We start from the raw sequence: 55,905 nt of genomic DNA, 5'->3' as shown, positions 1-55,905 counted from the left end.
CGCTCCTGTCGCCCTATTTCCTGTCGCTCAGCAATTTCCTCAACATCCTGCTCGCGACCTCGACGATCGGCGTGCTGGCGATCGCCGCCACCTTCGTCATCGGTTCGGGCGGGCTCGATCTGTCGCTCGGATCGGTCATGGGGCTTGCGGGCGTCGCAGGCGCTTTCCTGGCGGTCAATCTCGGCTGGCCGTCGGTCTTCGCCGTCGCCGCCTGCATCCTGGCCGGCGGGATCGCCGGCTACATCAACGGCCAACTGGTCACCCGCGCCTTCGTGCCGGCCTTCATCGTCACACTCGGCATGCTAGGCCTGGCGCGCGGTCTGGCGCTGGTCATCTCGAAGGGCAGGGCGATCTACGGCCTGCCGCCCGAGATCGTCTATATCGGGCAGGGGCGGCCGTTCGGCGTCCCGATGCCGGTGATCATCCTGGTGCTGACGGCCATCGTCGCGCATGCGGTGCTCGCCTATACGCGTTTCGGCCGCCACACGCTGGCGCTGGGCGATAGCGAAGGTGCAGCACGAGCCGCGGGCATCCGCGTCGAGCATCACCGCCGCATCATCTACACGCTGTCGGGCGCGCTCGCCGGGCTTGCCGGCCTGCTGTTCACAGCCCGCGTCAATGCCGGCGATCCGACCGCCGGCATCAATTACGAGCTCACCGCCATCACGGCTGCAATCATCGGCGGCACCAATCTGTTCGGCGGCCGCGCCTCGATCCTCGGCACCATGATCGGCGCGCTGATCATGGGCGTCTTGCAGAACGGGCTGACGCTGCTTGCCGTGCAATCCTATTACCAGCAGATGGCGATCGGCGCGGTGCTGATCCTCGCGGTTTTCATCGACCAGTACCAGGTGCGGAAGGAGTCGCGCGTATGACCCTGCTTTCGCTGCGCGGCATCCGCAAAAGCTTCGGCGCGGTCGACGTGCTGCATGGCGTCGATCTTTCGGTCGCGGCCGGCGAGGTGGTCGGACTGGTCGGCGACAATGGCGCCGGCAAGTCGACGCTGATGAAGACCATCACCGGCATCTACCGTGCCGACACCGGCTCGATCGAGTTCGACGGCAAGGATATCCTGGCGCTGGACCCCGGTCAGCGGCGGCGCCTTGGCATCGAAATGATCTACCAGGATCTTTCTTTGGCCAAGCAACAGGACGTGGCGTCGAACATCTTCCTCGGTCGCGAACCGACGAAAAGGCTGTTCGGCCTGTTCCCCGGCTTCGTCGACAAAAGCGAGATGGATCGCCAAGCGTCGAAAATGATCGAGCGGTTGGGCGCGCATCTGCCGTCGATAAACCGGTCGGTCGGTTCGTTCTCCGGCGGCCAGCAGCAGACGGTGGCGATCGCGCGCGCGCTCACCTTCGATCCGAAGCTCGTCATCATGGATGAGCCGACTGCGGCGCTGGCCGTGCGCGAGGTGCAGAGCGTGCTCGATCTCATCCGGCGGCTGAAGTCCGAAGGCATCGCCGTCATCCTGATCTCGCACCGGCTGAACGACGTGCTGTCGGTCACCGACCGCATCGTCGTGCTGCGCCACGGCAGGGCGGACGCCGATCTCGTCACCGCCAGGACCAACATGAACGAAGTCGTCAGCCGCATCGTTGGCGGCGGCGATACGGCCGCAGCGGCGGCGCATGAGCAACGAGGCTGACATGAACACCTTCGGACTGCACACTTTCGCCATCGCACCGGTCTGGGACCTCGCCCGCATCGAGCCGCAGATGGACAGGCTCAAGGAATACGGCATCGGGCTGATGGAGATCCCTTTGCTTCGGCCTGAGGAGATCGACACCAAGCGGACGCGCAGCTTTGCCAATCACTATCGTGTTGAACTGGTCCCCTCGCTCGGCCTGCCGCGCGCGCTCGATGTGGTCGAACGGCCGGACGAGGCGCTGGATTTCCTCGAACCGGCTTTCCGGGTCTGCAATGAGGTCGGCGCGGAAGCGCTCGGCGGCGTCACCTACGGCACGATCGGCAAGACCACCGGCCGCGCGCCGACGCAAAGGGAAATCGACGGTATGTGCCGTTTCCTCGAACGCGCGGCGAAGGCGGCGAAGTCGCGCGGCCTGAAGCTCGGCATCGAGCCCTGCAACCGCTATGAGACGCACCTGATCAACCGCGGCATCGACGCGGCAAAGATCATCGAGCGCATCGGCGCGCCCAACATCTTCATTCATCTCGACACCTACCACATGCATATCGAGGAAGAGAGCTTTGCTTCCGGTTTCGAGGCGGCGGCGCCCTATCTCGGCTATGTGCATGTGTCGGAAGCCAACCGCGGCGTGCCGGGGCGTGGCATGCTGAACTGGGCGGCCTGCATGAAGGCCATCGCCGACATCGGCTATCAGGGCGCGATCACGCTCGAAAGCATGAACCATGTCGATGTCGACATCGCCGGCGGGCTCGCCGTGTGGCGGCCGGTGGCCGAGAATCCGCGCGACGTCATCGAGGTCGGACTGCCGTTCTTGCGCGAGGAGGCGAGGAAGGCCGGGCTGACGCTGGGGTGAACCCTCAGAACGGGTAGTGCTGTCCGGGATCCTCGATCGTCACCCAGCGCAGGTCGGTGAATTCGGCGATCGAGGCCTTGCCCCCGAAACGGCCATAGCCCGAGCCCTTGACGCCGCCGAACGGCATCTGCGCCTCGTCGCCGACGGTCGGGCCATTGATATGGCAGATGCCGGCCTGGATGCGCGCGGCGACGGCCATGGCGCGGCGGATGTCGCGGCTGAACACGGCGGAGGACAGGCCGTATTCGGTGTCGTTGGCAACGCGTACCGCCTCGTCCTCGCCTTCCACGCGAATGACCGGCTTCACCGGGCCGAAGGACTCTTCCGCATAGACGCGCATCGCGGGCGTCACGTGATCGAGGAGCGTTGCTTCGACGACCGTGCCGGAGCGCTTGCCGCCAGCCGCCAATTTCGCGCCCTTGGCGGTCGCGTCGGCGATCAGATCTTCCATCTTGTCGGCCGCCTCGCTGCTGATCAGCGAGCCGAGCACGACATGGCCGCGCGGGTCGCCGGCCGGCAGTTTGGAGGCACGCGCGGCAAGCTTGGCGACGAACTCGTCGGCGATCTTCTCGTCGACGATCAGGCGTTCGGTCGACATGCAGATCTGGCCCTGATGCATGAAGGCGCCGAAGGTCGCGGCATTCACGGCAGCGTCGATGTCGGCGTCGTCCAGCACGACCAGTGGCGCCTTGCCGCCGAGCTCGAGCAGCGCCGGCTTGAGGTGCCGCCCCGAGAGCTCGGCGATGATGCGGCCGACCTTGGTCGAGCCGGTGAAATTGACGCGCTTCACCGCCGGATGCGCGATCAGCGCCTCGACGATTGCCGCCGCGTCCTTCGGGTCGTTGGTGACGACATTGACGACGCCCTTGGGCAGGCCGGCCTCGACCAGCACCTGACCGATCAGGCGATGCGTGCCGGGGCATAGTTCGGAGGCCTTCAGCACCACCGTGTTGCCGCAGGCGAGCGGCATTGCGAGTGCGCGCGTGCCGAGGATGACCGGCGCGTTCCACGGCGCGATGCCGAGGCACACACCAGCCGGCTGGCGGATCGCCATGGCGAGCGTGCCCGGCTTGTCGGATGGAATAACCTCGCCGGAAATCTGCGTGGTCATCGCCGCCGCCTCGCGCAGCATGTTGGACGCCAGCATGACGTTGAAGCCCGCCCAGGGTCCGGTGGCGCCGGTCTCTTCCATCATCAGCTTGGTGAATTCCCCGACCTTCGAGGCCATGACGTCGGCCGCCTTCAGAAGCAGCATCCGGCGCTCGCCAGGTCCGGTCTTCGACCAGGCGTCGAAGGCTGCCGCCGCCGCATCTGCCGCGGCGTTGGCGTCGGCAATGCTTGCGGCGGCGGCGCGCGTCGCGAGCTTGCCGGTGAAGGGGTCCAGGCGCTCGTAAGAGGCTTTGCCGGTCGCCGCCCTTTCGTCGCCGTCAATCAGAAGTCCGATGTCCATGGGTTTCTCCCTCGCTTTCGCTGGAGCGTTGCAAAATTAGAAGCCAAGCACTTCCGCGTTGATCGACGCTTCGAGGCCGCCGTCGACCGGCACGTTGGCGCCGTTGATCCAGCGCGCGCCGTCGGAGCACAGGAACAGCACGACGGGCGCGATGTCGCCCGATGTGCCGGCGCGGCCGACGCGCGCGATATCGCTGTCGACCTTGGCGTCACCGAGGACCGAGCGGAACTGTTTCAGGATCGGCGTCTCGACCGGACCGGGGCTGACCGCGTTGACGCGAATGCCGCGGCTCTTGAACAGGTCCTGATGCGCCGCGCGGAAGGTCCACAGGAGCAAAAGCTCCTTCGAGACCGGATAGCCTTCCTCGTTCTTGACCGCGTGGTCGGCGATCACTCTGGCGGCATCGGGAAAGCCCTCGACGCCAACCATCGAGGCGGCTCGGTTGAGATTGGCGCGCCAGCCGAAGCCGGCGATGGAGGCGACATTGACGATGGCGCCGCCTTCGCGAAGCCTTGGCGCCATCGCTTCCGAGAGCGCGCGCAGGCCGTAGAAATTGACGGCGAGCGTCGGCGCCGCGCCCATATTGCCGGAAAGGCCGGCGACGTTGCAGAGCGCGTCGATGCGCTGCGGCAACCGCGCCACGAGGTCGTCGACGCCGGCTTTGGACGAAATGTCGGACTTGACGAAGACGCCCTGATGTCCGGCCGGCTCGCGCAGGTCGACGCCGATGACGTCGGCGCCGAGTTGGCCCGCGAGTTCCGCCGTGCGGGCGCCGATGCCCGAGGCGACGCCGGTGATGAGGATCGTCTTGCCGAACAGCATGCTCATGCCTTCTCGCTGTGTGCCGCAGTGGGTGCTGGTGAAATGGCCTCGCCGGTCGGATCCGCCACGCTGGCGGGAAGCCTGACGCGGTAGCCGACCGACAGCAGGCGCCAACCAAAACGCTCTTCGAGCGTGCCCCAGAGGCCGCGCGGCAAGAGCAGCGAGAAGACCAGTGCCGTGGCGCCGAGCCCAATCAGGTACCAGACGCCGGTGCCGCCGAACCAGGTCTCGATGAGGAAGAAGAGCAGCGCGCCGAGGATGGCGCCCTCGAAGGTGCCGATGCCGCCGACCAGCACCATGAAGATCATGTAAGCGGTCCACTGCACGTTGAAATAGGTCTTCGGCTGGAAGGTGGTCGCGGTGGCCAGCCACAGCGCGCCGGCGACGCCGATGCCGAAGGCGGCGAGCATGAAGAGCAGCCGCTTGGTGCCGGTGACGCGCACGCCGACGGAGGCCGCCGCATCCTCATTGTCACGGATGGCGCGAATGGCGGCGCCGGTGCTGCCGCGCAGCAGACCGAACAGGATCGCGAGCAGGGCGGTCATCGACGCCAGCGCCAGCCAGTAGATGGTCAGCCTGCGTGTCGACACATCGTAGACGTTGAGCGAGATCAGCGACGTGCCGGTCTCGCCCTGGATCAGCCGGTCGAGATTGACGAGCAGGTGGGTGAGCGCTGCGATCACCCACATGCCGATGGCGAACTCGCCGTTCCTCAAGCGCAGCATGAACAACGAGATCGGCCAGGACACGGCGCCGACGATGACCGCCGAAACGAAGAGCGAGACAAACGGATTGAGCCCGGCATTGGCGAGGCGGATGGCGAAGTAGGCGCCAAGGCCGAAGAACACCTGCTGGCCGACCGAGACCAGCCCGCCGAAACCGGCCAGCGCATTCCACATGGCGGCGAGGATCACATAGATGAACAAAGCGGTCATGCGATCGACCGCGCCGGCGGACAGGAACTGCGGCGCGATGGCAAGTAGCAGAATGATGGTTAAAACGCCGATGCCGGCGCTGCGCGAAGCGGGCGTGCCACGCTCGATGACCAGGGAGGCGGTGTTCATGAGGCTTTCCGCGTGGAGAGGCGCAGCAGGCCGCGCAGGCCGAGGCCGGAGGTGTACAGCCGGATGAACAGCACAATCAGGAAAGCGACGTGGCCGCCGATGAGGAAACCTTGCGGATGGATCCTGGCGCCGAGCGTCTGGGCGAGCGCCAGCACGATGCCGCCGATCAGCGTTCCCCAGAGCGAGCCGGCGCCACCGATGACGGCGGCTTCGAAGGCGAACAGCAGTTGCGTTGCGCCGGCATAGGGATCGAAGGTGGCGCGCATGCCGAGGAAGGCGCCGGCGAGACCGACCGTGACCATGGCGATTGCCGCGGCTATTGCCATGGAGCGGCGCGCGTCGACACCGACAATGCCGGCGGTATCAGGGTCTTCCGAGGTCGCGCGGATCGAGCGGCCTAACCCGGTGCGGGTGAGGAACAGTTGCAGTCCACCAAGCAGGACGACGGCGGTGATGAAGATGATCACCGCGAGCTTGCCGACATAGAGGCTGCCCGGCCATTCCCAGGAATCGTAGGACAGGCTGCCGATGAAGGGCGCCAGCGAGCGCGTGTCGGCGCCGAACTGTTCGAACAGCAAATTGTCGATGACGATGGCGAGGCCGAAGGTTGTGAGGATCGGCAGCAGCGCGCCGCCGCGCGCGCTGCGCTCGAGCAGGAAGCGCTGCAAGGCCCAGCCACTCGCTGCCATCAGCGGCAGCACGACGAGCAGGCCCAGAAATGGCGAGATGTGGAAGCGCGAGGCGAGCAGCCACAGCGCGAAGGCCGACAGCACGGCAAGGCTGCCATGCGCCAGGTTGATGATGCGCATCACCGAGAACATGAAGGAGAGGCCGCAGGCGATCAGCGCGTAATAGCCGCCGAGCAGGACGCCCTGGACGATCTGGTTCATCATGCCGGCACGCCTCCGGCGCCCTTCCGGTGCAGGCCGAAATAGGCCTTGGTCACCTCGTCGCGCGACACGCTCTTGCTGTCGCCGGCAAGGACGATCCGGCCCTCCAGCATGCCGATCACCTTGTCGGAGACGGAGAGCGCGCGGTTGAGGTCCTGCTCGACCAGGATGATCGTCGTGCCGGAGCCGATCAACCCCTGCAGGGAGGCATAGACGCGGTCGACGACCAGCGGCGACAGGCCGAGCGAGACCTCGTCGAGCAGGAGCAGATCGGGATTGCTCATCAGCGCACGGCCGATTGCGGTCGCCTGCTGCTCGCCGCCGGAAAGATGCCCGGCCTTGGCATGGCGGCGCGGCTTCAAGTTGGGGAAGGTGTCGAGCACGCGTTCGACGCTCCAGTCGCCGGGGCGGCCGGCAGTGCGGCCAAGCAGAAGGTTTTCCTCGACCGTCATCTGCACGAACAGCCGCCGGCCTTCGGGAACCAGGGCGATGCCCTTGCGGACGCGTTCATGCGAAGGCACACCGGAGAGATCGTCGCCGTCGAAGACTACACGGCCCGAGGCCGCCTGGTGCGCGCCGGCGATTGCGCGCAGCAGCGTCGTCTTGCCCGCGCCGTTGGCGCCGACCAGCGCCAGCGTCTCGCCGCGCTCGAGGCTGAAGCTGACGCCGCGCACCGCCTGCAGCAGGCCGTGGCGGACAACGAGATCCTCGGCCGACAGCAGGCTCATTTCGGGCCTCCGCCGAGATAGGCGCTGATCACCTGCGGGTCGGCCATCACCGCCTGCGGCTCGCCGTCGGCGATAATCTTGCCGGCGTCCATGCAGATCAGCCGTTCGGCCACTTGCAAAAGCACGTGGACGATGTGCTCGATCCAGACGATGCCGATCCTGCGGCGGCGCAATTCGCGGATGGTCTCGACGAGCTCGCCCGCCTCGCCGTCGGTCAGGCCGCCGCCGATCTCGTCGAGCAGAAGCAGCGTCGGTTTCGCGGCGAGCGCGCGGGCGAGCTCCAGCCGCTTGCGGTCGAGCAGGCCGAGCGTTTCGGCGCGGCGGTTGGCTATGCTGAGCATGCCGCAGAGCTTCAGCGAGCCGAGCGCTTCCTCATAAGCCTCGTCGCGGCCGAGTCCGGCGCCGTGCGAGGCGGCGACGAAGACATTCTCGAAGACGGTCATGCCGCCGAAGGGTTTCGGCACCTGATGGGTGCGCACCAGGCCCAGCCGGCAGCGCTGCGTGGCCGGCAGCGCGGTCACGTCATCGCCCTTGAAGGCGATGGTTCCGGCGCTCGGCGGATAGGCGCCCGAGAGCACGCTGAGCAGCGTCGTCTTGCCGGCGCCGTTCGGGCCGACGATGCCGACCGCTTCTTCGGCGCCCATGGCGAAGTCGATGTCGTCGAGCACCACAAGCGCGCCGAAGCGCTTGTGGATGCCGGCGGCGCTGAGGACGGCAGCGTTGGGCGTGGCGTTCACGATGCAGTCCCTCGACAGATCAGCCGTTGTAAGGCTGGAGCTTGGCCCCGACCGGCACGTTCGGGTCGGTGGCGTTCTCGGTCACGACATAGTCGAGCGGGAATTTCGAGCCTTCCTTGGCGGCGACCCATTGCGTGCCGATGATCGGGCCGGGGGACACGTTCGCGACGGGGCCGCTGGTGAAGTCGACCTTGCCGATCATGGTCTCGGTCTTCAGCACGCTCAGTGCCTTGGCGACCGCCGCCTTGTCCTTGGCGTTGGAACTCGCCTTCAGGGCTTCGAAGCCGGCGTCGAGCAGCGACATCGAGGCGCCGAGCTGCTGTGTCCACTGCTTGCCGCTCGCCGTCTCGTAACCGTCGGCAAGCTCGGTGCCGGAGACGCCGGTCAGCGGCGACTTGTAAGGGAAGGCCTTGTGCCAATAGGCGGCGCTTGAGATCTTCATGCCGAGATCGCCGAGCGCCTCGATGTCGGAGGGGAACAGGCCGGTCTTGGCGACCTGGGCGATCTTGATCTGCCGGGTCAGCCCCTGCTGCGCGGCCTGGCGCCAGAAGGCGGCGAAGTCCGGCGGGATCGGGAAGGAGTTGAAGATCTCGACGCCTTCCTGCTTGAACAGCGCAATCTGCGAGGAATAGTCGGTTGTGCCGGTCTCATAGGCGCCGGGATCGACGATCGTAAAACCCTGCTTGGCCAGGAGCGGCGCGAGGTTGGCGCGAATGGCGTTGCCGTCGGCGTCGTTCGGATACATGACGCCGACCTTCTTGTTGGTCTCGATCAGGTTCCACTGCGAAATATAGGTCTTGAAGAATTCGCCGACGCCGAAGCCGAAATGATAGGTCCATTTGAAAGGCGAGGGCGCGCCCGGCTTGGCGCCGCGGCCGAAATACCACGCCTCCCACGGCATGACGGTGGAGAGGCACGGCACGCCGGCCGCCTCGCAGGCATCGGCGACCGGGTTGATCACCTCGGGCGTGGAAACGGCCAGCATCAGGTCGATGGCCTGGTTGTTGATCAGGTCTTTTGCCAACTGGCCGGCGCGCGACGGATCCGACTGGGTGTCCTGGTCGAGGATCTCGACGCTGTATTTCTTGCCGCCGAGCTCGATGCCGTTGGCCAGGGCCTTGCGGGCGAGGTCCAGCACATAGCCGTCGGTTTCGCCGAAGCCGGCGAGCGGGCCGGTGCGCGGGCTGACGAAGCCGACCTTGAGCGTGTCGGCGGCCTGCGCGAAAGCCTTGCCGCGGCCGAACGCAAGTGCTGCGCCACCGGCCATCGATGTAGCAATGAACTGGCGTCGTGAAATGCCCGATATGGCGGGCTTGCTGCCGATATTATGAGACATCTGCTCCTCCCTCAGTCGCCGTTCGACACGACGGCAAACGGGTCTTCCGCTTGCGGCCGGACGGCACGGCTTTCGATCCTCCGGAGATCACATTGCACTAGCGGTTTGGTTCGGTAAAATGATATTTTACGGTGTTTTATTAACCGCTGGGTTAGCGAAATTCGAACTGCTAGCTCGATCGTCAGGCGTGGTGCCGCGCGGCTTCGCGGATCGTCTGCAACAGGATGGTGAAGGCGGGCGAGGGCGCGGTGTCGGTGCGCATGGTCAAACCCACCGGCCCTTTGGTCTCCTCCGTATCCACCGGCAGTGCGACGAAAGCGCCGCTGGCGATCTCATTGGCAACGACGCCGGCCGAGATGATCCATACAGCATTGCTCTGGCGCATGAAGGAACGGCCGAAGGAATCAGAAACGGTTTCGATCTCCGTGGCGGGCGCGGTCATGCCGTTGGTGATGAAGAGCCGGTCGACGAAGGGGCGTATGACGGATTCCCGCGTCGGCATCAGGACGGGGAAGTCGTCGAGCCGCGCGAAGATGTCTGCCCCGGGTTCCGACAGGGGATGCCCTGCCCGCACCACGAACAGCACCTGCTCGGAATAGAGATGTTCGAAGAAGAAGCCGGTCATGTGCTCCGGCGCCGCGAGCCGGCCGACGACGAGGTCGAGCGCGCCGACGCGCAACTGTTCGAGCAGCACGGCGTTCTCGCCGGTGACGATCTTGAGCGCGGCGCCGGTGTTTTCCTCGAGGAACAGGTTCATGGCGAGCGGCATCACGCGCGCCGACACCGTCGGCAGCGCGCCGATGCGGATCGGGTCGCGATGGAGAGCGCCGTCCTGGCGCACGGAATCGACGCCGCGCTTCAGCGCCGAGATCGCCGAGCCGGCATGGCCGAGGAAGATCTCGCCGAGACGCGTGACCCGGATGCCGCGCCCGTCGCGCTCGACCACGGCGACGCCGAGCGCTTCTTCCAGCTCACGCAAGGTCTTGGTCACGGCCGGCGCACTGACATGCAGGAAGTCGGCCGCGCGCGCCACGCTGCCTTGCCGAGCGACTTCGAGAAAGGCCTGCAGATGGCGGAAGCGGATCCGGCTTTCGGCCATGGTTCGATAACCTCAGAGTTAATGAAACGCCGCAAAATATCATTTTACCGAACCAAACCGCTGGTGCAATGTGGCTTTGGAGGATCGAAATCGTGCCATTCGTCAGCATAGGCGGCGTGACGCTGCACCACCGTTATATCGAAGCGACCGGCACCTCGCGTCCGATCATCTTCATCAATTCGCTCGGCACCGACTTCCGGATCTGGGACGATGTCGTCGCGCGGCTTGCCGGCGAAATGCCGATGCTCGTCTACGACAAGCGCGGGCATGGGTTGTCGGATATCGGCGGCGGCGTGCGCTCGATCGACGACCATGTCGACGACCTGCTGGGTCTCATCGATCATTTCGGTTTCGACAAGGTGGTGCTGTGCGGCCTGTCGGTCGGCGGCCTGATCGCGCAGCGGCTCTATACCCGCCACCCCAAATGTGTCGAGGCTCTGATCCTCAGCGACACCGCGCACAAGATCGGCACGGATGAGAGCTGGAACACGCGCATAGCGACTGTCCAGCGCGACGGCATAGAGGCGATCGCCGACGGCGTGCTGAAAGTGTGGTTCACGCCGGATTTCCATGCAGCGCGCGCCGCCGAGCTGGCTGGCTGCCGCAACATGCTGACCAGGCAGGCGCTGCCTGGTTATATCGGGACATGCGCGGCGGTGCGCGATGCCGATCTTACCGACGCGGCGCGGCGTATCACTGCGCCGACGCTCTGCATCGTCGGCGATCAGGACGGCTCGACGCCACCCGATCTTGTTCGCTCGCTGGCGGATCTGATTCCAGGCGCCCGCTTCGAAATGATCCGCGATGCCGCGCACATCCCGTGCATCGAGCAGCCCGAGGCGCTCGTCACCTTGATCCGCGATTTCGTCACCTCATTGCCTGAGGAAACGTCTGCCCATGGATGATGTCACGAAGAACCGCTACCGGACGGGTCTCGAGGTCCGCCGCTCCGTGCTTGGCGATCCCCACGTCGACCGCGCCGAGGATGCCGCGACCGATTTCGACCGGCCGTTCCAGCAATTGATCACCGAGGCTGCTTGGGGAACGGTGTGGGCGCGACCGGGCTGGTCGAAGCGCGAGCGTTCGATCGTGACGCTGGCCCTGCTTGCCGCGCTCGGCCATGACGACGAGGTGGCCATGCATGTGCGCGCCACCGCCAATACAGGCGCCACGCGGGACGACATCTGCGAGGCCTTCCTGCACGTCGCCGTCTATGCCGGCGTGCCGGCAGCCAACCGCGCCTTCAAGATCGCCAAGGAGGTGTTCGCGCAGATGGACGGAGCCGCCCATGGCTGAGCGAGGCTCGAACCGTTCACCCGAGACCGGCGCCTTCTTCCAGCGCGACCGCCAGTGGCATCCGGCCGCCTTCACGCCGAACTACAAGAGCTCGGTGCTGCGCTCGCCGCAACGGGCATTGGTGGCATTCGACAACACGCTGTCGGAACTGACCGGACCGGTCTTCGGGCACGCGATGCTCGGCGAGCTCGACAACGACCTGATCCACAATTTCGCCAGGCCTGGCGAGAGCGCCCTCGGCGAGCGCATCATCGTCCATGGACGCGTGCTCGACGAGCGGGGCAAGGGCGTGCCTGGCGTGCTGCTCGAATTGTGGCAGGCCAATGCCGGCGGCCGCTACCGTCACAAGAAGGACGCCTATCTCGCCCCCCTTGATCCGAACTTCGGCGGCTGCGGCCGCACGATCACCGGCGAAGACGGCAGCTACGTCTTTCGCACGGTCAGGCCCGGGCCCTATCCGTGGCCGAATGGGCAGAACGACTGGCGGCCGGCGCATATCCATTTTTCCGTGTTCGGCCATGGCTTCGCGCAGCGGCTGATCACGCAGATGTATTTCGAGGGCGATCCGCTGATCTGGCGTTGCCCGATCGTCAGCGGCATTTCCAACAAGGAAGCGGTCGAGGCGCTGATCGCCGCGCTCGATATGCAGTCGACGATCCCGATGGATGCGCTCGCCTACAAGTTCGACATCGTGCTGCGCGGGCGCCGCTCGACATTGTTCGAGAACAGGCCGGAGGGCAATTGATGGCACAGTCGCTCGACCGGCTGAAGGAGAGCCCTTCGCAGACCGCGGGACCGTATGTGCATATCGGGCTGACGCCCAATTTCTGCGGCATCGGCGGCGTCTATGCGAGCGATCTCGGCTCGTCGATGATCAACGACCAGACCAAGGGCGAGCGCATCGAGCTTCGCATCCGCGTGCTCGACGGCACCGGCACGCCGCTCAAGGATGCGCTGATCGAGATCTGGCAGGCGGATGCCGATGGGCTCTACAATTCGCCGGCCGAGATGCGCGGCGCCGCCGATCCAAACTTCCTGGGCTGGGGCCGGCAGCCGACCGACATGGAAACGGGCGTCTGCCTATTCCGCACGATCAAGCCGGGCCGGGTGCCGTTTCGCGACGGGCGGCTGATGGCGCCGCACATCACGCTGTGGGTCGTGGCACGCGGCATCAATATCGGGCTCAACACCAGGCTCTATTTCTCCGACGAGGAGAAGGCCAATGCCGAGGACCCGATCCTTCTCCGCATCGAGCATCGGGTTCGCGTGCCGACGCTGATCGCCGAGCGCCAGGGCGATGCTTACGTCTTCGACATCCATTTGCAGGGCGAGAAGGAGACGGTCTTCTTCGACAGCTGACCGTGGCCGCCATGACCGTTTCGCCCTTTGATCACCCGCTGCTTTCCGGCCTGCTCGGCGACGAAGAGGCGGCCAGACATTTTTCCGTCGAAGCCGACATCGCCGCGATGCTCAGCTTCGAGCGGGCGCTGGCCGAGGCGGAGGCCGAGTGCGGCGCGATTTCCCGCGATGCGGCGACGGCGATCTCGAAGGCGCTGGCGGCGTTCCGGCCGGATACGGCGAAGCTGCGCGCCGGCGTCGCCGCCGACGGCGTCGTGGTGCCGGAACTGGTGCGACAGATCAAGGCTGCTGTTGGCGTGCCGCACGATGCATTCGTTCATTTCGGCGCCACCAGCCAGGATGTGATCGATACATCGCTGGTGCTGCGCCTGAGCGGGGCGGTCGAGCATGTCGGCCTGCTGCTCAGCGAGAATGTCGTGCGGCTCGCCGGTCTCGAACAGGATTTCAAGGGCAGGGCGATGATGGCGGTGACGCGCATGCAGCCGGCGATACCGATCGTCGTGACGGACCGGATCGCTTCCTGGCGAGCGCCGCTCCAGCGTCACCAGGAACGGTTGAAGGAGCTCTCCGGCCGGCTGCTGGCGGTGCAGTTCGGCGGCGCCGCCGGCACGCTGGAAAAGCTCGGCGACAAGGCCGCCGCAGTGCGCGCCGCGCTTGCCGCGAAGCTTGGCCTCGCTGACGCGCCGCAATGGCACAATCAGCGCGACGCGCTCGCCGAGTTCGCCGGCTGGCTGTCGCTGGTGACCGGCAGCCTCGGCAAGTTCGGGAAGGACGTTGCGCTGATGGCGCAGGCGGGCACTGACATCAAGCTGTCCGGCGGCGGCGGTTCATCTACCATGCCGCACAAGCAGAATCCCGTGAAGGCGGAAGCCCTGGTGGCCCTCGCCCGCTTCAATGCCGTCCAGCTTTCCGGCATGCACCAGGCGCTGGTGCATGAGCAGGAGCGCTCGGGTTCGGCCTGGACGCTGGAATGGCTCATCCTGCCGCAAATGGTCGTGGCGACGGCGGCCGCGCTCAGGCTTGCAGCCGAGTTGGCCGGACAGATCGAGAGCCTCGGTCATTGATGCGCACGCAAGTCGCCATCATTGGCTCGGGGCCGTCCGGGCTGCTGCTCGGCCAATTGCTTGCCACCATTGGCGTCGAGACAACCATCCTCGAGCGGTCGAGCCGCGAGCATGTGCTTGGCCGGGTACGCGCGGGCGTGCTCGAGCAGGGCACGGTGGACCTGCTCGGCGAAGCGGGCGCGGCGGAGAGGCTCTATGAACAGGGCCTGCCACATGCCGGCATATCGCTCGCGTTTGACGGCCGCGCGCATCGCATCGACATGACGGCGCTCACCGGCGGCAAGCATGTCACTGTCTATGGCCAGACCGAGGTGACGCTCGATCTGATGCGGAAGCGCGAGGCGGCGGACTTGGTGACCTTCTTCGAAACGTCGAATGTCGCGCTGCATGGTTTCGATGGCACGTCGCCCTTCGTCACCTACGAGAAGGACGGCGTCACGCACCGCATCGATTGCGACTTCATCGCCGGCTGCGACGGCTATCACGGCGTCAGCCGCAGATCAGTGCCGGAAAACGCCTTGAAGACGTTCGAGCGCCACTATCCGTTCGGCTGGCTGGGCGTGCTGGCCGAGGTGCCGCCGGCCGACCATGAGCTGGTCTATGCCAATCACGAGCGCGGCTTCGCGCTCTGTTCGATGCGCTCGCCGCAGCGCAGCCGCTACTATGTGCAGGTTCCCGCCGACGAGCGCGTCGAGGCCTGGTCGGACGACCGCTTCTGGGACGAGTTGCGCCGCCGCCTGCCGCCGGCGACGGCTGCCGCAGTCACCACCGGCCCATCGTTCGAGAAGTCGATCGCGCCGCTGCGCTCCTTCGTCGCCGAGCCGATGCGCTTCGGCCGGCTGTTCCTGGTCGGTGACGCCGCCCATATCGTGCCGCCGACCGGCGCCAAGGGCCTCAACCTCGCGGCCAGCGACGTGCGCTATCTGTTTGCCGGGCTTCGTGAATTCTATCGCGAAAAATCAGACGCCGGGCTCGACGCCTATTCGGCCAAGGCGCTGGCGCGGGTTTGGAAAGCCGTGCGCTTCTCCTGGTGGATGACGACGATGCTGCACCGTTTTCCGGAGACCGGTGAATTCGGCCAACGCATCCAGGAAGCCGAACTCGATTACCTCGTGCATTCCAAGGCCGCTTCCACGGCGCTGGCCGAAAACTACGTCGGTCTGCCTTATTGATCCGACCGGTCAGACCCGCTCCAGCGCAATTGCGATGCCCTGGCCGACGCCTATGCACATGGTGGCCAAAGCCAGCTTGCCGCCGCGCTCGCGCAGCTCGAGCGCCGCCGTGCCGGTGATGCGCGCGCCCGACATGCCGAGCGGGTGACCGAGCGCGATCGCGCCGCCATTCGGATTGACGTGCGCGGCATCCTCGGCGATGCCAAGCTGGCGCAGCACGGCAATGCCTTGCGAGGCGAAAGCTTCGTTCAATTCGACGACATCGAATTGCTCGGGCGTCAGGCCGAGGCGGGCGCAAAGCTTCTTGGTGGCCGGGGCCGGACCGATGCCCATGATGCGCGGCGCCACACCGGCGACAGCACCCCCGAGGATGCGGGCGATCGGCGTCAGGCCATGCTTCTTCGCCGCCGCTTCCGAAGCGATGATGAGGGCCGCCGCACCGTCATTGACGCCTGAGGCGTTGCCGGCAGTGACGCTGCCGCCCTGGCGGAATGGCGCCGGCAGTTTGGCCAGGATCTCGACGGTGGTGCCGGCGCGTGGATGCTCGTCCTTCGAGACGACGACCGGATCGCCTTTCTTCTGCGGGATCGTCACGGGCGTGATCTCTTTCGCCAGCCGGCCGCTGCCTTGAGCGGCAACGGCCTTGTCCTGGCTGCGCACCGCGAAGGCGTCCTGGTCGGCTCTGCTGACGGAAAAATCCTCGGCCACGTTCTCACCGGTCTCCGGCATGGACTCGACGCCATATTGCTTCTTCATCAGCGGGTTGACGAAGCGCCAGCCGATGGTGGTGTCGTAGATCTCGGCGTTGCGCGAAAAGGCGGCGTCGGCCTTCGGCATGACGAAAGGCGCGCGGCTCATCGATTCGACGCCGCCGGCAATCATCAGCTCGGCCTCGCCCGATTTGATGGCGCGTGCGGCGATGGTGACGGCATCCATGCCCGAGCCGCACAAGCGGTTGACTGTCGAACCGGGGATGTCCTGCGGCAGGCCGGCAAGCAGCAGCGCCATGCGCGCCACGTTGCGATTGTCCTCGCCGGCCTGGTTGGCGCAGCCATAGACGACATCATCGACGGCCGCCCAATCGACGCCGGCATTGCGCTCGACCAAGGCCTTCAACGGGATGGCGCCGAGGTCGTCGGCACGGACGGAGGACAATGAACCGCCGAAGCGGCCGATGGGCGTGCGGATGTAGTCGCAAATGAAGGCTTCAGTCATCTAGGCAGCTTTCCCCTCGGCGATCCCCTGATGCGCCGCCTTGGTGCGGACATGCAGGTCGCGCAATGTGTTCAGCTCGAGTTCCGTCGGCGCCGGCGTCTCGTCAAGAGCCTCCGCGAACTTGACCGTCCAGCCACAGGTCTCCTGTACCTGCTCGCGCGAGACGCCGGGATGCAGCGACACCACTGTGAATTCCTTGGTCACAGGGTCCGGCTTCCAGATGGCGAGGTCCGTGATCAAAAGCGTTGGCCCGGCGGTATCGATGCCGAGCCGCTTGCGATGATCGCCGCCATCGCCATGGCCGAAGGAGGTGAAGAAGTCGACCTTTTCGACCATGCCGCGCTTCGACTGCGCCATGGTGATGTAGACCTGCTTTGACGAAGTGGCGATCTCCGGCGCGCCGCCGCCGCCAGGCAGGCGGGTCTTGGGATGCGCATAGTCGCCGATGACGGTGGTGTTGATATTGCCGAATTTGTCGAGCTGGGCGGCGCCCAGAAAGCCGATCGAGATGCGGCCGCCCTGCAGCCAATAGCGGAACATCTCCGGCACCGCGACGGTGGTGACCGCCGTCTCGCACAATTCGCCGTCGCCGATCGACAGCGGCAGCAAGTCGGGCGCCGTGCCGATGGTGCCGCTCTCATAGATCAAGGTGATATCCGGCGCATGCGTCAGCCGCGCGACGTTGCAGGCGGCCGACGGCGCGCCGATGCCGACGAAGCAGACATCGTCGCTCTTCAAGGCGCGGCTGGCGGCGATCGTCATCATCTCGTTCGGGGTGAAACCAATGTCCTTCGCGTCGCTCATGCGGCTTTCCTCAGGTGCTCGACGCGGCCGGCAAAGTCATCCGGGCTGCTCTCGATGACGTTCTGCTGCATCCACGCCTGGAAGCGACCGCGGTCGGCGGCGATCTCGTCCCATTCGAGATAGGCGGCGTTGTCGCGCTCGTAATAGCCATGCGTGTAGGAAGGATGCGAGCCGCCGGGCACGACCGAAATCGCCGCGATCGTCCAGCTGGGCAGCACGGTGAGATTGGGGTGGAGGTCGTCGAAGCTGTCGACCATTTCCTCGACCGTCACCACCGCGCGCTTTGCGGCAAGAACAGCCTCCTTCTGGATGCCGATAATGCCCTCGACCAGCACGTTGCCTTTGCGGTCGGCCTTCTGCGCGTGGATGAAGGTAACGTCCGGCCTTATCGCCGGGACGGCGGCCAGCACCTCGCCGGTGAAAGGGCAGGTGACGGATTTGATGTTGGGATTGACCGCGGCGAGACCGGCGCCGCGATAGCCGCGGAACACCGCACAGGGCAGGCCGGCGGCGCCCGCCTCATAGGCATTAGCCATGCCGGCGTGGCTGTGCTCCTCGAGCTCGATGGCGCGGGGAAAGCCGTTCTCGATGGCGTCGCGGGCGCGTCTGAGCAGGCCGACGCCAGGATTGCCGACATAGGAGAAGACGATTTTCCTCGCCATGCCCATGCCGATCATCTGGTCATAGATCAGGTCGGGCGTCATGCGGATCAGCGTCAGGTCGCGAAAGCCCTGGCGGATCGCCTCATGCGCGGCGGCGGTCGGGATCAGATGAGTGAAGCCCTCGAAGGCGACCGTATCGCCGTCATGCAGGTTTTCCGCGACCGCCTCTTTCAGCGGCAGGAACTTGACCATCTCCAGACCCCATGAAAAGTTCGCATTGCGAACATCTGTTTTATATGGGATATTTCTAACTCCGAGCTCTGTATTGAGTCAACGCCAGCCTGGAGGCGCTCGTGGGAGAGGAAGTAATTTCGCGCGACCATGTCGGCTCGCTGGAACGCGGCCTGGCGGTGATGGAAATCCTTGCCCGCCATCCGGCCGGCATGACGCTGACCGAGATGGCCGAGGAGGCGGATCTCACGCGCGCCGGCGCCCGCCGCTTTCTGCTGACATTGGTCGCCACGGGCTATGCGACGCAGTCCGGCCGGCTGTTTTCGCTATCGCCGCGTCTTTTGACGGTCGCGCGGACCTGGCTCGGCGGCGCATCGCTCTGGACGTTCGCGGCGCCGATCATGCGCGAGGTGGCGGGCAAATTCGACGAGGCCTGTAACGCGGCGGTGCTATCGGGTGAGGACGTCGTCTATGTTGCGCGCATCCCCGGACGGCGGATCTTAAGCGTCGCGCTCGATGTAGGCACGCGGCTGCCGGCCTATTGCACCTCGATGGGGCGGGTGCTGCTTTCCGGTCTGGGGGCGGACGACTTGAAGACCCTCCTGGCGCAAGCGACCATCGAGCGCCGGACGCCGAAGACGATCACCGGCCGCGCCGCGCTCGGCAAGGCCATCGCCAAGGCGAGAGCGGATGGCTTCGCCATCGTCGACGAGGAACTGGAGCTCGGCCTGCGCTCGATCGCGGTTCCGATCATCGATCGCGCCGACCGCACCGTCTGCGCCATCAACGTCTCGACGCAATCGGCGCGTTTCTCGGTCGAGGCGATGGAGCGCGATATCCTGCCGGTGCTGCGCCAGGCCAAGCAGCGCGTGGAGGAGTTCTTCTTCGCTTGAGCGGCGCGTCTCCCGTTGCCGCCGCACCTTCATTCTGCGCTCGGTCCTCCTTCCGTTCTTGAATGGTGATGAAGGTTCGTTGACGGGGGAATTCAAATCCGATATTGAACAGGATTATACAGGTTCACTGAACAGGTATTGATATGGCCCGTCGCGCGACGCAGATCACTCCCGGCACGGGCAAGCCCGAGCAGATCGCGACGGTTCTGGAGCATGAGATACGCTCCGGCCTGCTCGGTTTCGGCGACCGCCTGCAGAGCGAAAACGAGCTCGTTCAGCGCTTCTCCGTCAGCCGCAACACGGTCCGCAAAGGGCTCGAGGAATTGTCGAGCCGCGGGCTGATCACCACCAAGGTCGGCATCGGCTCATTCGTCACCTTCGACGGCATGCCGGTCGACGACGCGATCGGCTGGTCGCGCGCGCTTGCCAATGCGGGCGCCAATGCCGAGACACGCACGTTGCGGCTCGAGATCATCGAGGACGCCGAACTGGCGGCCAGGCTCGGCGTCGAGAGCTCGTCCTTCATCGCCGTCGATCGTGCCCGCACCAACGCCGACGACGGCCATGCCATCTCGATCGAGCGCAGCCGGCTGCCGTTGTCGCCGGAGTTGGAAGACATACCGCTGCGCGGCCTGCGCGAAGGCTCGCTGCACCAGACGCTGCGCGGGGCAGGGCTTGTTCCCGATCACGGCGAGGAATGGGTCGACATCGAGATGCTGAGCGCTTCCGACGCAGCCATCCTCGCCTGCGCGCCCGGCACGCCGTTCCTGCGCACACGCCGCCTGACACGCGCCGCCGACGGGCGCGCCATCGAATTCGTCACCAGCCTGCTCAATCCGGCGCATTTCGCGCTGCACCTGGAGTTCTGAGCATGGCGGCCGACGCGATGGACCGGGCTATGGGCGCGCTGATCGGCGGGGCGCTGGGCGATGCGCTGGGCATGCCGACGCAGCTTCTGTCGACGGCCCGCATCGCCGAGCTTTACGGCCATGTCGAGGAGTTCGTCGCGCCTGCCGCCGATCACCCGGTGTCGAAAGGACTGCCCGCCGGCGCGATCACCGACGATACCGAACAAGCGCTGCTGCTTGGCCGCATCCTCGTCGAATCCGGCGAGCGTTTCGATCATGCGCGCTGGGTCAACGCGCTGCTCGACTGGGAGCGCGAGGTCAAGGCGCGCGGCAGCTACGACCTGCTTGGGCCGTCGACCAAGCGCGCTATCGATGCCATCAACAGCGGCGTGCCCGCGGAGGAGGCCGGCCGCGGCGGCGACACCAATGGCGCTGCGATGCGCATCGCGCCGGTCGGCATTATGATGCCGCCGGAGCCGCTCGACGTTCTGGTCTCCAAGGTGGCGGAAACCTGCCGGGCCACGCACAACACCTCGATCGCCATTGCATCGGCTGCGGCGGTCGCAGCCGCCATCAGCCTCGGTGTCTCGGGCGGCGACTGGCGTGGCGCTTCCGGCCATGCGGTCGCCGCCGCAAGGCTAGGTGCTGCGCTCGGCCATTGGGTCACCGGCGGCGACATCGCCGCGCGCATCGTCTGGGCGCAGGAGCTTGTCCGCTGCAAGGCGGAGAAGCAAGCCATCAAGCTGATCGTTGACCTGGTCGGCACCGGCGTCGCCAGCCAGGAATCGGTGCCGGCGGCCTTCGCCGTGCTGGAGGTCGCGCAAGGCGATCCGTGGCGGGCAGCCGTCATCGGCGCCAATCTCGGTGGCGACACCGACACGATCGGGGCGATTGCCGCCGGCATGGCGGGCGCCTGCGCCGGCCTGTCGAGGCTGCCGCAGGACCGCATCGCCCAACTGCATGGCATCGACATCGCGGACGTCCGTGCGCTGGCTGGCGACCTGGTCGCCGCACGCGGCTCCAAGGCCGGCCCAGGCAAGGAGGTTGCCTGATGAGCGGGCGCCTCGTTCATGTCGGCAGCGCCGTGGTCGACTATGTCTACCGCATCGACGCCCTGCCGGCGGCCGGCACGGAAAAGACCGCGTCAGCTTACGCGCGGGTCGCCGGCGGCGGCTTCAATATGATGGTGGCGGCAAGCCGCACCGGCATGAAGGTGGTGTTCGGCGGCCAGCTCGGCACCGGGCCGGACGGAGACTTCCTGCGCGAAGCCTTCGCGGCCGAAGGTATCGAGACGCTGACGCCGTCATCGCCTTCGATGGACAGCGGCAATTGCGTCGCCATGATCAGCGGCGACGCGGAGCGCACCTTCGTTTCGTGGCCAGGCGCCGAGAGCCGGCTCACGCCGGACATGATGAAGCCGATCCAAGTCGTTCCGGGTGATTGGGTTTTCACCTCCGGCTACACGCTGAGCTATCCCGGCAGTCGCGACGCGCTTGCCGGTTGGATCGAAGCGCTGCCGGCCGGCATTCCTTTCGTCTTCGATCCGACGCCGGTGATCGCCGACATTCCACGGCCGATCCTGGACAGGGTTCTGGCGCGTACGACCTGGTTGAGCTGCAACACCAATGAGGCTGCCGAGATTGCCGGTGCCGGCGATGCCCAGACCGTCGCGATCCGATTGCTCGCCGAGCATTGCCCCAGGGCGGAAGGCGTCGTCATCCGCGCCGGCGCGCATGGCTGCTTGGTGCGCATGGCCGATGGCGGCACCCGTGCGGTGCCGGGCTTCAAGGTGGAAGCCGTCGACACCAACGGGGCCGGCGACACGCATATCGGCGCCTTCGTCAGCGGCCTTTCTCGCGGCATGGGCGCTTGCGAGGCGGCACGCTATGCCAATGCGGCGGCTGCGCTTTCGGTCACCCGCCATGGCGGATCTTCGGCGCCGACCGACACGGAAATCCGGGAGTTCCTGACTGAGCGCGGCGAAACGACGACCGCGCTCGGCCGGGCGGAAGCGACTGCAACTTAACAAGCCCGTCAATCGGGCAAACAATGAGAGGAAAAAAACATGCGCATGCCCAGACTGACCGCTTTCCTGACGGCCACCGCCGTCTTTGTCTCCGCCTTTACGCTGGCCGCACAGGCCGCCGAGGAAGTGCATGTGCTCAACTGGAAGGGCTATGGCGCCGACGAGCCGTGGGCGGTCGCCAATTTCGAGAAGGCGACCGGCTTCAAGGTGGTCAACGACTTCTTCAATTCCGAACAGGAGATGCTGACCAAGATCCGCACCAATCCCGGCCTCTACGACGTCGTCATGATCAATGCCGCCTTCAACGACCAGGCAATGGCCGGCAAGCTGATCCAGCCGATCGACGTCTCGAAGCTTTCCAACTATGCCGACATCGCCAAGGACAAGGCCAGCTCGCCGATGCTCAACCATGACGGCAAGGTCTATGGCGTGCCGTGGGTGTGGGGCCTGACGGCTCTGGCGATCAACGACAAATCCTTCGACAAGCCGCCGACGAGCATCGCCGAGATGTGGAACCCGGCGCATAAGGGCCGCGTCATCATCCGCGACGACGCCGTCGAGGCGGTGCAGTTCGGCGCGATCGCGTCGGGGCAGGACATCAACGACATCAAGGATATGGACGCGGTCAAGGCGAAGCTCACCTCGCTGATGCCGCAGATCAAGACCTTCTGGAGCTCGGAGAACGACTGGAACCAGATGGTCGCCTCCAACCAGATCGACATCGGCACCTATTGGAGCGGCTCGGCTGACCGCGCCAAGACGCATTTCAAGCTGCCGGTCTCGCTGGTCATCCCGCAGGAAGGCGCCGTCGCCTGGCTCGACGCCTTTTCGATCCCGGTCGGCTCGAAGAATGTCGCGGGCGCCGAGGCCTTCATCAACTATATGATCGACCCGAAATTCTACGTCGAATGGGTCACCAAGGTCGGCGCACCGGTTTCGGCCAACACCAAGGCTGTCGACGCGCTGCCCGAGGACGCCTTCAACCGCAAGGTCATGGGCAGCCCCGAGGTCGCAAAGCGCATCCAGTTCCAGGCGCCGATCACCGACGCGCAGCGCGAGAAATACCTGGCGCTGTGGCAGGAGCTGAAAGTCAACGTGAAATAATCACGTCTTTCGGGGAGGAGAGGCAGATGGCTGACCAGCTTGCGATCGGTTCGCGCCGCGGACTGAAGCCGGCCCTGCCGCTTCTCCTTCCCGCCTATCTCTGGCTGACGATCGCGATCTTCCTACCCCTGTCGGCCATGGTGTTCTTCTCCTTCATGACCGACCTGCCGCTGGCCGGAAAGGAATGGTCGTTCACGCTCGGCAATTACGCAGCTTTCTTCTCGCAGAGCCTCTATTCGACGCTGTTGTTTTCATCGCTGCGGCTCGGGCTGGAGGTGACGCTGTGGTGCGTCGTCATCGGCTACCCGGCGGCCTATGTGCTTGCGAAGGTGCTGAAAGGGCGCAGCCGCGAGGCGATCTTCCTGCTCGTTATCCTGCCCTTCTGGTCGAACGGGCTGGTGCGCATCTTCTCCTGGGCGATGGTGCTGCGCGAAGGCGGCATCCTCGACACCGCGCTCAATGCGGTGCTGCCGTTCAAGATCAACATTGATCTCATGTATTCCTACCCAGCCGTCATCATCGGCCTGGTGCACTCCTATGTGCCCTATATGGTGCTGACCTGCTATCTCACGCTGCAGGCCATCGATGATTCGCTGATCGAGGCGGGCCGCTCGCTGGGCGCATCGCGGCGGCAGGTGCTGTGGCGGGTGATCATCCCGCTGTCGATGCCGGGCCTGATCGCGGGTGCCGCGCTGATCTTCGTACCGGTGGTCGGCTCCTTCATGGAGCCGCGCATCCTCGGCGGCCGCACCGGTACCTTCTACGGCACCATCATCGAGGACCAGTTCGTCGCCGTCTTCAACTGGCCGCTGGGCGCGGCACTCTCCTTTATCCTGCTCGCGGTCGTGCTGATCATCCTGGCGCTGGCGGCGCCTGTCCTGCGGAGGGCTGCGTGATGGCGACGACGCGCATCCTCGAATGGCTCGGGCGCTTCTACATCGTGCTTTTGCTCGGCTTCCTTTACCTACCGATCATCATCATGGCGGCGATGTCCTTCAACGCTTCGCCCTTCTACCAATTGCCGTTCGAATGGACGACGGACTGGTATTCATCGCTCTGGCAGAACGACCAGTTGATCGCGGCGACCTGGAACAGCATCGAGATCGCCGTCATCACCACTTTGATCTCGACGGTGCTGGGCTCGATGGCCTCGCTGGCGCTCTACCGTTACGACTTCCGCGGCAAGAAAGTCCTGCAGGCGCTGCTCTTCCCACCGATCGCCATCCCGTGGCTAATCACCGGCACGGCAATGCTGATCTTCTTCTTCGGCGTCGGCATCGGCCGCGGGCTGGTGGCAATCCTGCTCGGCCATGTTGCGCTGGCGCTGCCTTATGTGATCGTCGTCGTGTCGGCCCGGCTGCAGACCTTCGCGCCAGAGCTGGAGGAAGCTGCGCGCTCGCTCGGCGCCAACCAGTGGCAGGTGACCATGCGGGTTACTTTGCCGTGGATCATACCCGGGGTGATCGCCGGCGGGCTGTTCGCCTTCGCCGTGTCGTTCGACCAGTTCGTGGTCTCGTATTTCCTGTCGACGCCCGGCCAGACGACATTGCCGGTCGAAATCTATGCCGCGATCCGCAAGGGTTTCACGCCCGAGATCAACGCGGTCTCGACGATCATCATTGTCGTGTCGATGGCGCTGATGCTGCTCACGGCGCGCTTCTTCAAGTTTGGTGGAGAGAAATAATGGCTGGCGTCCAGGTCGCGAACGTCTCGCGCAGCTTCGGCGCGCACAAGGCGCTGGACGATGTCTCGATCGATTTTGCCGATGGCGGCTTCTACGCGCTGCTCGGACCTTCGGGCAGCGGGAAGACCACGCTGCTCCGCCAGATCGCCGGCTTCGATTTTCCGGATTCCGGCCGCATTGCGATCGGCGGCGAGAGCGTCGAGCGCGTGCCGGTCGAAAAGCGGCGCATCGGCATGGTGTTCCAGAACTATGCGCTGTTTCCCAATATGAGCGTCGCCGACAATATCGCCTTCGGCCTGTCGGTGCGCGGCGAGCCGAAAGCGACAATCGCTGCGGAAGTGCAACGCGCGCTCGATCTCGTGCAGCTCGGCAAGCTCGGCGGGCGAAAGCCGCACCAGCTCTCCGGCGGCCAGCGCCAGCGCGTGGCGCTGGCGCGGGCCATCGTTACCAAGCCGCGCGTGCTCTTGCTCGACGAGCCGCTCGGCGCGCTCGACAAGGCATTGCGCGTCGACATGCAGATCGAGCTGAAGCGCATCCAGCGCGAGATCGGCATCACGACCATTTTCGTCACCCACGACCAGGAAGAGGCGCTGACGATGAGCGACCGCATCGGCATATTGCGCGACGGCAGGCTGGTGCAGGAAGGACCGCCGGAAGAGATCTACGACAGGCCGCAAAGCGAGTTCGCCGCGACTTTCCTCGGCGACGCCAATATCTTTCACGGCAACGCGACCGGCTCAGGGATCAGGCTGCCCGACGGCACGACGATCGCGGCTTCGACAGGCGCATCGGTGCCGGCCGGCGCCAAGGCGAGCTGCGCCGTTCGGCCCGAGCGCATCCGGATTTCGCCCGGCGCGGCAAAGCCCGATCCAGCCAATGTCAACACGCTCACGGGGCAGGTCTCGAAACGCATCTTTGCCGGCAACAACAGCACCTATTTCGTCGACCGCTTCGGCCAGACGCTGAAGGTGATCGTCCAGAACACCGGCGCCGAGCGCCTCGCAGAGGGTCAGCCCGTCGTGCTGAGCTGGTCGCCGGACAGCACGGTGCTGATCGCGGCCTGACTGATGGGAAATGATGGCGCGGGCCTTGGCTGAGGTCCGGACCATGGCGTTATATCCATCCTCCAAGGGAGGAATGGATGGGGAGTATAGGCTTCGAACCGGACGTGACAGTTCGGGTCAGGGAATACCGGATCGGCTGCATCGGCGCCGGCATGATCATGGCCGAATGCCATCTCGCCGCCTATCACGAAGCCGGTTTTCCGGTAATCGCCATAGCATCGCGCACCAAGGCCAATGCGCAGAAGGTCGCCGATCGCTGGAATATTGCGACCGTCCACGTGACGCCGGAGCAATTGATCGAGGACAGCCAGGTCGAGATCGTCGATCTGGCCTTTCCGCCCGATCAGCAACCGGCTTTGATCCGCCATGCGTTGAAGCAGCCGCACGTCAAAGCGATCTTGGCGCAGAAGCCGCTGGCGCTTTCGGTCGAGGAAGCTGTGAAGCTGCGCGACGAAGCGGCTGCCTCCGGCAAGATCCTCTCGGTCAATCAGAACATGCGCTATGATCAGTCGATGCGCGTCTTGAAGCAGATCATAGACAGCGGCGCGCTTGGCGACATCGTCTTTGCCGAGATCGACATGCACGCGATCCCGCACTGGCAGACCTTCCTTGCCGATTACGACCGACTGACGCTCGCCAATATGAGCGTGCATCACCTCGACGTGCTGCGTTTCCTTTTTGGCGAACCGGAGGAGATAACCACACTGACGCGCAAGGATCCGCGCACGGCGTTCGAGCACTCGGACGGCATCACCGTGTCGACGCTGCGCTTCCCCTCGGGCGTGCTTGCCGTTTCGCTGGAGGACGTCTGGTCCGGCCCGCGCCAGGAGGGTTACGAGGACGATCAGCACATCAATTGGCGGGTCGACGGCATCAAGGGCGTCGCCAAGGGCACGATTGGATGGCCGAAGGGCGTCGCGTCGACGTTGACCCATGCCTCGAGCGAAACGACGGGCGGCAAATGGGTCAGCCCAAGCTGGGAGACGATGTGGTTTCCGCATGCATTCATCGGCGTCATGGAGCAGTTGCAATACGCGCTGAAGACCGGCACGCCGCCGGCGCTGTCGGTCGCCGACAACGTCAAGACCATGGCGCTGGTCGAGGCCGGCTACCGTTCGATGGCGGAAGGTCGCACGATCAGGCTGTCCGAAATCTCTGTCGACTAGGCGACTAAAAGGCAGGGCAACTGAATCGCTTACCCAGAGGACTTCACCTCATGATGCAGGCAGGTATCTTCACAGGCTATTTTCCCTACGAGCTGGAAGAGTCCGCCAGGCGCATCCGTGCGCTCGGCTTCAACACCGTGCAGCTCGACCTGCATTTCAAGGATATCGACCTGTCGGCCGGGCAGATCTCCACGGAAAAGGCGCGGAAAGTGCGCGACACTTTTCGCGATCATAACCTGCCAGTCTGCTGCGTGTCCGGCTACACCAACATCATTCATCCGGACAAGACCGAGCGCGACAGGCGACTGGCGTATCTGAAGGAGATTATCCGCAACGCGCGCGAATTCGGCAGCCCTTACGTGATCTCGGAGACCGGCACCTACAACACCGAATCCGACTGGGTTCACCACCCGAAGAACAAGACCGAGGAGGGGTTCGAGGAATGCCGCAAAGTGATTTCCGACCTTGCCCGGACGGCTTACGACCACGGCGCAGTGTTTCTGCTTGAGACCTATGTCAACAACGTCGTCGGTTCGGTCGAGGAGACGGTCAGGATGTTCGCACAGGTCGACCACCCCGGCCTCGGCCTGTTGATGGATCCGACCAATTACTTCGAGGCGCACAACATCGACCGCATGGACCAGGTGCTGAACCAGGTGTTCGACACGCTGAGCGACAAGATTAGGATCGCGCATGCCAAGGACGTCAAGCGCTCGGGCAGCGACAAAACCGAAAAGCATGCCGATATCGGTGACGCGGACGCGCATGAGGGGCTTACCTTCCGCGGCGTCGGCGAGATCGAGCTGCCGGCGCCGGGCCTCGGCGCGCTGAACTACGACCTCTATCTGAAGCGGCTCAGCGAGAAGCATCCGAACATCCCGGTGATCATCGAGCACCTGACCGAGGACGACGTGCCGCGCGCGAAAAAATTCCTCGATGAGAAATTCTGCGCCAACGGAGTTTGACGGCTGGGGAATATGACGATGGCGATGGCCGGCAGCACCAAGCGCGACTACAGCCTTGTCGGCGAAAGCACTCGGCTTGCGATCGAGACCGGACTTGCCTCGGCCGAGTGGTACCATACTGACGTACCGCGCAAGACCATGAAGGAATTGATGCAGCGCTCCGATGGGCTGGCGATCCGCGACACCATCATCTGGATCGTCGCGATCCTGGGCTCGGCGGGCGGCATCGTCTGGTTCTGGGGCAGTTGGTGGGTCGTGCCGTTCCTGTTCGTCTATGGCGTGCTCTACGGCTCGTCGAGCGACTCGCGCTGGCACGAATGCGGCCACGGCACTGCCTTCCGCACGCGCTGGATGAACGACGTCGTCTACCACATCGCCTCGTTCATGCTGATGCGCAACCCGGTGCAGTGGCGCTGGAGCCATGCGCGCCACCACACCGACACCCTCATCGTCGGCCGCGACGCCGAGATCGCGGTGATGCGGCCGCCGGACCTCGTCAAGGCGGCTTTGGCCTTCACCGGCATCCTCGACTTCCGTTATTCGCTGCCGACGCTGGTGCGCCAGGCCTTCGGCAGATTGTCGGACGAGGAGAAGAGCTACATTCCTGAGATGGAGCAGCACAAGGCGGTGACCGCGGCGCGCTGGCACATGGTCGTGTATGCCGCGACGATTGCTGTCGCGATCGCGCTTGGATCATGGATACCGCTGGTGCTGATCGGCCTGCCGCGGCTCTACGGCACCTGGCACATGGTGCTGACGGGGCTGTTGCAGCATATCGGGCTGGCCGACAACGTCACCGATCACCGGCTGAACACGCGCACCGTCTACATGAACCCGGTCAGCCGGTTCATCTACTGGAACATGAACTACCATGTGGAGCACCACATGTTCCCGATGGTGCCGTACCACGCCCTGCCGAAACTGCATGAGCTCATCAAGCACGATCTGCCGGTGCCGAACCCGTCGATGTGGCACGCCTATCGCGAGGTCTGGCCGGTGCTGCTCAGGCAGCTGAAATACGAGGACTATTATCTCAAGCGCGAATTGCCGCCGACGGCCAAGCCTTATCGCGGCGAGTTCCACGATCTCGACATAACGGCCGCGGCCGCCGAATAGGAGCAGCTTAGGCAAATTGGAGAAAGACGATGGCGGAGTGGGTCGAAGCATGCGCGGTGGATGACGTGGACGAGGAGGATGTGATCCGCTTCGACCATGGCGGCCGCACCTTCGCGATCTACCGCTCGCCGGAAGACGCGTTCTTTGCCACGGACGGCTTCTGCACGCATGAAAAGGCCCATCTCGCCGATGGGCTGGTGATGGACGACATCATCGAATGCCCCAAGCACAATGGCCGCTTCAATTACAAGACCGGCCAGGCCAAGGGCGCGCCGGTCTGCGTCGACCTCAAGACCTATCCGGTCAAGGTCGAGGCCGGTAAGGTGATGATCGATATCGGCTGAAAGCCGCCAGACAAAACAGGATGTAACCGATGAGCCGGAAGAGACCGACCGTTGCCGATCTGCGCGCCATGAAGGGCAAGCGGCAGCTGACCATGCTGCGCGTGCTGACGCTGGAGGAAGCCGAGGCCGCCGAGCGGGCAGGGGTGGATATCGTCTCGGTGCCGCCGGAACTGGTTCTCAACCCGCAATATCGCGACGCCGCGCCCAGCCTCTTCACCATGCCGGGCGACAATTTCTTCGAGATCGGCACGGCCGACGATTTCGTGCGCTGGTCGTTCCGGCTCTACAAGGCCGGCGCCGACGCGGTCTATTGCAGCGCCGGCTACGCCACGATCAAGCGCATGGCCGACGACGCCATCCCGGTGATCGGCCATGTCGGCCTGATCCCGTCGCGCGCGACCTGGACCGGCGGCTTCAAGGCGGTCGGCAAGACAGCCGATACGGCCATGCAGGTGTTCGAGGCGGTCAAGCAGCTGGAAGCTGCCGGCGCGATCGGCGCCGAGATCGAGGTGGTGCCGGTGGAAGTGGCGAAGGCGATCTCGGAACGTACTTCGCTGATCATGCTGTCGATGGGCGCGGGCACCGGCTGCGACGCGCAATATCTGTTCGCCGAGGATATTCTCGGCACCAATCGCGGTCACATGCCGCGCCACTCGAAAGTCTATCGCAACTTCGCCGCCGAATATGACCGGCTGCAGCAGGAACGCATTGCGGCGTTTTCCGAATATGTCGCCGACGTCAACAGCGGCGCCTATCCGGAAGACAGGCATGTCGTGCACATGGATCCGGACGAGCTCACCCACTTCATGAGGAAGGTGGACGCAAAGCCCTGAACCAAGAATCGAAAAGCGTCAGCCCGTGGCCGGAGGGCCTTGCCAGATTCCGCTGGCGAGAGCGGCATAGAGCGCTTCAGCGTCGATGCCGAGCGGCCTGTCTTCCTTGAGCGTCGCCACATGCGAACGCACGGCCGCGTGGATCGCGCCGGTGGCCGGCGCGAGCGCCATGCCCTCGCGCAAGTCGATGGCCTGCGCTGCAGCCATCAGTTCCAAGGCGATCAGTCGCCGCCACAGCACGATCATCTCGGCGCATTTGGCGATGGCGAGCGGCGTCTGCGTGGCGTGGTCCTCGACGCCCTCGGACACGGGCAGGAAATCGAGCATCACCGGATTGGCCTTGTGGCGCATCGCGGCCAGGATCGCCGTCACCGTCTTCTGCAGCGGCACGAAGCCGGCAGAGGCACCGCCGACCGGCGACAAATATTTCGGCAGGCCGTGACGCGTCGAGCCGGTGAGTTGGACGAAGCGCGCGGCGGACGCGGCCGCGCATTGGGCGATCGCCAGGCCAAGCGTCTCGAAGGCGAGCGACAGCGACGCGGTGTGGAAATTGCCGGTCGACATGACCAGCTCATCCTCGGCAAGCACCAGCGGATTGTCGGCGGCGGCGTTGAGCTCGATCTCGACAGCAAGCCGTGCATGGTCGATCGCCTGGATCAGCGCGCCGTGGATCGAGGGCATGCAGCGGATCGACAGCGGATCCTGGATGGTGGTCGGCGCCGGCGCCTCATCGCGCGCCAAGAGGTCGCGCAGCGCCTTGGCCGCAAGCTGCTGGCAGGCGCCCGGGCGTGCCTGATGCTGGCGCGGGTCGAGGATGGTGCGGTTGGCGCCGATGCTTTCCATCGTCAGCGCGCCGGCCTGCTGCTGCTGGTCGAGCGCCGACAGCGCATCGGTCAGCGCTAGCGCTCCGATCCCGGTGGAAACGGCCGAAGCGTTGATCAGGGAAAGACCGTCCTTCGGCGAGAGAGTGACGGGCGCCAGCCGCGCCATCATCAGCGCCTTGGCGGCAGGCATGCGGCGGCCCTGATATTCGGCTTCGCCATCGCCGATCAGCACGCGGGCGACCGCCGTCATCAGCAGAAGATCGCCGGCGCCGATCGAACCCAGCGACGGCATCACCGGATGCACGCCGGCATTGAGCGCTTCGACCAGCGCGGTGAACACGCGCGGCGACAGGCCCGAGCCGCCGGCGGCGAGCATCGCAAGGCGGGCGAACATCGCCGCCCGCACCACCGGAACCGGCAGAGCATCGCCGACGGCGGCGCTGCGGCCTTCGATCAGCTGGCGCTGGAAGGCGCCGGCGTCGCCTTCGACAGCCGTGACGAGATTGGCGCCGAGCCCGGTGTTCAGCCCGTAAATCTGCTGGCCCGCGGCGGCGGCTGCATCGAGGACCTGGCGAGCCTTGTCGAGCTTTTCCAGGACGGCAGGCGTGATCTCGACCTTGCAGGCGTTGCGCGCGGCGGCAACCACATCCTCGATGCTGACGCCGGCGCCGGTGAGAACGAGCGGGCTCATGCGAAGCGCAGCCTCTGGCCGATGCCGTTTTCGCCGGCCTTGGCGAGCATGGCCTTGCCGAGCGCGATGTCCGACAGCGAGAGGCCGCGATGCCAGAACAGGATCGTCTCGCCATCGCTTTGCCGGCCGGCTTTGAGGCCGGCCGCGATCTGGCCGAGCTCGGCATGCAGCGTCGCCTCGCTCAGCCGTCCCGTCTCGACATGGGCGCGCAGCGAGCCGAACTTGCCGCCCTTGCATTGGCCCCAGTCATCGACGACGATCTTCTGCATGATATCGGTCAATGACAGCTCGACCGCGCTCATCGTGCCATAGGGCACGACCAACGCGCCGCGCTTGATCCATTCGGTCTTGAGCAGCGGCTGCGGTTCCGGCAGCCGCGAGGCTTCGACGACGATGTCGGCGCCTTCGACGCAGCTTTTCCAGTCAGCCACGGCCATAACCGGCTTGCCGAGGTCGGCCGCCAGCCTGGCGACAAAGCTATCGCGGCTTTCGGGGCGGCGTGAGTGGACGCGGATCTCGTCGAAGTCGAAGAGATGGTCGAGCAGGCGCACGTTCCAATAGGCGGTGCCGCGCGCGCCGATATGGCCGAGCACCTTGGACGCCTTCTTCGCCAGATGCCTGGCGCCGATGGCAGTGACCGCGCCGGTGCGCATGTCGGTGATGACGGTGGCGTCGAGGATGGCGCGCGGCGTGCCGGTGCGCGGATCGAAAAGATTGAGGATGCCGAATTCCGACGGCAGGCCATGCCTGTAGTTGTCGACATAGTCACCGACGATCTTCACGCCGGCGGCGTCGAGCGGCGCCACATAGCCGCGCAGGACGTTGAAGTGGCCGTGGAAGGAGGGATCCGGCTCGAGATGGACGCGCGGCTCGATCACCGTCTGGCCGTTGCCCTGCGCGACGAGCCCGGCTTCGACGGCGCCGATGATCTCGGCGGCGGTCATGGCAAGCGCTTCGATGTCGAGAGCATTGAGATAGTCGATATAAATCGGCTTCATGCGTTTTCCTCGGCCACCCCGGCTCATCCATAACAGGCGAAACGGCGACACGGAAGTTTGTTGGATAAGCTTTGGACTGGGCCGGCGCCACGGCGGTGTGTGCATGCTCCTGCCGCCAATGCCGGCGCAGAGGTTTCGGGCCATTCAGCGAACAATTGACGTCGTGCCGGGCGCATTTTGCGGACTCGAATTGCGCCGGTCCCGCGGGGTCCGAACAGGTTCTTCCGCGCGCCGTGCGATCACGGCAACGAACCGCCAAAAATCCAAGAGTTTCCAGCTATTGCGCCAGTTGCGGCAATTGATGCGTCCACTCGGAAAATAGTCGGAGAGGCGCGGTTCTTGAACGCGGATTCATTTGACGAGCCGCTGTTGAGCCGATTAGCTTTCATGCGGGGTGAGGGCCGGCAAGGCCTTGCCCTCGGGGCGAAAGACACAAGCGATGAATGCGATCGGCTGGCCGAACTGGAGGCGCCTTAATCAGGAAGGCATCGTCTTTGCCATCGCCATCCTGTTGTTCGCCGCCGCTGCGCTGGGCCTGCCCGGTTTCCTGACCGCCGACAATCTGGTGGCCATCGTGCGCTCGGTCTCGGTGCTCGGCATTCTGGCGCTTGGCATGGCGGTCGTCATCATCGGCCGCGGCATCGACCTGTCGGCGGTGGCGATCATGGCGATGTCGGTCGCCTGGTACCTGCAACTGCTCAACACCGGAACCTCGGACGGACTCGCCTTCGTCTATGTGCTGGCGGGCGTACTGGCCATCGGCCTGCTCAACGGCTTTCTCGTCGCCTATGCCGACGTGCCGGCGATCTTCGTGACCTTGGCCACCGGCTCCTTTGTGTTCGGCTATGTGCGCTCGCAACTGATCACGCAGGATGCCGTGCCGGTGCCCGGCGGACACTGGGTCGAGTTGCTCGGCGGCGTCCGCTTCCTCGATATTCCGGTCGAGGTGTTCGTCTTCGCCGGTTTGGCTTTCCTGGTGTTCCTGTTCCTGCGCTACACCAAATGGGGCCGCTTCATCTATTTCGCCGGCGACAATCCGGTCGCTGCCCGCAACATCGGCGTTCCGGTACGGCCCATGCTGGTGCTGCGCTACGTGCTCTCGGCCTTCGTGGCGCTGATCGCCGGGCTTTTGACGGCAGCCAGCCTGCATTCGATCAACACCCGCATCGTCAACTCGACGCTGCTCTACGACATCGTGCTTGTGGCGGTGATCGGCGGCATCGGGCTTTCGGGCGGCAGAGGCGGGGTGCGCAACGTGCTGGTGGGGGCGGCGCTGATCGGCATCCTGCTCAACGCCATGACCATCATCGACATTCCGCTGCTCTACCAGAACCTGATCAAGGCGGCGATCCTGCTCGGGGCCATCATCGTCGACGGCATCATCAATCCGCGCGACGAACAGACGGCGCAACAGGGCGACATTTAGAGCGGATGGGCCAGCCCATCTTGCTCTGGGGTACCCCGGAGCGATCGCGACGATCGCCCGGCAACGAAAACCGAACCAGAGGTGTGACATGAGACTGCTCAGAACATTGATGGCCGCCGCTACGGCGCTCGCCGTTACCGCCTTCGCGGCGCCGAGTCTTGCCGCGGACGATCCCGGCCCGGCCGCCTATGCCAAGGCGCTCAACGGCAAGCGCGTCATGCTCGTGCCGCTGGCGATGGGCTTCGACCTGGCGCAGGGTTGGGCGCACTACCTGAAGAAGGAAGTCGAGGCCTGGGGCGGCACGTTCGAGACCCGCGACCCGAACTGGGTGGTCGATGCCGGCGCGCAGGCGATCACCGACGCCATCGCTTCGGACACGCGGCCGGACGTGCTGATCATTCATGCGCCCGACCTCAACTCCTACTCGAAGCTGATGAAGAAGGCGCAGGCCGCCGGCACCTATGTGCTGCTGGTCGACAATCCGGCGAACTTCCCGGCCGACGCCTTCGTCGGCAGCGACTGGGACAAGCTCGGCCAGCTCGAAGCCGAAGCGGCGATCAAAGGCTGCGGCGAGAATTCGTCCAAGAAGATCGGGTTGGTGCAGGGCGACCAGGCGAACTCGTCGAGCCTCTACCAGTATGCCGGCATCATGAAGGTGCTGGAGAAGCATCCCGACTTCCAGGTCGTGGCAAAGCCCGACTCGAACTGGGACGCGACCACGTCGCGCAACGTGACGACGACGATGCTGCAGCAGCACCCGGACATCTGCTCGATCATCGACTTCTGGGACGGCGACGCCACCGGCGCCTCGGCCGCGATCCGCGACGCCAAGCTCGACGGCAAGGTGTTCCTGGTCACCACCGGCGGCGGCGAGAAGGCGGCCGATTGCGACAAGCTGAACGACGGCACCTATGGCGCCGTGGTGATGACCGATCTTGCCCGCCAGTCGGGCGACATGAACGCCATCATCAAGTTCCTGCTGCAGAGCGGCCAGCCGGCCGGCACCTCGCATACCTACATCTACACGCTGGAGAAGGCGACGACCAAGGCCGACCTCAAGCCCGACAGCTGCTGGGACCTGAAGGCGCTGCAGGCCGAAGCGGCGGCGAAATAAGCCGCGCAGCCGTAAAAGCATCCACGGGGTGGCCGGATCGTTCCGGCCGCCTCTTTCCCGTTTTTAATGACAGCGGCAGCCGATGAATTTCCGTGAACGCCTCCAGGCCTGGCGCTACAATCTCGTGCCCGACCATCTGGTCGGCGAGATCCTGACCAAGCGCTGGACCGACAACGCCATACCTTTCCTGGCGCTGGTGGCGACGCTCGGGGTGTTCGGCTCGATCATTCCGGGCTTCTTCAAGCTCACCTCGCTGCAGGAATCCACTCGACAGCTCGGCGAGTTCTCGCTGGTCGTCATCGGCATGACCGTGGTGATGCTGGGCGGCGGCATCGATCTTTCGGTGGGCTCAATCTTCGCGCTGTCCTGCTTCTCCGCCGTCTACGTCTTCTTCATTCTCGAACAGTCGATCTGGCTGGCCTTGGCCGCGGCACTTTGCACGGGGCTCGTCTTCGGCGCCGTCAACGGCTACCTCGTCGGCTATCTCAGGCTGCGCGCCTTCCTCACCACGCTGGTCACCTTCATCTTCGGGCGGGCGCTGTTCGACATCCTCGTCACCACCTATGCCGCCGACGTGCAGCTTTCGCAGGCGAGCTCCGATGTGCTCGACTTCATCGGCGACGGCACGTTCTGGGGCCTGTCGGTCTCGGTCTGGCTGGCCATCATCCTTGCCGTCATCACGCATATCGCGCTGACGCGCTCGCGGCCCGGCTGGCATGTGCTGGCGGTGGGCGGCTCCCGGCGCTCGGCGCATAATGCCGGCATCCGGGTGCGGCGCACCGTGTTCATGACCTACGTCTTTTCCGGCTTCTGCGCCTCGATCGGCGGCTTCCTGATCGCCTGCCGGTTGAGCGGGGCGGGGCCGGGCACCGGCCTCAATCTCGAGATCATGGCGCTGACGGCGGCGGTGGTCGGCGGCGTCAGCCTTGGCGGCGGACGCGGCTCGGTGGTCAAGGGCCTGATGGGCGCCATCATCGTTCTGACCATGACCAACGGGCTGATCCGGCTCGGCTACGGCACCGGCACCAACCAGATGGTGCTCGGCATCCTGCTTGCGGTTGCCGTCACCATCGACATCCGCTGGCTGAAGAACCGCCACAAAGTGCTGAACGAGGTCTATGTCGCGCCGGTCTACCTCAAGATGGGCGAGACCCAATCGGCCGCGCCCGGTTCCGGCACGTCCTACGAACTCGACAATCGGCTCTCGGCCGCGGACCATATCGGGCTCGGCGAGCTGGAAGGACCCGAGGACGTCATCCTCGACCGCGACGACCATCTCTATTGCGGCACCCGCCACGGCGAGATCGTCCGCTTCTTCGCACCGCACTACCGGCGTTCCGAAGTCTTTGCCCATATCGGCGGCTTTCCGCTGGGGCTCGCCTTCGACCGGGACGGCAATCTGATCAGCTGCGTCGGCGCCATGGGGCTCTATTCGGTCTCGCCGGACCGGGAGGTGAAGCGCCTCTCGGCAGAGACGGCGCGCTCTTGGACCTCGATCGTCGACGATGCGCGTCTGCGGGACCCGAACGATTGCGACATCGCGCCGGACGGCCGCATCTATTTTACGGATTCGACCAAGCGCTATGACGCCCATGATTGGGCGCTGGACTCGATCGAGAACCGCGCCACGGGCCGGCTGCTCGTCTATGATCCCAAGGACGGCTCGACCAGAACGCTGCTCGACGGCTATCGCTACACCAACGGCGTGTGCATGGCGCATGACGGCAAGTCGCTGTTCTTCGCCGAAAGCTGGGCCTGCCGCGTGCATCGCTACTGGCTGGAAGGGCCGAAGGCCGGCACCGCCGAATGCGTCATCCGCGACATGCCGGGCTATCCCGACAACATCAACCGTGCCTCGGACGGCAATTACTGGATGGCCTGGCTCGGCATGCGCACGCCAAGCTTCGACCTGTCGCTGCGCCATCCCGACATGCGTAAGCGCATGACGCGACGCCTGCCGCAGGACGAGTGGCTGTTTCCCAACATCAACACCGGCGGCGTGGTGAAGTTCAACGAGAAGGGCGGCATCGTCGAGGCGCTCGGCGATCTTTCCGGCAACGCGCATCCGATGGTCACCTCGATGCGCGAGCACAAGGGCTACCTGTTCGTCGGCGGCATCCTCAACAACCGCATCGGGCGCTACAAGATTGAGGGCGCAGACCCGAGCTGGACGAGCCCCGCCTCCTATTGGGGAGGCAAGCCATGATCCTCGATCCGATCCTGGATGTCTTTCGCGGCAGAGCGGTCACCATTCCGCCGCTCGACGGCGCCTTCCGTCCCAACACGCGGCTGGACGACGCGCCGGCCTTCGCCGAACTGAGCGAGCCGGACAATCTGCTGGTGTCTGACGGGCGGCTGCTTGTCTCCAGCGGCAACGCTATCCTGGCGGTTGCGGCTGGTTCCGAGCCCGTCGCGGTCGAAACCTTTCAATCCCCCATCACCGCGCTGGCGCTGTCGCCATCGGGCGAACTGACCGTGGGGCTGGAGAGCGGCAGACTGCTGATTGCCGGCAAGGAGGTTTCGCTGCCGGCCGAAATACGGTGCATCACAGCGCTTGCCTATGCCGATGACGGCACGCTGTGGCTGGCCAATGGCTCCAGCGAACATGCTCCGTCGCAATGGGCGGCCGACCTGATGAAGAAGGGCGCATCCGGTTCGCTGTGGCGGTGCGGGGCGGGTGGCATCGGTTTTCAGAAGATCGCCGGCGACATCGCCTTTCCCTATGGGCTTCACCCGGTCGGCGCCAACGTGCTGGTGAGCGAAAGCTGGCGCCACCAGCTCGTGCGCTTTGACGGCGCGACTGGCAACCGCACCACGGTGCTGACGCATCTGCCCGGCTATCCGGCGCGGCTGGCGCCGGCCGGCGGCGGCGCATGGCTGACGCTGTTTGCGCCGCGCAACCGGCTGATCGAATTCGTGCTGCAGGAAACACATTATCGCCGCGACATGATCAGCCAGGTGCCGCCAGCCTACTGGATTGCGCCGGCGCTGGCCTCCAACCGCAGCTTCCTCGAGCCGCTGCAATGCGGCGGCATCCGCACCATGGGCATCCACAAGCCGTGGTCGCCCAGCCGCTCCTATGGGCTCGTAGTCAGGCTCGACCGAACCCTGCAGCCGCAGTTCAGCCTGCACAGCCGCGCCAACGGCACGCGGCACGGCATCTGCAGCGTGGCGGAGAAGGACGGTCGCCTGTTCATCGCCTCGAAGGGCGGTGACTGCGTGCTGGCGCTCGACGCAGTCACGGGAGGTTTCTGATGGAGCCGATCGTCCGTCTGGAAAATGTCACCAAGACCTATCGCGGCGTGCCGGCGGTGAAGAATGTCACGTTCGATCTGAGGAAGGGCGAGATTCATGCGCTGCTTGGCGAGAACGGCGCCGGCAAGTCGACGCTGACCAAGATCATCGCCGGCGTCGTCGACGCGACTTCGGGCAAGATGTTCCACCAGGGCGTCGAGACGGCTTATGCCTCGCCGCACGCCGCGCTGGAAGCGGGCATCGCCATGGTGTTCCAGGAGACCAGCCTGGTGCCGTCGATGACGGTGGCGCAGAACCTTTATCTCGGCACGGAGAAATTCCTCAACCGGCTGCGCGGCACCTACATCTCGGCGCAGCAATTCCTGCAGTCGCTGAATTTTCCGGTCGATCCCAATGCGATGGTGGCGACGCTGGGTGCTGCCAAGCGGCAGATGGTCGAGATCGCGCGCGCCGTCCACCATAATGCCGAGATCATCATCTTCGACGAACCGACGGCGACGCTGACGCCGGAAGAGAAACGCCACTTCTTCGCGCTGATCCGGAGGCTTAAAGCGCGCGGCGTGTCGATCGTCTTCATCAGCCACGCGCTGGAAGAGGCGCTGATGATTGCCGACCGCATCACCATCCTGCGCGACGGCGAACTGGTGATCACCGACGAGGCATCCGCCTTCGACCGCGACAGGATCGTCGCTGCCATGGTTGGGCGCTCGCTGTCGGGACAGATCTACCGCCAGCGCGACGAGACGAAGCTGCGCAAGGCCGGCAAGAAAGTGCTCTCGGTGCAGGACATCTCGATGAGCAACATCGTGCGCAACAATTCCTTCTCGATCTTCGAAGGCCAGATCACCGGCGTATTCGGCCTGATCGGATCGGGCCGCACCGAGACGTTCAAGATCGTCTCGGGCATCTACAAGCGCGACTTTTTGCGCGGTGGCGCGATTGAATTGGACGACAAGCCGGTGCGCTACCTCGTGCCGAGCGAGGCGGTGGCCGACGGCATCGTCTACGTCACCGAGGACCGCAAGAGCGAAGGCATCTTCGAGACGATGGGCGTCGCCGAGAACCTGTTTGGCGGGTTGCTCGCCGCGGGCCGTGAAAAGGCCTGGATGATCAACCAGCAGGAGATGCGGCAGCTTTCGGCTGAATGGACCAAGACGCTCAACATCAAGGCGATCAACGACAATGCCCGCGTGGTCGAGCTTTCCGGCGGCAACCAGCAGAAGGTGGTGATCGGCAAGGGGCTGGTGCAGCAACCGCGCATCGTCATCTTCGACGAGCCGACACGCGGCGTCGATGTCGGCGCCATCGCCGAGATTCACCAGATCATCAACCGTCTGGCCGACGAGGGCCTCGCCGTCGTCGTCATCTCGTCCTACCTGCCGGAGATCATGAACCTGTCCGACCGCATCCTTGTCTGCCGCCAGGGCCGCATCGTCGAGGAGTTCTCGCCGGCGGAGGCGACGGAGGAGAAGATCATGTACGCGGCGGTGCATTAGGGTAGCGAGGCGACGGCGGATGATCGCGCGATTGGATCGAGCACCCCTGGAGATTAGCCGAGGCGCTTGTCATGTCGTCATCCACGGGCGGAGCAAGGAGCGAAGCGACGCGCGCAGACCCGAGGATCCATGCCGCGGCTTTCGGGCGCCGCTACGGTGCAGAATTCTGCTTCGCCGCGCCCTTCGCGTGAGGGCACGGAATGGATTCCAGGGTCTGCGCGCGTCGCTTCGCTCCTTGCTCCGCCCTGGAATGACGATGCTGAGGTGCTTCGGTCAACCACTGCTGCAGTGTGCTGTTCCGAGCCAAGAAATTGAATCGGACAAACCGTTTAGCCGCCTATGCGCAACACTTGATTCAACGACGTCTTCCATCAGTTCATTGAAAGGACCACACCATGGCCACCACAAAACTCCTCAGCGATGCCGAGGTCGAAAAGATCCCGGCGGTGAAGGCCGTGTTCGACGATATCCGGGCGACGCGAAAATCCGACTTCGTCAACAATTTCTGGCGCGGGCTGGCCAATGATCCGGCGGCGCTGAAGCGGGTGTGGGAGCAGCTCAAGGCGGTGATGGTCGCCGACGGCGCGATCGATCCGCTGACCAAGGAGATGATCTATATCGCGGTCTCGACTGCCAATGGCTGCTCCTATTGCGTCCACTCGCACACGGCCGCCGCCCGCGCCAAGGGCATGACCGACGCGCAGCATGGCGAGCTTGTGTCGATCATCGGGCTTGCCGGCCAGACCAATCACCTGGTCACGGCAATGCAGATTCCTGTCGATCCGCAATTCGAGGTGAAGTGAGGCGCCGGCTTCTCCTTCTCCCCTTGTGGGAGAAGGTGGCCGAGCGAAGCTCGGTCGGATGAGGGGTGTTCCAGCGGTGTGAGAGGCTGGTGTCTTCTGGAGCACCCCTCATCCGTCTCGGCGCTTCGCGCCGATCCACCTTCTCCCACAAGGGGAGAAGGTAAAGCCGCGCTACACCGGCCGATAAACCTTTTCTGCCGTATTCCAGAAAATATCCGCCTCGGCCTTCGCGCCATGTTTCGCCACCGCCGCGCGGTGCGCCTGGATCAGCTCGGCATGGCTGGTCCAGAGCTTCTCGATCGGGAAGTTCGAGCCGAACATCAGCCGGTCGCTGCCGAGAATTTCGACCGCGTTGTCGACGATGTAGGCGATGAGCTCCGGGTCGTTGCGGTGGACGAAGGTGCCGAGCCCCGACAGCTTGGCGTAGAAATTGGGTGCTGCCGAAAGCATGCGCAGACCCGCCTTCCATGCTTCGGTGGTTTCCGGTTCCATGCCGGTCAGCATGCCGGCATGGGTGAGGATGAAATTCGTCTGAGGGTTTTCGCCGACTAGTGTCAGCCCGTCCTTCATCTGCGCGGGAAAGAGCTGCAGGTCGAAGGAGAGGCCGTAATCCTTCAAACGCGCCACGTTCTTCCGCACTTTCGGATCGATCACCTGGTCGGCCGAAGCGGCGAAACGGAAGGCGGGCGTCTCATGCCAGTGGAGCTGCATGCGCACGCCGCGCAGCAGTGGATATTTTTTCAATCGGTCGATCTGCGGGCGGACGTCGTCGACCGTCATGTCGGTATAACCGACAATGGCGTGCGGCCAGCCGGTTTCATCCGCGGTCTTCTGCAGGAAGGCGACTTCCTTCTCGAAATCCTCCTTGGCCCAGTTGGTCTGGACATAGACGGCCTTCTCGACGCCTGAGCCTTTCTGGTCCTCGAGGAACTCGGTGATCGGATAGTCGCGGCGGATCGGCTCGTAGGGGCCGAAGATGCGCGGCACCATCGGCCCGACCAGCCAGGGCTGGTCCCTCTGGCGCCAGATGTGGAAATGCGCGTCGATGGCTTTCTGCATCACGATATCCTTTTCCAGACGACTGAAGCCGCGGGCGCAGGATGGGCGAGCGACAGGATGAAATCGGTGAGGCTTCTCAGCGACGAGCCGTCGACGAGATCGTCGAGCATCGGCAGGATGGCGCCAAGCGCCGAAGTTGCGGGGCGAAAACGCGGATCGCCGGCGAGCGGGCTCGCCAGCGACAGCCGGAAGGCGCGGGCGCTGAACCGCCGCATCGCGGTTTCGAGGTCGGAATGATCGCCGCGTTCCAGTCCGTCGGACAGGATGACGATGCAAGCGCCGCGCGCGAAGGCGGAAAAGCGCGGGACCGACAGGAAGGCCAGCAATGTCGACCCCATGCGGGTGCCGCCGTCCCAATCGTCAACAAGCGCCGCGGCGCGGGCGAGCGCCTGCTCGCGGTCCAGAATGCGTAGCGCCGAGGTGATACGGGTAAGCCGCGTGCCGAAGGTGAAGACTTCGGCGCGGTCTGCGCCTTGCACCGCCGCGTGAGCCAGCTTGAGATAGTCGGCGGTGTGCAGCTTCATCGATCCGGAGATATCGATGAGCAGAAGCAGTTTTCGCGATACCGCCTGCCGCCGGCGCAGCAGCGGCGAGGGGATGTCGCCATCGGCGCTGACGATTTCGCTGAGCGAGCGCCGGAGGTCGAGCGTGCCGCGCGAACGCGTGCGCATGGTGCGGAAAGAACGGCGCGCGGGGAGGGCGGAGGCGAGCTTGCGGCGGAACTGGCCGAGACCATCGGGATCGCGCTGGAAATCGCGGCTGCTCAATTGCTCGAGCGCCGAGGAGAGCTCGCCGCCTTTCTCCTGGCGGGCGATCTGCTTCTCTTCCTCGCGCGTGCCGCGATCGTCCTTGACGCGGGTTTCGTCGTCCTCCTCGCCTTCGGTCGGAGGCTTGGCGTCGCCGTAGAAATAGGCGCGGAAATGCGCTTCGAATTCGTCGCGGCGCTCGGGCGAGGGCGCAAGCGTCGCGAGTGCGGCCTCGCGGATGTCGTTCATCGAGCGCGGGCCGAGCAGTGTGACCGCCTGCATGAAGCTGGTGATTTGTTCGGGCGCGATGGCGAAGGCGTGATGGCGCAGCAAGCGGGCGAAGCGGAGGAACGGCGCGGCGGGACGAGGCAAGCTCTCCTCTCCCCGGGGAGAGGATGCCGGCAGGCAGGTGAGGGGCAGCGCTACCTTCTGCCCAGTGTGGCGCTGCCCCTCATCCGCCCCTTCGGGGCACCTTCTCCCCGTAAACGGGGCGAAGGGGTTGTCGAGGTCGCGGCTCACCCCAGCGCCTCCTCGACAATCCTCCCCAGTTCCGGTGCGATCGCCGACAAATCCTCCTCGTCCTTGATCAGCACGCCGATGGCCCGCCGGAAGGCCTCCGGCCACGGGCTTCCGCCTTTTTCGAGGATGGTCGCGGCATTCGCCCATTCGACCGCTTCGGCGATGCCAGGCGGCTTGGCCAGGGGCCGCGCGCGGATCTCCTGCACGGCATTCGCCACCGCTTTTGCCGTCGCTTCCGCAACATGGCCCGCGCGCAGCATGATGATCTCGGCCTCGCGCTGGGCGTCGGGATAGCCAATCCAATGATAGACGCAGCGGCGGCGCAGCGCCTCGGCCAGCTCGCGCGTGCGGTTGGAGGTGAGGATGACGATCGGCTGCGTCGCGGCACGGATCGTGCCGCGTTCCGGGATGCTGATCTGGAAGTCTGAGAGGAATTCGAGCAGCAGCGCCTCGAACTCGTGATCCGAGCGGTCGATCTCGTCGACCAGAAGAACGCGCTGCTCCGGCGCTCGCAGCACCTGCAGCAGCGGCCGGGCGATGAGAAAACAGTCGTCATAGATGTCGATCTCATGCTCGCCGGCATGGCGGATGGCGAGCAACTGGCGCTGATAGTTCCACTCGTAAAGCGCATGCCCGGCGTCTATGCCTTCGTAGCATTGCAGCCGCACCAGCTCGCGGCCAAGCAGTTCGGCCACCGCCTTGGCGGCCTCGGTCTTGCCGACGCCCGGCGCGCCTTCGAGCAGCAGCGGCTTGCCCAGGCGGATCGCGAGGAAGATCGCCGTCGCAAGGCTGTCGTCGGCCAGGTAGCGCGAAGCGGCAAGGCGCGCGGCGATCGCCTCCGGCGAAGCCGCGACCGCAACGGCGTCGGGGTTTGCCATCTTCCCCTCAGCCCGCGGCCTGCGCCTTCAGCGCGCGCAGGATGCGCTCGGGCGTGATCGGCAGCGTGTCGATGCGTACGCCGACGGCGTCGAAGACCGCATTGGCGACGGCCGGGATCTGCGGGTTGGCGCACATCTCGCCCGGCCCTTTGGCGCCGAACGGCCCATCGGCGGAAGGACGCTCCAAGACAATGATCTCGGTTTCGGCCAGGTCCCCTGGGCCCGGCATCAAATACTGGTTGAAGTCGGTGCCGCCATGATCGCGGTTCGGATAGTAGGGTTCGGTCGTCTCATAGAGCGCATGGCTGATGCCCATCCAGGAGCCGCCGACCAGTTGCTGCTCGACCATCTTCGGGTTGAGCGCACGGCCGATCTCGAAGACGTTCTTCACGGTGAGCACCGTGACCTCGCCGGTCTCGTCGTCGACCTCGACCTCGGCCACCGTGCAGGCATGGGCGTAGCAGGTGGAGGGCTTCATCGCGCCGGTCTCCTTCTCCGGGTAAGAGCGCGGAATGAGAAACATGCCGCGCCCCGAGATCGAGCGGCCGCGCTTGAAATGCGCCGACAGCGCCACGTCGAAGATCGAGATCGATTTCTGCGGCGCGCCCTTCACCTGGATGTTGCCCTGGCCGTCGGTCTCGAGGTCGGATGCATTCACCTCCAGCTCCTCGGCCGCCACTTCCAGCATGACCTGGCGCGCCTCCTTGGCCGCCTGGATGACGGCGTTGCCGGCGCGGTGCGTGCCGCGCGAGGCGAAGGTGCCCATGCAGTGCGGGCCGGTGTCGGTGTCGGCGGTGTCGATGACGACGCGGTCGGTCGGCACGCCGATCGTCTCGGCGCAGATCTGCGCCATGATCTGCTTCATGCCCTGGCCCAGATCGACACTGGACAACGTCACCATGAAGTTGCCGGTCGGGGTCGAATGGACCAGCGCCTGGGTCGGGTCGCCGCCGAGGTTCATGCCGGTCGGATAGTTGATCGCGGCGACGCCGCGTCCACGCCGGATCGCCATCTCAGGCCCCCTTCCTGTAGGAGGACATCGTCATGTATTTTTCCGCCACCGGCCAGTTGGCGACGCGCGAGGCTTCCTGCATGCATTCGATCAGCGCCGCGCCTTCGGTTGGCTGGCGATGCGCCTTCATGTCGCCGTCGCGATAGGCGTTGATGAAGCGGAACTCGAGCGGATCCATGCCGATCAGCCGTGCCAGTTTGTCCATCTGCACCTCCAGCGCGAAGTCGCCGATGGTGACGCCGAAGCCGCGCATGGCCGACGAAGGGGTGCGGTTGGTGTAGACGCAATAGGTGTCGATCCAGACATTCGGGATCGTGTAGGGGCCGGGATAGTGTGCCGCGCCCTTCTGCGCGCCATAGGGCGAGTGGCGCGAATAGGCGCCGGCGTCGGTATAACCGGTCACCTTGCGCGCGACGATGCGGCCGTCCTTCATGACGCCGTCCTTGATGATCACCTTCTCGGCGGCGCGCGGCGAGGAGATCTGCATTTCCTCCTCGCGGCTGTAGATAAAACAGACCGGGCGTCCGGTTAGCTTGGCCGCGAGGATAGCGATCGGCTCGACGATGACGTCGACCTTGCCGCCGAAGCCACCGCCAACGGTGCCGCCGACGAAATGCAGCTTCGAGCCCGGGATCTGCAGGATGATCGAGGTGTTGTCGAGGGTGAAGAACATCGCCTGCGTGTTGGTGTAGCAGGTGAAGCGGTCATTGCCTTCCGGCGCCACCACGCAGCCCGTGGTCTCGGTCGGCGCGTGCTCGATCGGCGAGGACTGGTAGGACTGTTCGAGGATGTGGTCGGCCTGGGCAAAGCCTGCCTCGACATCGCCGAAGCGCACCTTGCGGCACTCGCCGCTGTCATAGAGGTAGTAATTCTGGCCGTGATATTCGTTGACCAAAGGCGCGCCGGGCTTCAGCGCTTCCTCCATGTCGAAGACGGCCGGCAACACCTCATAGTCGACCTTGACCTTGGCGGCGGCTTCCTGCGCGGCGCGCTCGGTCTCGGCCAGCACCGCCACCACGGCCTCACCCTTCCAGCGCACCTTGCCGTCGGCGAGCACGGTTTCGTCCTCGGGCCCGATCTGGATCAGGATCAGGATGGTGTAGACATTGTGCGGCACATCCCTGGCGGTCAGCACGCGCACAACGCCCGGATGTTTCTCCGCTTCCGACGTATCGATCGAGCGGATGCGGGCATGGTGGTGCGGGCTGCGCACCATCTTCAGATGCAGCATGCCCGGGAAGTTTCGGTCGGCGAAATAAACGGTCTTGCCGGTGACATGTCCCGGCGAGTCGAGCCGCGGGCGACCCTGGCCGATCTCATGCAGGCCGTCCTTGCGGACATCGGCAAAGTAGTCCTTGCGCAGTTCCATGGCTCGTCCCCTCAGGCGGCGTTCTGCGAGTTGGCGCGCGCCGCAAGCAGCACCGCCTGGATGATCGGCTCGTAGCCGGTGCAGCGGCAGATGTTGCCGGACAGCGCCTCGACCACATCCTCGCGGCTCGGGTTGGACGTGCGGTCGAGCAGAACCTTCGCGGCCATGATCATGCCCGGCGTGCAGAAGCCGCATTGCGTGGCGAAGGCATCGAGGAAGGCGCGCTGCAGCGGATGCAGCACACCGCCTTCGGCAAGGCCGGCGGTGGTCCTGACGTCGGCACCGCCGCAGGTTTCGGCCAGCGTCAGGCAGGAGAGCCTGAGTTCTCCGTCGATGATGACCGAGCAGGCGCCGCAGGTGCCTTGGTGGCAACCCCCCTTGGGTGAGGTGTCGCCAATCTTGTCGCGCAGCACATTGAGCAGCGTCGTGCCGCTTTCGACGAACTCGGCTTTCTCCGAGCCGTTGAGTGTGAATTGAACCGGAACCTTCGCCATTTTTCCTCCCTGCGCGCCTGCCCGGATCGGCCGGACAGACGCGCGTCCCCCACGGATATTAGTCAAGCAGCAGACGGCCGAGATGGACCGGCAGAACCTCGGCGCGATACCAGGCGCTGGCGATCGGGTCGGTGATCGGCGCGATGCCTTCGCTCGCAGCGGTCAGGGCCGGCGCGATCTCCTGCGGGGTGAGCTTGCAGCCGAGCAGCGCCTTTTCGGCCGCTAAAGCGCGCATTGGACGATCGGCCATGCAGCCCAGCGCGATGCGCGCCGAGGTCACCGTGCCGTCAGATGCGAGCTCCAGAAGCGCGGCGATGCTCAGCACGGACACACCCTTGGGCTTGACCCGCGATACTTTCAGGAAGCGGAAGCTCTCGGCTTTAGGCAATGCAATATCCACCGCGGTCAGTATGGCGCGGCTGGTGTCGCGATCGGCCAAAAAAGTCTCGATCGGCACTTCGCCGGCTTGGGTGACGACGGTCGCGTCCAGCGCCAGCAGCGCCACCGCGAAATCCCCGTAAGGGGCAGGGGCAAACAGATTGCCGCCGACGGTCGCCATGTTGCGGATCGCCGGTCCGCCGACGGCGCGCGCGGCCGGCGCAAGCGCGGCGAGCTCGGGATGGCGGGCAATCGCGGCCATGGTGACCGAAGCGCCGAGCCGGACCTTGCCGCCGGAAACCGCGATCTGCGAGAGGCCGGGATCGTTGACGCGGATCAGGTTGGAGACGGCAACGTCGCCTTCATTGGCCGCGCGGACGACAAGCGTGCCGCCGCCGAGATAGCGTGTCCCAGCGGCCTGCAACGCGGCGTTGGCGTCTTTCACGCTCGAAAAAGTCTGCAGCGCAAGCGACATGGCGCGCTCCCGTCAGCTCTGGCCGGCGAAATGAGCCTTCAGGGCGTTGAAACCGCCCTGGAAGACGTTGGCGCCCATGCCCTCGGCCAGCTTGTCCGCCTCCTCGGGCGCGGCGTCGAAGCTCGCTGTCCATTCGGCATAGGTGCGGTTGCCGTCGGTGACGCGCCGCAACTGCAGCGTCGCCTTGTGATTAGTGAGCGGCTGCGGCGTCTCGAGGATCGAATAGCTGACCAGGAAATTCTCATCCGAGAAATCGAGCAGCTTCTCGCGCAGGCGCGCGCCGCTGACCAGTTGGAAGTTGCGCACGCAGCCGATCGCGGTGGCGTCCTTGCCGTCCTCGATATGGCTTTCCACCATGCGCGGATGCCAGCTGGGCAAACCATTGAAGTCGCGGATGCGCGCCCAGACCTGCTCGACCGGCGCGTCGATGACGCTGGAGATGGTGACTTTCGCCATAGACTGGTTCCCTTGCAAAGATCGGGAGCATGCTAGAGCGGCCGACGGGCCGGCGCTTATCAATGCGTCTTGAGGGCCTATCAACCAGTCGGAAAAAGCGGCGACGGATCAGCCTGTAAAGGCGCTCACGACATGGCTCTTGCGGCTTCGCGATAGAGCGTCGGCGGCACGCCGACGTGGTCGCGGAAGAAGCGCGAGAAATTGCCCTGGGTGGTGAAGCCGAGATTGCAGGCGACGGAGATCAGCGGTTCCTGCGACCATTGCAGCTGGCGCACGGCTTCCTCCATGCGCAGCGTGTTCCAGTAGACGTTCGGCGTCAGGTTGGTCTGTTCCTTGAAGAGCGCGAAGAAATGCGGTCGTGAGAGCCCGACCGAACGAGCCACGTCGTCGAACGAGATGCGCTCGCAGACATTGGCCTTCATGAGCTGGATCGCCTTGCGGACACGAAAATCGAGCATCGTGTTGATGCGCGCGCGGGCTACCTGTGGCGCCGAAGCATCTGCCGCGTCGAGCACGCTGTCGATGAAACGCTCGATCTCGTAGTTGGCGACCTCGTCGATGCTCTCATTGTCGGTCAGGTGATCGAGCAGGTTCGCCGCCGCCTGGTGCAGCCAGGGCTCCAGTGTGATCGCGGCCTGCGTGAACAGCGGCGCCGACGAGGGAAGGTCGCGGCGCTGGCGCGCCCAATCCGGGTCGATGTAGAAGGCCAGGAACAGGCCGGGCTTGCCGTCGCGGGAAAGGGCGTGGCTGTGCGGCTGGAACGAGTTGATGCCGGCCGCGGTGCCAGGCCCAAGCCGCACCGTCTCGCGGCCGACGGTCATTTCGCCTGCCGTGCCTTCCAGCCAGATGATGAGATGCGCCTCGCCATGGGCATGGGTGACGAAGTCATTGGCGACATTCAGCACGGAAACATGTCCGAACCGGCCCCAGTAGAGCCTGATCGCGTCCGTCATGGCTATCGTTCCTCCCGCAGGCGACTGGCCTCCCTTCGCCTGCCGGGCAATAGTGCGGCTGAGTTTGCAGTTGCGTCAAGGCAGGCAATGATGACAGACGTTTGGGGGCGGCCGTCGGGGCGGATTTTCAGACTGGGCGATAGGCGCTTTCCCTTCTCCCACAAGGGGAGAAGGCGAGGCGGCGCACTTCAGTCACTACGCCTGAAATTGCGGATGCGGTCGAACAGAACCGCCAGGATGATCGCGCCACCGATGAAGGTGCCTTGCCAGAAGGCGTTGATGCCAAGCAGGCCGAGGCTGTTGCGGATCACCTCAATGAGGGCGGCGCCGACGATGGCGCCGAGCGCGGTGCCGACGCCGCCGGCGAGATTGGCGCCGCCGATGACGGTGGCGGCAATCACCTGCAGCTCCATGCCGTTGCCGAGATTGGTGGTGACGGCGCCCAGCCATCCGGTCTGGATGATGCCGGCAAGCCCTGCCGACAGCGCCGAGATCATGTAGACGACGACCTTGATCTGCTTGACGGGAACGCCGGTCAGCGTCGCCGCATGCTCATTGCCGCCGATGGCGAAGATGTGCCGGCCGAATTTGGTCCAGCGCAGGATGAAGCCGGTGATCCCCGCCAGGAGGATCATATAGAGCACCGGATTGGCGATGCCGAAAAGCCAGGCGCCGCCGCCCAATGACAAAAGCTTCTGGTGGTCCGGCCCGAACTGGAACACCACGGTGTTGTTCGAGGCGACCATGGCAAGGCTGCGCGCCACCGACAGCATGCCGAGCGTGACCACGAAAGGCGGGAAGCCGAGATAGGCGATGAGCAGGCCGTTGAAGGCGCCGATCGCAAGCGCGGTGGCGATCGAGGCCAGGATGCCCACCTCGATCGAATAGCCGGCATGCATGGTGACGGCGAGCACCATCGAGGATAGGCAAAGCACCGAGCCGACCGAAAGGTCGATGCCGCCAGTAATGATGACGAAGGTCATGCCGAGCGCGACGATGGCGACGAAGGTGATATTGCGCGTGATGTTGAAGATGTTCTTCGACGTGGCGAAGGAATCGGTGGCGACGGACAGGAACAGGCAGGCGAGGATGACCGCGATCACCACCCAGAAAGTCTGGTTGGCAAAGAGCCGCGACAGGAAGGTGTGCTGCTTCTGCGCGATCGTCTGGTCAAGTGTGACTGCCATTATCGGCCTTTCCTGAGAGGCGGCGCGGCGTTCCGCGCGATCACGCAACATGTTCGATGGCGCCGGTGATCAGCCCGGTGACTTCCTCGGGCGAGCTCGAGGCGATTTTCTTGTCGGCCACCTTGCGGCCGCGCCGCATGACGATAACACGGTCAGCGACGTCGAACACGTCGGGCATGCGGTGGCTGATCAGCACCACGGCGATGCCCTGATCACGCAGGTGGCGGATGAGATTGAGCACTTCGGCGACCTGCCTGACCGAAATCGCCGCCGTCGGCTCGTCCATCAGCACGATCTTGGCCTGCGACAGCATGGTGCGGGCAATCGCCACCGCCTGGCGCTGGCCGCCCGACATCTGCTTGACGAGGTCGCGCGGCCGCGTCTCGGATTTCAGCTCGGCAAAGAGCTGGCCGGCGCGCTTGTACATCGCGCCATAGTCGAGAATGCGCAGCGGACCGAAGCCGCGGCGCAGCTCGCGGCCGAGATAGACGTTGGCCGCGGCGGTCAGGTTGTTGCAGAGCGCGAGGTCCTGGTGGACGATCTCGATGCCGTGCTGGCGCGCATCCGCCGGCTTGTGCATGACAAGGTCCTTGCCCTCCAGCCGCATGGTGCCGTGGCTCGGGTGGAAATTACCAGCGATCATCTTCACCAGCGTCGACTTGCCGGCACCGTTGTCGCCCATCAGGCCGACGACCTCACCAGCTTCCAGCGAAAACGATACATCGTTGACCGCCTGGATGGCGCCGAAATGCTTCGAGATGTTGGCGAGTTCCAGAACCGACACCAGCCTTAAGCCTCCCCGTTGTTGGCGCAACTGGCCACCGAACCCGGCGGCGGCGCTTGCGTCTCGCCCCGTCCATCTCCTCCTGAACGGTGCGTCCACGCATTTAGGCAAAAGCGGACGGGGGCGTCAATCAATTGTCTGACGATTAATTTCGAGACTCGACGAAAAATCGGTTTTGTAGGACAAATAGCAATTGACGCTGGCGAAAAGCCGATATTAGCTAAGCTTCGGAACAAGACTTTGCCAATCGTCCGTCTATCCGGCGGAGGCAGGCAGATGGTTTGAGGGTAAAGGATTCGGCTGCATCGGTATTCGGGCGGACGGATCGGCAAATGCTTATCAGCCCGGCGCGGGGCGCGAACATCATGAGATGCTCGTCGTGGTTCTTGTGTATCCGGGTTGATCAGTGTGGCGGGCACGCGGTGTCCGTCTGTTTCAAGGGAGGACTGACATGAGGAAAACACTTTTGCTTGCCGCCGTCGCCGCCATGGCGTTGGGCGCCGGGCCGGCTTTGGCCAAGAAACAGCTCGTCATCGTTGTGAAGGGTCTCGACAATCCGTTCTTCGAAGCCATCCATCAGGGCTGCGAGAAGTGGAACAAGGAAAACGCCAGCTCGGAATATGAATGCTTCTACACCGGCCCGGCATCGACTTCCGACGAGGCCGGCGAGGCGCAGATCGTGCAGGATATGCTGAGCAAGCCAGACACGGTGGCGATGGCGATCTCGCCGTCGAACGCGCCGCTGATCGCGCAGACGATCAAGAGCGCCAATCCGTCGATCCCGATCATGACGGTCGACGCCGACCTTGCCAAGGAAGACGCCGCCCTTCGCAAGACCTATCTCGGCACCGACAACTACCTGATGGGCAAGAAGATCGGCGAGTACATCAAGAAGGCCAAGCCGAATGGCGGCACGATCTGCACGATCGAGGGCAATCCGGCGGCCGACAACATCCTGCGTCGCGCGCAAGGCATGCGCGATGCGCTGACCGGGAAGGAAGGTCTTGCAGCACTTGCCGGCGAAGGTGGCTGGACCGAAGCTCCCGGCTGCCCGGTGTTCACCAATGACGACGGCGCCAAAGGCGTGCAGGCGATGACCGACATCCTCGCCGCCAACCCGAAGCTCGACGCCTTCGGCATCATGGGTGGCTGGCCGCTGTTCGGCGCGCCGCAGCCTTATCGCGACCTGTTCAAGCCGATGGCCGACAAGATCGCCAAGAACGAGTTCGTCATCGGCGCCGCCGACACGATCGGCGACGAGGTGGCGATCGCCAAGGAAGGCTTGGTGACCGCGCTGGTCGGCCAGCGGCCTTTCGAGATGGGCTACAAGGCGCCGGCAGTGATGCTCGACCTCATCGGTGGCAAGAAGGTCGACGATCCGGTCTTCACCGGCCTCGACGAATGCACCAAGGAAACGGCCGACACCTGCATCCAGAAGTAGGCTCTGGCTGCATCCAGAAGTGCCAAAAAAGGGGCGCCCAGTGGGTGCCCCTATCCATTTCGGCGCCTGCTCCCGCCGTCGAACAGGGCAGGGCGGCTCCCGCCTAAATCTTCTGCTTCACGCCGTCTTTCGAAGGCATCAGGTCGACGCCATTGAGCTTGCCGATATGCGTGGCGAGCATCGGCACATACTGTTCCGTGGGACCGGCGGCGAAGGCTGTCGCAAAGGAATTCTTGGTCGCGTTGCCCAGAGGATTGGCGATGCCGACCGCGCCCGCCATCGATTCCAGATAGGTCAGGTCCTTGAAGGCATTGGCGATGGTGAATTTGTGGGCGTCGCGGTCGCCCTCCAGCGTCCAGCGCATGAAGGTCTGGTAGAAGCCGCAATCCATGCGGCCGTTGCGAATGACGCTGTCGAAGCGCGGCGGCGAGATGCCGACCTTCTCGGCCAGCGCCAGCGCCTCGGAATAGATCGCGGCGTAGCCCAGCGAGATGAAGTTGTTGAGCAGCTTCATGCGGTGGCCGTCGCCGGTATCGCCGATATGAACGATGCGGCCGGCCCAGGTCTCGAGCACCGGCTTCAGCCTGGCGAACACGGCGTCCGGCGCGCCGACCATGGCGTCGAGCGTGCCTTCCCAGGCCTCCTTCGGCGTGCGGCTGAGCGGCGCATCGACATAGTCGACGCCAAGCGCCTTGAGTTCGGCGGCCAAGGCCACGGTCGAGACCGGATCGGAGGTCGAGCAATCGACGACGACCGAGCCTTGCTTCAGGCCCTCCTTCAGCCCGTCGGGGCCGCGGATGATCGCCTCCACCTCGCGCGAGCCGGTGACGCAGATGAAGACGATGTCGGAGGCCGCGGCCACCTCCTTGGACGTGGCAACTTCCTTGGCGCCGCGTCCGGCCAAGTCTTCCGCCGGCTTGCGGTTCTTGCGACCGAGGAAGGTCAGCGGATAGCCCTTGTCGACGATGTTCTTGGCGATGCCGTGCCCCATCAGGCCAAGGCCGATGAAACCGATGTTCTCGCGGGCAGCGGTGGTGCTCATGTCGTCTCTTCCCTGTCTTTCATGGTGATGGGCGCCCGCGCGGCGGGCGATTGTCCAGAAGGTTTCCGCGGATCGCGGGTGGCGGGCGATCGCGGAATGTCATATTGTCTGACAATACACATAATTACCTAGCATTGTGGAGAGCAAAATGACGAAGCGGATCATGTTCACCGGCGGCAGCGGCAAGGCTGGCCGGCATGTCGTGGAATATCTGGTCGAACATGGCTGCCAGGTGCTCAACATCGACACCAAGCCGCTCGACAATCCGAAAGTGCGCACTTTGATCGCCGACATCGCCGACAGCGGCCAGGTTTTCAACGCGCTATCGAGCTATATGGGTCTGCACGAGTTCGACCCGTCGTTGAGATCGCAGCCAGTCGACGCCGTGGTGCATTTCGCGGCAATCCCGCGCATCATGATCACGCCGGACAACGAGGTGTTCCGCATCAACGCGATGGGCACCTACAATGTCATCGAGGCGGCGGTGAAGCTCGGCATCCGCAAGGTTGTCATCGCTTCCAGCGAGACGACCTACGGTCTTGTCTTCGCCAACGAGCCTCGCAATCCGACGCATTTCCCGCTCGACGAGGATTATGACGTCGACCCGATGGACTCCTATGCGCTGTCGAAGATCGTCAACGAGAAGACCGCGCGGGCTTTCGCGTTGCGCAGCGGCTTCGACATCTATGCGCTGCGCATCGGCAATGTCATCGAGCCGCATGAATATTCGCTATTCCCGAAATGGTTCGCCGATGCGGGTTTCCGAAAGCGCATCGCCTGGAGCTATATCGATGCGCGCGATCTCGGCCAGATCACCTTGCGCGCCATCGAGAAGGACGGCCTGGGCTATCAGGTGTTCAACGCGGCCAACGACGACACCTCATCGGACCTGCCGACGGCGGAGCTGTTGAAGCGCTTTTATCCGGGCGTGCCGGTCAAGGCCGAACTCGGCGAATATGAGACGCTGCTTTCGAACCGCAAGGCGCGCGATGTGCTTGGCTTCCGGCCCGAGCACAGCTGGCGCAAATACGTCAAGACGGCGTGAGCCGGCGGCAAATGCCGGTTGATCTGTGCACATCCTCGCGCATTGCGGCAAAGCGGGCTTGCCCTGCTTGACAGCTTCTGAAAACGGGATTTTGTGGAACCATGCGGGACGCTAAGCCGAACAACGAAAAGAGGCCGACAAAAATGGCAGCGGCGGAGCGTCCGTCCGGCGTTCGCCGGGCCAGCGCGTCACGCATCCCGGGCGCCAGCGTGCATGCTTCGCTTGCGAGCGAGATCGGCCTTCGGATCGTGCGCGGCGACTATCCGCCGGGCACCATCCTGCCCAATGAGGCCAAATGGTCGGAGACCTTCGACGTCAGCCGCTCGGCGGTGCGCGAGGCGATCAAGATGCTGATGGCAAAGAGCCTTCTGGCCTCGCGACCGAAGATCGGCAGCTGGGTCGAACCGAAGGAACGCTGGAATCTTCTCGACCGCGACGTGCTCGCCTGGTACGCGACCTCGCCGGACCGCGAGGTGTTCCTCAAGACCGTGCAGGAGTTCCGCCACATCATCGAGCCGGAGGCGACGGCCTTCGCGGCGATGCGGCGCACCCGCGAGCAGATGGCCGAGATCAGCCAGGCCTGTCGCGAGATGGGCGAGGCGACCAACCTGCAGGAGCGCACCCGGGCCGACACGCGCTTCCACCTTGCCATCCTCAGGGCTTCGGGCAACGACCTGCTGGTGCCGCTGGGCGTCTTGATCGAATCTGCCTTCGACCATCTCTTCACCTATACGACGCGCGAGCTCGACAATCTGCAGCACGCCCAGAAACTGCATGAGGCGATCGAACGCAGTATCCGCCTGCAAAGGCCGGACGCGGCGCGCAATGCGGTGCGCAAGCTGCTGGCCAATACCGACGAAGTGATCCGGTCGCGTTAGGGTCTTGTACCGGACCAGTTCGCCAGTACACAAACTTTGACCGCTGCCCGTGCGTGCGTTGGCAGATCCCATGCCTTGGCGATTGGCCCAGACGCCTATCGCGGTCGTCATCCACGGGCGGAGCAAGGAGCGAAGCGACGCGCGCAGACCCGAGGATCCATGCCGT

Annotated in this window: 56 protein-coding genes (1 of these 56 only partly in view); 31 read left to right on the top strand and 25 right to left on the bottom strand. The window is 64.8% G+C overall.

Features of this window, described 5'->3' with window-relative positions:
* The 3 genes in view from LB552_RS20905 to LB552_RS20895 are tightly spaced (at most 1 nt apart) and all read left to right on the top strand, a layout consistent with a single transcriptional unit that may run on beyond the window.
* Positions 1-875, top strand: partial view of an ABC transporter permease gene (locus LB552_RS20905; protein WP_224609904.1) — the 3' portion only. The gene continues 112 nt to the left of window position 1, outside the view; 875 of the gene's 987 nt are visible here — the last part of the coding sequence; its start codon lies off the left edge, out of view; its stop codon occupies positions 873-875.
* The gene (locus LB552_RS20900) at positions 872-1,648 is read left to right on the top strand and encodes an ATP-binding cassette domain-containing protein (RefSeq protein WP_224609902.1); all 777 of its coding nucleotides are present in this window, start codon (positions 872-874) and stop codon (positions 1,646-1,648) included. The genes LB552_RS20905 and LB552_RS20900 overlap by 4 nt, the downstream gene beginning before the upstream one ends.
* A 1-nt stretch (position 1,649) precedes the next feature.
* Positions 1,650-2,504, top strand: coding sequence for a sugar phosphate isomerase/epimerase family protein (locus LB552_RS20895; protein WP_140838949.1), 855 nt, complete (start codon positions 1,650-1,652; stop codon positions 2,502-2,504).
* Between the two features lie 4 nt (positions 2,505-2,508).
* On the opposite strand, the gene LB552_RS20890 is transcribed toward LB552_RS20895, so the two are convergent.
* The 8 genes from LB552_RS20890 to pcaQ all read right to left on the bottom strand — a co-directional run bounded on the left by LB552_RS20890 (position 2,509) and on the right by pcaQ (position 10,630).
* Positions 2,509-3,954: an aldehyde dehydrogenase gene (locus LB552_RS20890; RefSeq protein ID WP_224609900.1), complete on the bottom strand. Its 1,446-nt coding sequence runs from the start codon at positions 3,952-3,954 to the stop codon at positions 2,509-2,511.
* A gap of 36 nt (positions 3,955-3,990) precedes the next feature.
* Complete coding sequence (locus tag LB552_RS20885; protein WP_224610033.1) at positions 3,991-4,776, bottom strand: coniferyl-alcohol dehydrogenase; 786 nt, start codon at positions 4,774-4,776, stop codon at positions 3,991-3,993.
* Between the two features lie 2 nt (positions 4,777-4,778).
* On the bottom strand, positions 4,779-5,840 hold the full coding sequence (locus tag LB552_RS20880) for a branched-chain amino acid ABC transporter permease (RefSeq protein WP_224609898.1): 1,062 nt from the start codon (positions 5,838-5,840) through the stop codon (positions 4,779-4,781).
* A complete protein-coding gene (locus LB552_RS20875; protein ID WP_224609896.1) occupies positions 5,837-6,733 on the bottom strand; it encodes a branched-chain amino acid ABC transporter permease in 897 nt (298 codons plus the stop codon). The genes LB552_RS20880 and LB552_RS20875 overlap by 4 nt, the downstream gene beginning before the upstream one ends.
* Complete coding sequence (locus LB552_RS20870) at positions 6,730-7,458, bottom strand: ABC transporter ATP-binding protein (RefSeq protein WP_224609894.1); 729 nt, start codon at positions 7,456-7,458, stop codon at positions 6,730-6,732. The genes LB552_RS20875 and LB552_RS20870 overlap by 4 nt, the downstream gene beginning before the upstream one ends.
* Entirely contained in the window at positions 7,455-8,129 is a 675-nt protein-coding gene (locus LB552_RS20865) for an ABC transporter ATP-binding protein (RefSeq protein WP_224600990.1), read from the bottom strand. The genes LB552_RS20870 and LB552_RS20865 overlap by 4 nt, the downstream gene beginning before the upstream one ends.
* A gap of 85 nt (positions 8,130-8,214) precedes the next feature.
* Positions 8,215-9,531 (bottom strand): ABC transporter substrate-binding protein, encoded by a 1,317-nt coding sequence (locus LB552_RS20860; protein WP_224609892.1) that lies wholly within the window; start codon positions 9,529-9,531, stop codon positions 8,215-8,217.
* Between the two features lie 181 nt (positions 9,532-9,712).
* A complete protein-coding gene (pcaQ, locus tag LB552_RS20855; protein ID WP_095769789.1) occupies positions 9,713-10,630 on the bottom strand; it encodes a pca operon transcription factor PcaQ in 918 nt (305 codons plus the stop codon).
* 92 nt (positions 10,631-10,722) lie between these two features.
* On the opposite strand from pcaQ, the gene pcaD reads away from it, so the two are divergent.
* From pcaD to pobA, 6 genes are read left to right on the top strand one after another with little or no spacing between them, the layout of a single operon-like run.
* Positions 10,723-11,535, top strand: coding sequence for a 3-oxoadipate enol-lactonase (pcaD, locus tag LB552_RS20850; RefSeq protein ID WP_224609890.1), 813 nt, complete (start codon positions 10,723-10,725; stop codon positions 11,533-11,535).
* Positions 11,528-11,926: a 4-carboxymuconolactone decarboxylase gene (gene pcaC, locus LB552_RS20845; protein ID WP_140838939.1), complete on the top strand. Its 399-nt coding sequence runs from the start codon at positions 11,528-11,530 to the stop codon at positions 11,924-11,926. Before pcaD ends, pcaC begins: the two co-directional genes overlap by 8 nt.
* Entirely contained in the window at positions 11,919-12,671 is a 753-nt protein-coding gene (pcaH, locus tag LB552_RS20840; protein ID WP_224609888.1) for a protocatechuate 3,4-dioxygenase subunit beta, read from the top strand. The genes pcaC and pcaH overlap by 8 nt, the downstream gene beginning before the upstream one ends.
* A complete protein-coding gene (gene pcaG / locus LB552_RS20835) occupies positions 12,671-13,285 on the top strand; it encodes a protocatechuate 3,4-dioxygenase subunit alpha (RefSeq protein WP_224609886.1) in 615 nt (204 codons plus the stop codon). The genes pcaH and pcaG overlap by 1 nt, the downstream gene beginning before the upstream one ends.
* Positions 13,286-13,296: 11 nt before the next feature.
* A complete protein-coding gene (locus tag LB552_RS20830) occupies positions 13,297-14,349 on the top strand; it encodes a 3-carboxy-cis,cis-muconate cycloisomerase (RefSeq protein ID WP_224609883.1) in 1,053 nt (350 codons plus the stop codon).
* On the top strand, positions 14,349-15,521 hold the full coding sequence (gene pobA / locus LB552_RS20825) for a 4-hydroxybenzoate 3-monooxygenase (RefSeq protein WP_224609881.1): 1,173 nt from the start codon (positions 14,349-14,351) through the stop codon (positions 15,519-15,521). The genes LB552_RS20830 and pobA overlap by 1 nt, the downstream gene beginning before the upstream one ends.
* A 9-nt stretch (positions 15,522-15,530) precedes the next feature.
* Here the strand turns inward: pobA and pcaF are convergent, their stop codons facing one another.
* From pcaF to LB552_RS20810, 3 genes are read right to left on the bottom strand one after another with little or no spacing between them, the layout of a single operon-like run.
* Complete coding sequence (gene pcaF, locus LB552_RS20820; protein WP_224609879.1) at positions 15,531-16,736, bottom strand: 3-oxoadipyl-CoA thiolase; 1,206 nt, start codon at positions 16,734-16,736, stop codon at positions 15,531-15,533.
* Positions 16,737-17,540 (bottom strand): CoA-transferase subunit beta, encoded by an 804-nt coding sequence (locus LB552_RS20815; protein ID WP_224609878.1) that lies wholly within the window; start codon positions 17,538-17,540, stop codon positions 16,737-16,739.
* Entirely contained in the window at positions 17,537-18,394 is an 858-nt protein-coding gene (locus tag LB552_RS20810) for a CoA transferase subunit A (protein ID WP_224609876.1), read from the bottom strand. Before LB552_RS20810 ends, LB552_RS20815 begins: the two co-directional genes overlap by 4 nt.
* A gap of 101 nt (positions 18,395-18,495) precedes the next feature.
* On the opposite strand from LB552_RS20810, the gene LB552_RS20805 reads away from it, so the two are divergent.
* The 13 genes from LB552_RS20805 to LB552_RS20745 all read left to right on the top strand — a co-directional run bounded on the left by LB552_RS20805 (position 18,496) and on the right by LB552_RS20745 (position 30,416).
* A complete protein-coding gene (locus LB552_RS20805; RefSeq protein ID WP_224609874.1) occupies positions 18,496-19,266 on the top strand; it encodes an IclR family transcriptional regulator C-terminal domain-containing protein in 771 nt (256 codons plus the stop codon).
* Positions 19,267-19,409: 143 nt separating this feature from the next.
* Positions 19,410-20,135 (top strand): GntR family transcriptional regulator, encoded by a 726-nt coding sequence (locus tag LB552_RS20800; RefSeq protein ID WP_140838923.1) that lies wholly within the window; start codon positions 19,410-19,412, stop codon positions 20,133-20,135.
* 2 nt (positions 20,136-20,137) lie between these two features.
* Positions 20,138-21,166, top strand: coding sequence for an ADP-ribosylglycohydrolase family protein (locus LB552_RS20795; RefSeq protein ID WP_224609872.1), 1,029 nt, complete (start codon positions 20,138-20,140; stop codon positions 21,164-21,166).
* Positions 21,166-22,140 carry a PfkB family carbohydrate kinase gene (locus LB552_RS20790; RefSeq protein WP_224522912.1) on the top strand — a complete coding sequence of 325 codons (975 nt, stop codon included), beginning with the start codon at positions 21,166-21,168 and terminating at the stop codon, positions 22,138-22,140. Before LB552_RS20795 ends, LB552_RS20790 begins: the two co-directional genes overlap by 1 nt.
* A gap of 39 nt (positions 22,141-22,179) precedes the next feature.
* Complete coding sequence (locus LB552_RS20785) at positions 22,180-23,244, top strand: ABC transporter substrate-binding protein (protein ID WP_224522911.1); 1,065 nt, start codon at positions 22,180-22,182, stop codon at positions 23,242-23,244.
* Between the two features lie 26 nt (positions 23,245-23,270).
* Complete coding sequence (locus LB552_RS20780) at positions 23,271-24,140, top strand: ABC transporter permease (protein ID WP_224522910.1); 870 nt, start codon at positions 23,271-23,273, stop codon at positions 24,138-24,140.
* Complete coding sequence (locus tag LB552_RS20775; protein ID WP_224609870.1) at positions 24,140-24,928, top strand: ABC transporter permease; 789 nt, start codon at positions 24,140-24,142, stop codon at positions 24,926-24,928. The genes LB552_RS20780 and LB552_RS20775 overlap by 1 nt, the downstream gene beginning before the upstream one ends.
* Positions 24,928-25,992 carry an ABC transporter ATP-binding protein gene (locus LB552_RS20770; RefSeq protein ID WP_095769774.1) on the top strand — a complete coding sequence of 355 codons (1,065 nt, stop codon included), beginning with the start codon at positions 24,928-24,930 and terminating at the stop codon, positions 25,990-25,992. The genes LB552_RS20775 and LB552_RS20770 overlap by 1 nt, the downstream gene beginning before the upstream one ends.
* 77 nt (positions 25,993-26,069) lie before the next feature.
* A complete protein-coding gene (locus LB552_RS20765; RefSeq protein ID WP_224609868.1) occupies positions 26,070-27,158 on the top strand; it encodes a Gfo/Idh/MocA family protein in 1,089 nt (362 codons plus the stop codon).
* A 50-nt stretch (positions 27,159-27,208) separates the two neighbouring features.
* Positions 27,209-28,123: a sugar phosphate isomerase/epimerase family protein gene (locus LB552_RS20760; RefSeq protein WP_224544910.1), complete on the top strand. Its 915-nt coding sequence runs from the start codon at positions 27,209-27,211 to the stop codon at positions 28,121-28,123.
* A 24-nt stretch (positions 28,124-28,147) separates the two neighbouring features.
* Positions 28,148-29,239, top strand: coding sequence for a fatty acid desaturase family protein (locus LB552_RS20755; protein ID WP_224610031.1), 1,092 nt, complete (start codon positions 28,148-28,150; stop codon positions 29,237-29,239).
* Positions 29,240-29,268: 29 nt separating this feature from the next.
* Positions 29,269-29,583, top strand: a complete 315-nt coding sequence (locus tag LB552_RS20750) for a MocE family 2Fe-2S type ferredoxin (protein WP_140838905.1) — start codon at positions 29,269-29,271, stop codon at positions 29,581-29,583.
* A gap of 29 nt (positions 29,584-29,612) precedes the next feature.
* Positions 29,613-30,416, top strand: coding sequence for a 3-methyl-2-oxobutanoate hydroxymethyltransferase (locus tag LB552_RS20745; protein WP_224609866.1), 804 nt, complete (start codon positions 29,613-29,615; stop codon positions 30,414-30,416).
* 18 nt (positions 30,417-30,434) lie between these two features.
* On the opposite strand, the gene hutH is transcribed toward LB552_RS20745, so the two are convergent.
* Positions 30,435-31,931 (bottom strand): histidine ammonia-lyase, encoded by a 1,497-nt coding sequence (hutH, locus tag LB552_RS20740; RefSeq protein WP_224609864.1) that lies wholly within the window; start codon positions 31,929-31,931, stop codon positions 30,435-30,437.
* Positions 31,928-32,929: an ornithine cyclodeaminase family protein gene (locus tag LB552_RS20735; protein WP_224609862.1), complete on the bottom strand. Its 1,002-nt coding sequence runs from the start codon at positions 32,927-32,929 to the stop codon at positions 31,928-31,930. The genes hutH and LB552_RS20735 overlap by 4 nt, the downstream gene beginning before the upstream one ends.
* Before the next feature lie 439 nt (positions 32,930-33,368).
* On the opposite strand from LB552_RS20735, the gene LB552_RS20730 reads away from it, so the two are divergent.
* From LB552_RS20730 to LB552_RS20705, 6 genes are all read left to right on the top strand, one after another.
* On the top strand, positions 33,369-34,355 hold the full coding sequence (locus LB552_RS20730) for an ABC transporter permease (protein ID WP_140640030.1): 987 nt from the start codon (positions 33,369-33,371) through the stop codon (positions 34,353-34,355).
* An 88-nt stretch (positions 34,356-34,443) separates the two neighbouring features.
* On the top strand, positions 34,444-35,469 hold the full coding sequence (locus LB552_RS20725; protein WP_140838895.1) for a sugar ABC transporter substrate-binding protein: 1,026 nt from the start codon (positions 34,444-34,446) through the stop codon (positions 35,467-35,469).
* Between the two features lie 82 nt (positions 35,470-35,551).
* The gene (locus tag LB552_RS20720) at positions 35,552-37,675 is read left to right on the top strand and encodes an ABC transporter permease (protein WP_224609861.1); all 2,124 of its coding nucleotides are present in this window, start codon (positions 35,552-35,554) and stop codon (positions 37,673-37,675) included.
* Complete coding sequence (locus tag LB552_RS20715) at positions 37,672-38,724, top strand: hypothetical protein (protein ID WP_224609859.1); 1,053 nt, start codon at positions 37,672-37,674, stop codon at positions 38,722-38,724. The genes LB552_RS20720 and LB552_RS20715 overlap by 4 nt, the downstream gene beginning before the upstream one ends.
* Complete coding sequence (locus tag LB552_RS20710; protein WP_224609857.1) at positions 38,724-40,220, top strand: sugar ABC transporter ATP-binding protein; 1,497 nt, start codon at positions 38,724-38,726, stop codon at positions 40,218-40,220. The genes LB552_RS20715 and LB552_RS20710 overlap by 1 nt, the downstream gene beginning before the upstream one ends.
* Positions 40,221-40,615: 395 nt before the next feature.
* Positions 40,616-41,023, top strand: coding sequence for a carboxymuconolactone decarboxylase family protein (locus LB552_RS20705; protein ID WP_224609855.1), 408 nt, complete (start codon positions 40,616-40,618; stop codon positions 41,021-41,023).
* Positions 41,024-41,194: 171 nt separating this feature from the next.
* Here LB552_RS20705 and LB552_RS20700 read toward each other — a convergent pair whose 3' ends face one another.
* The 11 genes from LB552_RS20700 to LB552_RS20650 form a co-directional block, all read right to left on the bottom strand.
* Positions 41,195-42,082 (bottom strand): amidohydrolase family protein, encoded by an 888-nt coding sequence (locus LB552_RS20700; RefSeq protein WP_224609853.1) that lies wholly within the window; start codon positions 42,080-42,082, stop codon positions 41,195-41,197.
* On the bottom strand, positions 42,082-43,200 hold the full coding sequence (locus tag LB552_RS20695) for a vWA domain-containing protein (RefSeq protein WP_224609851.1): 1,119 nt from the start codon (positions 43,198-43,200) through the stop codon (positions 42,082-42,084). The genes LB552_RS20700 and LB552_RS20695 overlap by 1 nt, the downstream gene beginning before the upstream one ends.
* Positions 43,201-43,343: 143 nt before the next feature.
* Complete coding sequence (locus LB552_RS20690) at positions 43,344-44,225, bottom strand: AAA family ATPase (protein WP_224609849.1); 882 nt, start codon at positions 44,223-44,225, stop codon at positions 43,344-43,346.
* A gap of 7 nt (positions 44,226-44,232) precedes the next feature.
* Positions 44,233-45,237 (bottom strand): xanthine dehydrogenase family protein molybdopterin-binding subunit, encoded by a 1,005-nt coding sequence (locus tag LB552_RS29680; RefSeq protein ID WP_140544408.1) that lies wholly within the window; start codon positions 45,235-45,237, stop codon positions 44,233-44,235.
* Between the two features lies 1 nt (position 45,238).
* On the bottom strand, positions 45,239-46,606 hold the full coding sequence (locus LB552_RS29675) for a xanthine dehydrogenase family protein molybdopterin-binding subunit (protein ID WP_263481712.1): 1,368 nt from the start codon (positions 46,604-46,606) through the stop codon (positions 45,239-45,241).
* Positions 46,607-46,617: 11 nt separating this feature from the next.
* Positions 46,618-47,100, bottom strand: a complete 483-nt coding sequence (locus LB552_RS20675) for a (2Fe-2S)-binding protein (RefSeq protein WP_224609847.1) — start codon at positions 47,098-47,100, stop codon at positions 46,618-46,620.
* Positions 47,101-47,158: 58 nt separating this feature from the next.
* Positions 47,159-47,953 (bottom strand): FAD binding domain-containing protein, encoded by a 795-nt coding sequence (locus LB552_RS20670; protein ID WP_224609845.1) that lies wholly within the window; start codon positions 47,951-47,953, stop codon positions 47,159-47,161.
* Between the two features lie 12 nt (positions 47,954-47,965).
* On the bottom strand, positions 47,966-48,409 hold the full coding sequence (locus tag LB552_RS20665) for an SRPBCC family protein (RefSeq protein ID WP_140838872.1): 444 nt from the start codon (positions 48,407-48,409) through the stop codon (positions 47,966-47,968).
* A gap of 125 nt (positions 48,410-48,534) precedes the next feature.
* Positions 48,535-49,362, bottom strand: coding sequence for an AraC family transcriptional regulator (locus LB552_RS20660; protein ID WP_224609843.1), 828 nt, complete (start codon positions 49,360-49,362; stop codon positions 48,535-48,537).
* Between the two features lie 188 nt (positions 49,363-49,550).
* Entirely contained in the window at positions 49,551-50,549 is a 999-nt protein-coding gene (locus tag LB552_RS20655) for an ABC transporter permease (protein WP_224609841.1), read from the bottom strand.
* A 40-nt stretch (positions 50,550-50,589) separates the two neighbouring features.
* Positions 50,590-51,333, bottom strand: a complete 744-nt coding sequence (locus LB552_RS20650; protein WP_224609839.1) for an ATP-binding cassette domain-containing protein — start codon at positions 51,331-51,333, stop codon at positions 50,590-50,592.
* 451 nt (positions 51,334-51,784) lie between these two features.
* On the opposite strand from LB552_RS20650, the gene LB552_RS20645 reads away from it, so the two are divergent.
* A complete protein-coding gene (locus LB552_RS20645) occupies positions 51,785-52,774 on the top strand; it encodes a sugar-binding protein (RefSeq protein ID WP_140838867.1) in 990 nt (329 codons plus the stop codon).
* 103 nt (positions 52,775-52,877) lie between these two features.
* Here LB552_RS20645 and LB552_RS20640 read toward each other — a convergent pair whose 3' ends face one another.
* Complete coding sequence (locus LB552_RS20640; RefSeq protein ID WP_224610029.1) at positions 52,878-53,867, bottom strand: NAD(P)-dependent oxidoreductase; 990 nt, start codon at positions 53,865-53,867, stop codon at positions 52,878-52,880.
* Positions 53,868-53,964: 97 nt separating this feature from the next.
* Between LB552_RS20640 and LB552_RS20635 the strand changes: the two genes are divergently transcribed.
* Complete coding sequence (locus LB552_RS20635; RefSeq protein ID WP_224609837.1) at positions 53,965-54,861, top strand: NAD-dependent epimerase/dehydratase family protein; 897 nt, start codon at positions 53,965-53,967, stop codon at positions 54,859-54,861.
* Positions 54,862-54,962: 101 nt separating this feature from the next.
* Positions 54,963-55,739: a FadR/GntR family transcriptional regulator gene (locus tag LB552_RS20630; protein ID WP_224609835.1), complete on the top strand. Its 777-nt coding sequence runs from the start codon at positions 54,963-54,965 to the stop codon at positions 55,737-55,739.
* Positions 55,740-55,905: the final 166 nt, after the last annotated feature.

It is taken from the genome of Mesorhizobium sp. CA7 (assembly GCF_020165015.1).
Taxonomy (GTDB): Bacteria; Pseudomonadota; Alphaproteobacteria; order Rhizobiales; family Rhizobiaceae; genus Mesorhizobium.
This window is presented reverse-complemented; position numbering and strand designations above follow the sequence as displayed.

What these genes read in the sequence shown, in the direction of transcription:
- LB552_RS20875 (WP_224609896.1), bottom strand. Translation starts at nt 6,733, where the DNA reads ATGATGAACCAGATCGTCCAGGGCGTCCTGCTCGGCGGCTATTACGCG.
- pcaC (WP_140838939.1), top strand. Translation starts at nt 11,528, where the DNA reads ATGGATGATGTCACGAAGAACCGCTACCGGACGGGTCTCGAGGTCCGC.
- LB552_RS20780 (WP_224522910.1), top strand. Translation starts at nt 23,271, where the DNA reads ATGGCTGACCAGCTTGCGATCGGTTCGCGCCGCGGACTGAAGCCGGCC.
- pcaF (WP_224609879.1), bottom strand. Translation starts at nt 16,736, where the DNA reads ATGACTGAAGCCTTCATTTGCGACTACATCCGCACGCCCATCGGCCGC.
- LB552_RS20725 (WP_140838895.1), top strand. Translation starts at nt 34,444, where the DNA reads ATGAGACTGCTCAGAACATTGATGGCCGCCGCTACGGCGCTCGCCGTT.
- LB552_RS20745 (WP_224609866.1), top strand. Translation starts at nt 29,613, where the DNA reads ATGAGCCGGAAGAGACCGACCGTTGCCGATCTGCGCGCCATGAAGGGC.
- LB552_RS20715 (WP_224609859.1), top strand. Translation starts at nt 37,672, where the DNA reads ATGATCCTCGATCCGATCCTGGATGTCTTTCGCGGCAGAGCGGTCACC.
- LB552_RS20870 (WP_224609894.1), bottom strand. Translation starts at nt 7,458, where the DNA reads ATGAGCCTGCTGTCGGCCGAGGATCTCGTTGTCCGCCACGGCCTGCTG.
- LB552_RS20765 (WP_224609868.1), top strand. Translation starts at nt 26,070, where the DNA reads ATGGGGAGTATAGGCTTCGAACCGGACGTGACAGTTCGGGTCAGGGAA.
- LB552_RS20770 (WP_095769774.1), top strand. Translation starts at nt 24,928, where the DNA reads ATGGCTGGCGTCCAGGTCGCGAACGTCTCGCGCAGCTTCGGCGCGCAC.
- LB552_RS20750 (WP_140838905.1), top strand. Translation starts at nt 29,269, where the DNA reads ATGGCGGAGTGGGTCGAAGCATGCGCGGTGGATGACGTGGACGAGGAG.
- LB552_RS20830 (WP_224609883.1), top strand. Translation starts at nt 13,297, where the DNA reads ATGACCGTTTCGCCCTTTGATCACCCGCTGCTTTCCGGCCTGCTCGGC.
- pcaH (WP_224609888.1), top strand. Translation starts at nt 11,919, where the DNA reads ATGGCTGAGCGAGGCTCGAACCGTTCACCCGAGACCGGCGCCTTCTTC.
- LB552_RS20635 (WP_224609837.1), top strand. Translation starts at nt 53,965, where the DNA reads ATGACGAAGCGGATCATGTTCACCGGCGGCAGCGGCAAGGCTGGCCGG.
- LB552_RS20785 (WP_224522911.1), top strand. Translation starts at nt 22,180, where the DNA reads ATGCGCATGCCCAGACTGACCGCTTTCCTGACGGCCACCGCCGTCTTT.
- LB552_RS20655 (WP_224609841.1), bottom strand. Translation starts at nt 50,549, where the DNA reads ATGGCAGTCACACTTGACCAGACGATCGCGCAGAAGCAGCACACCTTC.
- LB552_RS20690 (WP_224609849.1), bottom strand. Translation starts at nt 44,225, where the DNA reads ATGGCAAACCCCGACGCCGTTGCGGTCGCGGCTTCGCCGGAGGCGATC.
- LB552_RS20675 (WP_224609847.1), bottom strand. Translation starts at nt 47,100, where the DNA reads ATGGCGAAGGTTCCGGTTCAATTCACACTCAACGGCTCGGAGAAAGCC.
- hutH (WP_224609864.1), bottom strand. Translation starts at nt 31,931, where the DNA reads ATGAGCCCGCTCGTTCTCACCGGCGCCGGCGTCAGCATCGAGGATGTG.
- LB552_RS20665 (WP_140838872.1), bottom strand. Translation starts at nt 48,409, where the DNA reads ATGGCGAAAGTCACCATCTCCAGCGTCATCGACGCGCCGGTCGAGCAG.
- LB552_RS20645 (WP_140838867.1), top strand. Translation starts at nt 51,785, where the DNA reads ATGAGGAAAACACTTTTGCTTGCCGCCGTCGCCGCCATGGCGTTGGGC.
- LB552_RS20885 (WP_224610033.1), bottom strand. Translation starts at nt 4,776, where the DNA reads ATGCTGTTCGGCAAGACGATCCTCATCACCGGCGTCGCCTCGGGCATC.
- LB552_RS20700 (WP_224609853.1), bottom strand. Translation starts at nt 42,082, where the DNA reads ATGCAGAAAGCCATCGACGCGCATTTCCACATCTGGCGCCAGAGGGAC.
- LB552_RS20730 (WP_140640030.1), top strand. Translation starts at nt 33,369, where the DNA reads ATGAATGCGATCGGCTGGCCGAACTGGAGGCGCCTTAATCAGGAAGGC.
- LB552_RS20705 (WP_224609855.1), top strand. Translation starts at nt 40,616, where the DNA reads ATGGCCACCACAAAACTCCTCAGCGATGCCGAGGTCGAAAAGATCCCG.
- LB552_RS20800 (WP_140838923.1), top strand. Translation starts at nt 19,410, where the DNA reads ATGGCCCGTCGCGCGACGCAGATCACTCCCGGCACGGGCAAGCCCGAG.
- pobA (WP_224609881.1), top strand. Translation starts at nt 14,349, where the DNA reads ATGCGCACGCAAGTCGCCATCATTGGCTCGGGGCCGTCCGGGCTGCTG.
- LB552_RS20895 (WP_140838949.1), top strand. Translation starts at nt 1,650, where the DNA reads ATGAACACCTTCGGACTGCACACTTTCGCCATCGCACCGGTCTGGGAC.
- LB552_RS20710 (WP_224609857.1), top strand. Translation starts at nt 38,724, where the DNA reads ATGGAGCCGATCGTCCGTCTGGAAAATGTCACCAAGACCTATCGCGGC.
- LB552_RS20795 (WP_224609872.1), top strand. Translation starts at nt 20,138, where the DNA reads ATGGCGGCCGACGCGATGGACCGGGCTATGGGCGCGCTGATCGGCGGG.
- LB552_RS29680 (WP_140544408.1), bottom strand. Translation starts at nt 45,237, where the DNA reads ATGGCGATCCGGCGTGGACGCGGCGTCGCCGCGATCAACTATCCGACC.
- LB552_RS20735 (WP_224609862.1), bottom strand. Translation starts at nt 32,929, where the DNA reads ATGAAGCCGATTTATATCGACTATCTCAATGCTCTCGACATCGAAGCG.
- pcaG (WP_224609886.1), top strand. Translation starts at nt 12,671, where the DNA reads ATGGCACAGTCGCTCGACCGGCTGAAGGAGAGCCCTTCGCAGACCGCG.
- LB552_RS20880 (WP_224609898.1), bottom strand. Translation starts at nt 5,840, where the DNA reads ATGAACACCGCCTCCCTGGTCATCGAGCGTGGCACGCCCGCTTCGCGC.
- LB552_RS20890 (WP_224609900.1), bottom strand. Translation starts at nt 3,954, where the DNA reads ATGGACATCGGACTTCTGATTGACGGCGACGAAAGGGCGGCGACCGGC.
- pcaQ (WP_095769789.1), bottom strand. Translation starts at nt 10,630, where the DNA reads ATGGCCGAAAGCCGGATCCGCTTCCGCCATCTGCAGGCCTTTCTCGAA.
- LB552_RS20810 (WP_224609876.1), bottom strand. Translation starts at nt 18,394, where the DNA reads ATGGTCAAGTTCCTGCCGCTGAAAGAGGCGGTCGCGGAAAACCTGCAT.
- LB552_RS20760 (WP_224544910.1), top strand. Translation starts at nt 27,209, where the DNA reads ATGATGCAGGCAGGTATCTTCACAGGCTATTTTCCCTACGAGCTGGAA.
- LB552_RS20815 (WP_224609878.1), bottom strand. Translation starts at nt 17,540, where the DNA reads ATGAGCGACGCGAAGGACATTGGTTTCACCCCGAACGAGATGATGACG.
- LB552_RS20790 (WP_224522912.1), top strand. Translation starts at nt 21,166, where the DNA reads ATGAGCGGGCGCCTCGTTCATGTCGGCAGCGCCGTGGTCGACTATGTC.
- LB552_RS20900 (WP_224609902.1), top strand. Translation starts at nt 872, where the DNA reads ATGACCCTGCTTTCGCTGCGCGGCATCCGCAAAAGCTTCGGCGCGGTC.
- LB552_RS20720 (WP_224609861.1), top strand. Translation starts at nt 35,552, where the DNA reads ATGAATTTCCGTGAACGCCTCCAGGCCTGGCGCTACAATCTCGTGCCC.
- LB552_RS20660 (WP_224609843.1), bottom strand. Translation starts at nt 49,362, where the DNA reads ATGACGGACGCGATCAGGCTCTACTGGGGCCGGTTCGGACATGTTTCC.
- LB552_RS20860 (WP_224609892.1), bottom strand. Translation starts at nt 9,531, where the DNA reads ATGTCTCATAATATCGGCAGCAAGCCCGCCATATCGGGCATTTCACGA.
- LB552_RS29675 (WP_263481712.1), bottom strand. Translation starts at nt 46,606, where the DNA reads ATGGAACTGCGCAAGGACTACTTTGCCGATGTCCGCAAGGACGGCCTG.
- LB552_RS20755 (WP_224610031.1), top strand. Translation starts at nt 28,148, where the DNA reads ATGGCCGGCAGCACCAAGCGCGACTACAGCCTTGTCGGCGAAAGCACT.
- LB552_RS20630 (WP_224609835.1), top strand. Translation starts at nt 54,963, where the DNA reads ATGCGGGACGCTAAGCCGAACAACGAAAAGAGGCCGACAAAAATGGCA.
- LB552_RS20775 (WP_224609870.1), top strand. Translation starts at nt 24,140, where the DNA reads ATGGCGACGACGCGCATCCTCGAATGGCTCGGGCGCTTCTACATCGTG.
- LB552_RS20670 (WP_224609845.1), bottom strand. Translation starts at nt 47,953, where the DNA reads ATGTCGCTTGCGCTGCAGACTTTTTCGAGCGTGAAAGACGCCAACGCC.